The organism is Stenotrophomonas sp. NPDC078853, assembly GCF_044901215.1.
Taxonomy (GTDB): domain Bacteria; phylum Pseudomonadota; class Gammaproteobacteria; order Xanthomonadales; family Xanthomonadaceae; genus Stenotrophomonas; species Stenotrophomonas lacuserhaii.
Genome location: NZ_JBJDOQ010000016.1, coordinates 1 through 57,377 on the forward strand (window position 1 = coordinate 1; position 57,377 = coordinate 57,377).

Below are 57,377 nucleotides of genomic sequence, written 5' to 3' on the forward strand. Positions count from 1 at the left end.
GACCACCAGCATGTTCTCCAGCGCGCACAGCTGCAGGAAGCGCTCAAGGCGCGCCGAGCTGTGTTCCGGACCCTGGCCTTCGTAACCGTGCGGCAGCAGCAGGGTCAGCCCGGTCAGGCGGCCCCACTTGGCTTCACCGGCGGCGATGAACTGGTCGATGACCACCTGGGCGCCGTTGGCGAAGTCGCCGAACTGGCCTTCCCAGATGCACAGGGTGCCCGGGTCGGTGGTGGAGAAGCCGTACTCGAAGGCCATCACTGCTTCTTCGCTGAGCAGCGAATCGATGATGGTGGCCTTCTCCGGCGAATCCACCAGCTCGCGCAGCGGCAGGTAGTACTGGTCGGTGTTCTGGTCGTGCAGGATCGCGTGGCGATGGGTGAACGTACCGCGGCCGACGTCCTGGCCCACCAGGCGCAGGCGGTGGCCTTCGTCCAGCAGGGTGGCGTAGGCGAGGTTCTCGGCAAAGCCCCAGTCGCCCGGAATTTCGCCGGCCGCCATCTTGCGGCGGTCCTCATACACCTTTGCCACGCGCGAATGCACCTGCACGGTGTCCGGAATGGTGGTGATCTGCCTGGCCAGCGCGGTCAGCTTTTCCATGCCGACGGCGGTGCTGATCGTGTCCGACAGCTTGCCGTCCAGCAGCTTCGGCCAATCCACGAACAGCGGGCTGGTCGGCGGGGTCTTTTCCACGGTGGCCAGCTCGGTGGTGTACTCGCCGCTGTCCAGCTTCACGCGGTAGCCATCCACCAGTGCCTTGCCGGCACCGGATTCGATCACGCCGGCCTGTTCAAGCTGCTCGGCGTAGATTTCGCGGGTGGTCTTGTGCTTGCGGATCACCTGGTACATCAGCGGCTGGGTGATCGCCGGTTCGTCGGCCTCGTTGTGGCCCCAACGGCGGTAGCACATCAGGTCGATGACCACGTCCTTGGCGAATTTCTGCCGGAACTCGAAGGCCAGCTTGGCGGCGAACACCACGGCTTCCGGGTCATCGCCGTTCACATGGAACACCGGCGCGGCGATCATCTTGGCCACGTCGGTGCAGTACAGCGTGGAGCGCGAGTCTTCCGGATTGGACGTGGTGAAGCCGACCTGGTTGTTGACCACGATGTGCACCGTGCCGCCGACGGCGAAACCGCGCGCCTGCGACATCTGGAACAGCTCCATCACCACGCCCTGGCCGGCGAAGGCCGCATCGCCGTGGATCAGGATCGGCATCACCTGCTTGCGCGCGGTATCGCTGCGGCGCTCCTGGCGCGAGCGCACCGAACCGGCAACCACCGGGTCGGCGATTTCAAGGTGCGAGGGGTTGAAGGCCAGCGCCAGGTGCACCGGGCCGCCGTCGGTGCTGACGTCGGCCGAGAAGCCCATGTGGTACTTCACATCGCCTGCGGAGGCGTGGTTGTCGTGCTCGAACTTGCCTTCGAACTCGTCGAACAGCTTGCGCGGATTCTTGCCCAGCGTATTGACCAGCACGTTGAGGCGGCCGCGGTGGGCCATGCCGATCACCACGTCCTTGACCCCGTCCTTGCCGGCGTCACGGATGATGGTGTCCATCATCGGGATCAGCGAATCGCCGCCTTCCAGCGAGAAGCGCTTCTGGCCCACGTACTTGGTGTGCAGGTAGCGTTCCAGGCCTTCGGCTGCGGTCAGGCGCTCCAGCGTGCGGCGCTTGGTATCTGCATCCAGCGCGTAGTCGCCACCGGCGAGTTCGAGCTTCCTGTAGATCCACTGGCGCTGCTCGACTTCGGAGATGTGCATGAACTCCGCGCCGATCGATCCGGTGTAGGTCGCCTTCAGGCGCGCCAGCAGGTCGCGCAGCTTCATGCGCGGCTGGCCACCCACGCCGCCGGTGCTGAACTCGGCGTTCAGATCGGCATCGGACAGGCTGTGGAACGGCAGGCCCAGGTCCGGCGGGTTGGTCGGTTCGGCAAGGCCGAGCGGATCCAGGCGGGCACCGAGGTGACCGCGCGAACGGTAGGCGGTGATCAGGCGGCCGACATTGCGCTCGCGCTCGTCGCCGGCCCCTTCGCCGGTGCCACTCTTCAGCGCGCCCTTGGCGGCGTCAGCGATGTGCGCAATGACGCCCGAGTGCGGAATGTCACCCGCTTCACGGCCCTGGAAGCCGTCGAAGTAGGCCTTCCATTTGGGATCGACACTGTCCGGGGAGACGAGGTACTGCTCGTACAGGTCCTCGACATAGGAGGCGTTGCCGCCGGCGAGCTGCGATGACTGCGCAAACTGCTTCAGTAGATTGTCCACGATGGAGAGTGATTATTCGCTTTGTGGGGTAGGGCTCTGGAAGTACCCGGCCGACTGGATGAATAGCCATGCACGGGCGCGTTCAAACACCCAAATTGTACCCCCATCCGCCGGGGAAGGGGCGTTGCAGCGACGCGATCAGGCCCCCCGGTGTCGCTGCCAGACAGGTTGCGCGGCGCCGCCGGGCTCAGATGCCGAGGGCGCGCAGCTCGCTGCAGTCACGCGAACGGTCCCAGACGCGCTGCAATTGCTGCTCCAGCGGCTGCGAACGTGAGGGCAGTGCGATGCCGGCTTCGCCCTCGAGCCGATGCCCCATCAGACGAAAGTAGTAGTCGCCGCCGTCGTTGGCGATGCAGGCCGAGGTCAGCGCCCGGTCAACCGGATCGCTCACCTCGCGGACCTGGACCACGCTGGGCAGGCGCTGCAGCAGGGCCAGCAGCGGCGCACCTGCGGCCTGGACCGCCGCCGCATCATGCACGATGACCCGCAGCTGCTTGTCGTGCGCACGGGTGGCGAAGCGGCGCAGGGCCGCCTGCACGGGAGCGGCGTCCAACAGGCCGGGATCCAGCTGGCGGCTGTGGATCCACAGCCGGCGGCGCGCCCGGTGGATGACCGCGGTGGTCACCGCCACGGCCGGCTGCAAGCCTTCGATGGCCGCGGCGGCCCCGAGCGTGCGGTGCATCTGCAGGTGCGCGATGCCGGCTTCTTCGAAGTGTCCGCCTTCGGGAATGAAGCCTTGACGTGCGTAGAAATCAGCTGCCGGCAACTGGGCATGCAGATGCACGTGCGGCAGCCCGGCCGCCGTGGCGGCACGTACCAGCTCCTCCAGCATGGCCTCGCCGACGCCCCGGCTGCGCCATGCCGCCAGCACCGCCATGCGCCCGATGCGGCCATCGGGCAACAGCCGTCCGGTACCGATCGGCGCCCCGTCTGCATCGCGTGCCAGCACGTGGGTGCAGACCGGATCCAACGCATCGCGCTCGAGCTCGGCCGGCACGCCCTGTTCGACCACGAATACCTGCTGGCGGACGCCGTGGATGGCCGCGTGGTGCGCGGCGTGGTCGGCCCGCTGGACACTGAAGGCGGCCATGTTCAGTGGCGGCGCTGGCCGGCGCCGTCCTCCGGCTCGTCCTCTTCGTCCTCCTCGTCGAAGCTGACCACCACTTCCACGCCATCCTCATGCACGTTCACTTCGCGCACGTCATCGGAAAAATCGTCAACCTCGATGGTGTCCACGGTATCCCGCGCGACCACGATCTCCGCGTCGGCGTCCAGCACCTCTTCCACCTGGTCTTCGAAAGCGGGATCGGTCAGCTGGTAGAAGCCCAGCACCATCAGTTCCTGCAGGGCCTGCCGACCCTTGGCGGTCAGGCCGTTCCATGCGGTAAGGTCAAGCCGCTCGGCGGCCGCGATGCGCTGGGCGTCCTTGACCGACACCGCCAGGTCCAGCCCGCTGCAGTACAGGCTCGCGCCACGCTTGGCACGCCGCCAGGCCAGACGGGCCCAGGGATGGCGTTCCAGCAACAGGCCGTTGGCCAGGGCGTGGTCGACCTCGTCCAGCGACGGCGCCGGGCCGCTCGGCATGACTTCGCCAGCGGCGCGGTAGGTGGTGATGAATCGGCCGAACCAGTCGCCCAGCTTGTCCGGGTCGTTCATGCGGATGGCATTGAGCGCGGCCACGACGCGGTTCATCGCCGCCACGTCGATCTCGTTCGGATCCTCCGGCAGCTCCAGGTCGGGGTCCTGGTAGCGGATGCCCTCATCGGCATCCACCACCAGGGTGTCCAGGTAATCACTGATCAGTTCGGCCGATGCCGGTGCGCGCATGCCGAAGGAGAAGGTCAGGCAGGCATCTACGGCCACGCCGTTGTGCGGCACGTTCGGCGGCAGGTACAGCATGTCACCCGGCGCCAGCACCCAATCATGGCTGGGCTTGAATTTCGTGAGCTGCTTGAGCTCGATGTCCGGGCGGAAATCCAGCGGCGGACGCTTGCCCCTGGTCGATTCGCTGGCATCGATCTGCCAACGGCGATGGCCCTGGCCCTGCAGCAGGAACACGTCGTACTGGTCCACGTGGGCACCGACCGAGCCGCCGGTGGCGGCGAAGCTGATCATCACATCGTCCATCCGCCAGCGCGGCAGGAAATCGAAGTGGGCGATGAGCGCGCGCACGTCCGGGTCCCACTTGTCCACGTCCTGCACCAGCAGGGTCCAGTCTTTTTCCGGCAGCGCGGGGAACACCGCCTCCTGGAACGGGCCGGTGCGCACGCGCCAGCCGTCAGTGCTGCGGTCATGTTCGATCAGACGCGCCAGCACGCCGTTCTCGCAGGCCAGGCCGGCGAGGTCTTCGGGCTGCACGGGGCTCTGGAAGCCGGCGAAGGCGTTGCGGATCAGCAGCGGGCGCTTCTGCCAGTAGTCGCGCAGGAAGGTTGCCGGGGCCATGCCCAGCGGCTTGGCGGGGGTGGCATGGACTTCGATGGCGAAGGTCTTGGCGGTGGAAGGGGATTTGCGTGCGGCCATGGGGGAGGTCCTTGCAACGGAGACAGGGCGCGGCCTGTGCAGCCGCTGATGGCCTATTGTCCGCGTTCGGACGGGGTGGTGTCGAACCGGTGGGACCCCCTCGCGGGTGTCTCTGGGATCTAGAGCCGCATCTGGGGTGGGCCGGGCGGGGAGGCTGTGCGGGGCACGCGCAAGTACGTCCATGTAGCTCTTCGCGGCTCCTGCCGCTCAAGGCCCCGCACAGCCTCCCCGCCCGGCCCCTGACAGGTTCCGGGCGCCGCCACCCGCGTAATAAGAAGAAGAAAAAGCGGTAGCGCCGACCAATGGTCGGCGAGCGCAGCGGGCCGTTGGCTGGAACATTCCGCCGACCATGGGTCGGCGCTACCGCATGTTCCACGGCCGCCATGGACCTGTCGAAGGTGGGGCGGGGTGGGTTGGCGGGGGCGTTGAGCGCCATGGATGGCGCGAAACGAGGCCCGCAGGAGCGGCTTTTGCCGTCCCCCGCCAACCCATCCCGCCCCGCCCAACCAAGGTCCTGCAGCTGTTGCCCTGGACGTTGACGTTGCTTTAAAAAAAGCAGGTGCCGGGCGCAGCCCGGCCACCCTCCTTACACCGCGCGGGCGAGCTCGGCTGCCAGGCCGACGTAGCCACCCGGGGTCAGCTCACGCAGGCGCTGCTTGGCATCGGCCGGCAGCTCCAGCGATTCGACGAAGGCGCGCATCGACTCGGCGGTGATGCCCTGGCCGCGGGTCAACGCCTTCAGCTGCTCATACGGATTGGGCAGACCATGGCGGCGCATCACCGTCTGCACGGCTTCGGCCAGCACTTCCCATGCTGCGTCCAGGTCGGCATCCAGCCGCTGCGGGTTCACTTCCAGCTTGCCGATGCCCTTGGCCAGCGAATCCAGCGCCACCTGGGTGTGGCCGAACGCCGTGCCCAGTGCACGCAGCACCGTCGAATCGGTCAGGTCGCGCTGCCAACGGCTGATCGGCAGCTTGGCGCTGAAATGTTCGAACAAAGCGTTGGCGATGCCGAAGTTTCCCTCTGCGTTCTCGAAGTCGATCGGGTTGACCTTGTGCGGCATGGTCGAGGAACCCACTTCGCCTTCCTTCAGGCGCTGCTTGAAGTAACCCAGCGAAATGTAGCCCCAGATATCGCGCGACAGGTCGATCAGGATGGTGTTGGCGCGGCGCGCGGCATCGCCGATCTCGGCGATGTTGTCGTGCGGTTCGATCTGGGTGGTGTACGGGTTGAACACCAGTCCCAAGCCCTCGACGAAGCGCTCGGCGAAGGTCGGCCAGTCCACGTCCGGATAGCTGGAAACGTGCGCGTTGTAGTTGCCCACCGCACCGTTGATCTTGCCGGTCAGCTCCACCGCAGCCAGTTGGCGGCGCTGGCGCTCCAGGCGGGCGACCACGTTGGCCAGCTCCTTGCCCAGGGTGGTCGGCGAGGCGGTCTGGCCGTGGGTGCGCGACAGCATCGGCTGGGCTGCCTGTGCGTGGGCCAGCGAGCGCAGGGACGCGACGATGCCATCCAGGGTAGGCAGCAGCACCTCGCGGCGGGCCTGTTCCAGCATCAGCCCGTAACTGAGGTTGTTGATGTCTTCGCTGGTGCAGGCGAAATGCACGAACTCCAGCGCGGGGGCGAGTTCGGCATCGTCCTTCAGCTGTTCCTTGACGAAGTACTCCACCGCCTTGACGTCATGGTTGGTGGTGCGCTCGATCTCCTTCACCCGCGCGGCCTGGGCCGGGCTGAAATCCTTGGCCAGCGCGCGCAGGCGCGCCGTGGCGGAGGCAGAGAAGGCCGGCAGCTCGATCACGCCGGGCTCCGCGCCCAGGGCCAGCAACCATTCCACTTCCACCGTGATGCGGGCCTTGATCAGCCCGTACTCGGAGAAAATCGGGCGCAGCGCATCGACCTTGCCGGCATAACGGCCATCGAGCGGGGACAGGGCGAGCAGGGCGGATTCGGACATGTCGGCAGGCAGCTGTGAGACGGCGGGGGCCATATTGTAGGGGCGTGCCTGCTCGACTGTCGAAAACACCGGCAGCGGCGGCGAGGTGGCCGTCGGCGGCCGTTCCGACCCTGTATCCTGAAACCAGATGCCAGCCTGGGGAACCTGCCCGATGCCAGCCGCAGTTTCCCTTTCCCCCTGAAAGCATGCGGAGTTGATCGGATGAGCAAGCGTTCCAGCACGAATTCCACCCCCGGTTTCCGGACCGAACATGACAGCATGGGCGAGCTGCAGGTGCCTGCCGATGCGCTGTGGGGCGCGCAGACCCAGCGTGCGGTGGACAATTTCCCGGTGTCCGGCCAGCGCATGCCGCGTGGCTTCATCCGCGCGCTCGGCCTGGTCAAGGGCGCGGCGGCCGGGGTCAACGCAGAACTCGGCCACCTGCCCAGGAACATCGCCAAGGCGGTGCAGGGCGCGGCCGCCGAAGTGGCCGCCGGTGAGTGGGACGCGCATTTCCCGATCGACGTCTACCAGACCGGCTCTGGCACTTCTTCGAACATGAACGCCAACGAGGTCATCGCCACGCTGGCCAACCGCGGCGGCAAGGCCGGGCGCACGCCGGTGCATCCCAACGACCACGTCAACCAGGGCCAGAGCTCCAACGACGTGATCCCGACCGCCCTGCGGGTGTCGGCGGCGCTGGCCGCGCAGGAAGACCTGCTGCCGGCGCTGGCGCACCTGCGCAAGGTCATCGACCGCAAAGGGCGCAGCCTGCGCAAGGTGGTGAAGACCGGGCGCACGCACTTGATGGACGCGATGCCGCTGACCTTCGAGCAGGAGTTTTCGGCATGGTCGGCGCAGCTGGCCTCGGCGCAGCAGCGCTTCGATGACAGCCTCAAGCGCCTGCGTCGCCTGCCGCTGGGGGGCACGGCGATCGGCACCGGCATCAACGCCGATCCGCGCTTCGGCGAACGCGTGGCCAAGGCGCTGAAGGCATCGACCGGGTTCAAGTTCGAAAGTGCCGCCAACAAGTTCGAAGGGTTGGCGGCGCAGGATGATGCGGTGGAGATTTCCGGCCAGCTCAACGCGCTGGCGGTGGCACTGATCAAGATCGCCAACGACCTGCGCTGGATGAATGCCGGTCCGCTGGCCGGGCTGGGTGAGATCGAACTGCCGGCGCTGCAGCCGGGCAGTTCGATCATGCCGGGCAAGGTCAACCCGGTGATCCCGGAGGCGACGGTGATGGCCTGCGCACAGGTGATCGGTCACCACACCGCGATTACCGTGGCCGGGCAGACCGGCAATTTCCAGTTGAACGTCACCCTGCCGCTGATCGCGGTGAACCTGCTGGACAGCATCACCCTGCTTGCCAATGTATCGCGGCTGCTGGCAGACAGCGCCATCGACGGGCTGAAGGTGCGCCAGGACAGGGTGCGCGAGGCGCTGGACCGCAACCCGATCCTGGTGACGGCGCTGAACCCGATCATCGGCTATGAGAAGGCCGCGGCGATCGCCAAGCGTGCCTACAAGGAACAGCGCCCGGTGCTGGAGATCGCACTGGAGGACAGCGGCCTGGCCGAGGCCGAACTGCGCCGGCTGCTGGATCCGAAGGCGCTCACCGCCGGTGGCATCCACGCAGGCGGCGGCGGCGGCGGCTGATGCCCCGCGTTGCCGGATCTGCGTGAGGACCAACGGTCGTCACCCACCAGGGCAAGGGACCGGCGGCCAGCGGCCGTCGCTACCCATGATCCTCAGCGACGATCAGCCTGCAGGTTGCCGAAGGTTTCGGTGTAGTCCTTGAACTCCGGGATCACCTGCACCAGGTCGGCCGGGATCGGGTTGCTTCCCGCCGGCGGCACGATCTTCACCGGCTTCCTGTCCGGGTCGGCCGGGGCGTCGACCAGGGTATTCTGGCGCAGCACCTGCAGGTGGCCGAACATCTGCTGCAGCATCTGCTGCTGGTCGGCCCGCAGCGGTATTTCGATCTCATCGACCTTCATATGACCGTTGGCCAGGATGATGATGTTCGGAGCAGGCGCGCGGCGCACGGTGACCATGCTGTCGCTGACGGTGATCTTCGGCTTGCTGCGTTCGACGCGGTGGTTGCGGTACTCCTGGTCGCAGCCGGCAAGCACGAGGCAGGACAGGGCGGCCAGCAGCAGGAACAGCTTCTTCATGGCGGTCCACGGGAAAGGGGGAACGCGTTAGTGTAATCCCCGCAGCGCGGGCCGGCCGCCGCCAGATCGCAGGCGACGGCCGGGTGCGCTCATTCGTCGCAGCCGTCCACGTCGGTCTGGTCCATCGTCGCGTACGGGGCGAAGGCAGGCAGCGAGGCCGCCAGTGCCTGCTGGGTCGCCAGCATGGCCGGCAGCTTGTCACACAGCCCCTTGGCCTGGACCTTCAGCTTGTCCGCCTCGGCATTGACACGCTGTTCGATGCCCTCGGTCTGCCCGGAAAACACGCCTTTGAGCGCCTCGCCCGCGGCCTTGACGCCCAGGTTCGCGCCGGCCACGCCGATGTCCATGCCGGCCATTGCGATACCTTCCACCTGGTGGCGGTACTCCAGCAGCTGGGCGCGTTGGACGGGTGTGGTCACTACGTCCTTGCCCTCGATCAGCAGGGCACCGGCGGGGGTGATTTCGGCGGTTGGCAGGCCATCGACCGACAGTTTGAAGTTGCCGGTGCTCATTTCCTTGCGGGCTTTGTCGGTGGCTTGCTGTACCGAACGGCCGATGCTGCTGCCGGTATCGCTGATGGACTTGGCCGCGTCGGTGCCATGGTCGGTACAGGCCGCCAATGGCAGGGCCAGCAACAGGGTGGGCAGCAGGGTTCGCATCTTCATGGTCGATTCTTCCGTGTGTCGGTCGGGTTACTTGCCGCGCGGCAGGGTGACGGTGCCGCGCACGCCGCTGTGGCGGACATCGCCACTGCCGCTGCGCTGGACGGTCAGGTTGCCGCCCACGCCGTCGGCCTTGATCCCGCCCGAGCCGTGGCTGCCGACCAGCAGGTTGCCGCCGACATCACGCAGCTCGACATCGCCCGATCCGAGCACGCCGATTTCCACATTACCGCGCACCTGGCGGGCGTCGGCGTCTCCGGAACCGATGGTGCGGATGGCAACGTTGCCACCGACATCGCGCAGCTCCAGGTCGCCTGAGCCGATGCTGCCAACGGTTACGTCGCGGCGGATGTTGGATACCTTCGCATCGCCGGAGCCCACCGACAGCAGGTTCAGGCTGTCGGCGCCGTCGACCAGCAGGTCACCAGAGCCGACTGCGGCATGCACGCTGCCCTGGGTGCGCAGCACATCCGCGTCGCCGGAGCCCACGTCCACGCTGAGCGAGCGCGCGCCTTCCACATGCGCATCACCGGAACCGACCTTCAGCTGCACCATGACATCGGAAGGCACGCTGCCACGGATGTCCAGCCACGCGTAGTTGTCGCCGATCACGATGCCCTGCTTGCCCTCGCGGCGCAGGCTTACCAGCAGCTTGTCGCCGCTGCGCTGCTGGGTCAGGGTCAGGTCGCGCAGCCAGTCGGCACTGGACGCGCAGGCCCGGCCGGACAACTGCGCCGGACCGCTGCCGGCGACCACGTGCAGGTCGTGCTGGTTGACCTCCAGTACGACGGTTTTTGCGCCGGCCAGATCGAGCTTCAGGTCTCGGCTCTCGGTGAACTTGCAGGGCGCGTCGTTGGCCAGGGCGGACAGCGGCAGCAGCATCAGGGTGGCGCAGGCAAGCAGGGTACGCATGGCGGCAGGCTCCTTGTGGCTCAGATTTCGCCGGCGCGGCGGCGCAGGCGGATGGCGAGGAAGATGAAGACGATGCCGACCGCAGCGCCGATCCAGAGGTCCGGCATGGCCAGTGCACCGAGCTGGTTGGACGGCGACAGCAGCTGGACGATGGACCCGGATTCCCTGGCCACACCGGAGCGGTAGGCCAGTTCGACGCCGGGCACGGTGCCCAGCAACAAGCGGCCGACGATGTGCTGCCAGAACCATCCGCTGGTCATGTCCAGCAGGCCCATCACCTTGGTGGTGCTGACCACGATGCCGGCAAACAGCGGCAGCATCACCGCCCACAGGAACGGCTTGCTCTTGGCCCAGGACGAGCACAGCAGCAGCCAGCCGACGGTCGGCAGCGACCACAGGGCGAACACCGGGATCCAGCTCAGGTGGCCAGCGGCCAGCAGCAGCGGGCTGGACGGCCCCCAGATCAGCGACATCGGGTCGCCGCCGTGGGTCAGGGCGACGATGGAAATGACGCCCAGGAAGCACAGCATGGTCAGTATCGAAGCGGCCACCGCGATCAGCGGAGCGATCACGATCGCGCTGAGCACCTTGGACAGCACGGTCTGGGTGTCCGACAGCGGCAACGACTTCCAGAACAGGATGCTGCGGTCACGGCGGTCGTCATACAGCGCGCCCAGGCAGTAGAAGAACACAACGAAGGCCATCACCACGAACGGCCACGCCGAGCTCAGCGCCAGCGTTGCATCCAGGCCGTTGCCGAGGTCCACCAGGTCCTTGGGATCCAGTTGGCGGGTCAGCAGGTCCAGGTCCAGGCCGTTGACCTGGATATCGCTGTCGTTGATGTGTAGGTCGCCCTGCGAGGCGGCGCGGCGCAGCACGAACAGGCCGATGATGATGCCGATGGTGCTCATCACCAGCGAGGCGACGCCGGCGATGATCGGGGCATACAGGAAACCGCCGCGGTTTTCCCAGTATTCGCGCTTGAGCAGCCAGCGCAGGGTGCCGGCCTTGCTGATCGGATGGTTCACGGCGTTCATGCGTAGGTTCCCTTCATGATGGCGACGAACAGGTCGGCCAGGCCGGGGTTGCGGGTTTCGCCGAGCGTTGCCAGCTGGCTGCGCGGCACGTTGTCGAACAGCAGCACGGATTTGCCGAAGGGCAGGCTGCGTTCGTCGATCGGCTTGAGCGCGCGGGCGGTATCGAGCTGGTCGGCGTTGACCAGCACTTCGGTGTAGCGCTCGCCGACCTCGTCCATTTCGGCACTGAGCACGACCTTGCCGTCACGGATGAACATGACGTCGGTCAGGATGTGCTCGATCTCCTCCACCTGGTGGGTGGTGACGATGATCGTCTTCTGCTCGTCGAAGTAGTCTTCCAGCAGGCGCTGGTAGAACTCCTTGCGGTACAGGATGTCCAGCCCCAGGGTGGGCTCGTCCAGCACCAGCACGCGGGCGTCGATGGCCATCACCAGGGCCAGGTGCAGCTGCACGATCATGCCCTTGGACAGCTCGCGCACGCGCTGCCTCGGCTGCAGTTTGGTGGTGGAAAGGAAGCGCTCGCAGCGGGCGCGGTCGAAGCGCGGATGTACCCCGGCAACGAAATCGATGGCTTCGCGGACCTTCAGCCAGCGCGGCAGCACGGCCACGTCGGCGATGAAGCAGATGTCATTCATCAGCTCATCGCGGTGGCTGCGCGGGTCCTTGCCGAGCACGCTCAGCTCGCCTTCCACCGAGGTCAGGCCCAGCAGCGCCTTGAGCGCGGTGGTCTTGCCGGCCCCGTTCGGGCCGATCAGCCCGACGATGCGGCCGGCCGGAATGCTGAAGCTGGTGTTGTCCAGCGCGAGGGTGCGCTTGTAGGCCTTGCGCAGGCCCCGCGCGGTGATCACATCCTGGTGTGCTGCGCCGTTCATGAGAGTCTCCCTTGGGTCAACAGTTTGTTCACGTCCAGGCCCAGGCGCTGGATGCGCTCGAGCACGGCCGGCCATTCTTCGTTGAGGAAGCGATCGCGCTCGCTGCTGCGCAGCTGTGTTGCCGCTTCTTCGGTCATGAACATGCCCAGGCCGCGGCGCTTTTCGACCAGGCCTTCATCGGCCAGCTCCTGGTAGGCACGGGACACGGTAATGGGGTTGAGCTGGTAATCGGCCGCCACCTGGCGGACCGAGGGCAGGGCGTCGCCCGGCTTGATGATTCCATCAAGCATCATGGCAATCACGCGCTCCTTCAGCTGACGGTAGATGGGGGCGCCATCGCTCCACTGGATATCGCTCATGGTCAGCTCCGGGGATTCAGCGACTGTGCGAAAGAAAAATACGGCATGGACAACGAGCTGTTCAGCCGCCGCGGGGGGGAGGGTGCCGGCGGTGCATTCCCAGCATCCGGCACGCCTGCGTCCTGCAGGCTGTCGAGGGCGGAGGCGGCTTCGCTTTGGTCGGCGCCGCCGTGCGCCGCACCGAACCACAAAGACAGGAGCAGCAGGCCCGCTGCGCTGGCGGCCGTACGGGTCATGCGACGTTGGACTGACGTATTCATCGGCTCCCCCTGTCTCAGGTGACTGGTGTTGTAGTCAACTATAACACCACAGATTCAGAGTGCAAGCGGTCTGCGTCACCAACTGATGGCAGGGGTGGTCCGGGCTGCGCCCGGCGGTTGCGTTTTCAAGCCGAAGCCACGTCAACGGCAGAAGCTGCGGGGCTGCCTGTTGGTGGGGCGGGTCCATGGGGGCCTTGGAACCTGCGGGCATCGGTAGCGCCGACCCATGGTCGGCGGAGTGTTCCCGCCAAGGGCCCGCTGCGCTCGCCGACCATGGGTCGGCGCTACCAGAGCGCCCGTGGCGTGTCGGGTGGAGGGAGCCCCTGAGTCAGGGGCGGCCGCGAAGCGGCGGGGTGTGGGGGCTGGTGAGACGGGGCCCGCGGTTTGCAAAGCAAAGCGTGGGAGCGGCAGCGCGAATGCGATGACGTCCCCGTCCCCCGACCAGCCCCACCACCCGGCGCCACCCCGGCTGTTGCACTCCAGCCACCCGCGAGGGGTGGTTCCACCCGTTCGACCCACCCCGGCCGCAGGAATGCCGCGCGCGCTGTGCGATCGCCGACATAAGGCGCACAGGGCCCAGTGGTATAGTTCGCGGCGAAATACGGACCCCGCGTCCGGCCCTTCATTCCTGCCAGGAACACCTCCCATGCTGCGACCTGTTTCCCTGCCGCGCCGCGGCCCGATCCTGCCCCGTCTGCTGGGTTCGCTGCTGGTGGCCGCAAGCCTGGCCCTGCCGGTGATGGCCTCGGCCGCCGGCCTGTTGGACGTCGCTTACCGCCCGCTGGCCGGCAAGGACCCGGTGAACCTGGCCCAGCGCTACCACGGGCGCGTCCTGTTGGTGGTCAACACCGCCAGCAAATGCGGCTTCACCCCGCAGTACGAGGGCCTGGAAGCGCTGCAGAAGTCGTATTCCGCGCGCGGCCTGAGCGTGTTGGGCTTCCCGTCCAATGACTTCAAGGGGCAGGAGCCGGGCGACGAGAAAGACATCCAGGAGTTCTGCACCCTGACCTACGGGGTCAAGTTCCCGATGTTCGAAAAGGTGCATGTCGTCGGGGACCAGGCGACCCCGCTGTACAAGGGCCTGACCGCCGCCACCGGCGTGGCGCCGGGCTGGAACTTCCACAAGTACCTGATCGGGCGCGATGGCACGGTCATCGCCCAGTTCCCGAGCCGGGTGAAGCCGGATGACAAGGAACTGGTGGCGGCGATCGAACGCGCGTTGGCGGCCCCCGCGGGTCATTGAACGACGCACGTGCGCCTCGACATATCGGACGCGCGTGCGACAATGCGTGTTTTCGCGCCGACGTCGGCGTTTTTTCACTTCCAGGAATGCAACACATGAAGATGGGAATGCGTGGCGCTGCGGCGTCGGTTCTGATTCTGGCGATGGGCACCACCGGCGTGGCGCTGTCGCAGCAACCGGCTGCCGCCCCGGCAGCAGCCAAGGAGACCGGTAATTTGAATTCCAAGCAGAAGCTCGGCTATGCCATCGGCGGCGACGTCGCCCGTTCGCTCGAAGCGATCAAGACGCACATCGACCTGGCCGCCATGCGTGAAGCCGTACAGGCCACCTTCGATGGCAGACAGCCGCTGATCACCCAGGCCGATGCGCAGAAGACCGACACGGCGCTGCGTACCTCCATGGCGATCGCCAATGGACAGCAGGTTCCCGGCCAGGCTCCGGGTTCGGCGCCGCCGAAGGTGGACAACCGGCAGGTCGGCCTGATGCTGGGCAGCTACATGGTCGGCCCGTCGCTGGCCGAACTGAAGGGTGACATCGAGCTGGACGCGCTGTTCGACGCGGTCAAGACCGCTTTCGACGGTGGCCAGCCGAAGCTGAGCCAGGAAGAGGGCGCGGCGATCCTGCAGTCCTTCATGGCCACCAAGCAGGCTGAAATGCAGGCCAAGGCCGCGCAGCTGGGCCAGACCAACCGTCAGGAAGGCAATGCGTTCCTGGCCAAGAACAAGACCGTGCCGGGCGTGGTCACCACCGCCTCGGGCCTGCAGTACCAGGTCATCCGCCCGGGCAGCGGCGAGCGTCCGCTGCCGAGCAGCAAGGTCAAGGTGAACTACGAAGGCAAGCTGCTGGACGGCACTGTCTTCGACAGCAGCTACCAGCGCGGCCAGCCGGTCGAGTTCGGCCTGGACCAGGTGATCAAGGGCTGGACCGAAGGTGTTTCGTTGATGCCGGTGGGCTCGAAGTACCGCTTCTGGATCCCCGGTGAGCTGGCCTACGGCGAGAACGGCACCCAGGGTGGCCCGATCGGTCCGAACGCCACGTTGACCTTCGACGTCGAACTCATTTCCGTGCAGCCGTAAGGCACGCACGCGCCCTGCCATACCCGCCGGGACAACCGGCGGGACTGGCGATCCATGTCATTGGCCGGGGACGATCAACGCATGTCTGAAACTTCATCGAGCGAACGCGAGCAGGCGCTGGAAGCGCGCCTGGTCGAGCTGGAAATGCGTGTCTCCTTCCAGGAGCAGGCATTGGCCGAGCTGAGCGAGGCGCTGGCCGATGCACGCATGGAGGGCTCCCGTAACGAGGGCCTGATGCGGGTACTGCTGGAGGACCTGGGCAAGGTCCGCAACGCGCTGTATTCCTCTGATCCGGTGGATGAGCCGCCACCGCCGCACTACTGATCTGTCCTTATGAGCGATACCCTCCGCGACCAGTTGATGGGCCTGGGCTTCAAGCCCGCGCCGAAGCCTGAACGCAGTAATGACCGCAAGCCGGACCGCAAGCCGGAGGCGCGCCGTGATGGGCGACCGGGCGGCGGCAAGCCGGGGCAGGCCGGTGCCCGCCCGAACCACGACAAGCCGGGCGAGAATCGTCCAGCATCTGCACGCCCGGGTAATGCCGGCGCTCCCGGCAACCGTCCTGGTACGCGACCGCAGGGCGCGCGCAAGCCGCGCTCGCAGGAAGAGATGGACCTGGCCAAGGCCTATGCCATCCGCGCGCAGCGCGAGAAGGAAGAGCGCATCCAAGCCGAGCGCCAGAAGCAGGAAGAAGCACGCGTGCGCCGCGAGGCGAAGGCGAAGCTGGAAGTGCTGCTGAAGGACGCCTCGTTGAACGTGGAAGAGGCCGAGATCGCGCGGCACTTCCCGTACGGCGGCAAGATCAAGCGCATCTACGTCACCGCCGACCAGCTCAAGGCGCTCAACGCCGGCGAACTGGGCGTGGTGCAGGTGGCCGGGCGCTACATGCTGGTGACTGCGGACATGCTGGCCCAGGCCGAGGCGATCTTCGCCCAGGCCGTGGCGCTGAAGGTGGATCCGGACGCGCCGGCCGAGGATGACCCGTACGCCGATCCGCAGTACCAGGTGCCTGACGACCTGGTCTGGTAAGCATCGCCACGCCATCGCCGAGCCGTGCTCGGCGATGCCCGCCGTACGGCATCGGTAGCGCCGACCCCATGGTCGGCGAGCGCAGCGGGCAGTCCCGGCATTACTCCGGGTCGTAATCCAGGTTGGAGGCCAGCCAGCGCTCTGCCTGGGCGCGGTCCACGCCCTTGCGCCTGGCGTAATCGGTGACCTGTTCGCGACTGACCCGGCCGACCACGAAATACTGGCTCTTCGGATGGCTGAAGTAGTAGCCGGATACCGCCGCGGTGGGCAGCATCGCGAAGCTTTCGGTCAGCTGCATCCCGGCATTGCCCTGCGCGTCCAGCAGCCGGAAAAGGGTCTCTTTCTCGCTGTGTTCCGGGCAGGCCGGATAGCCGGGAGCAGGCCGGATGCCGCTGTACTTCTCGGCGATCAACGCGTCGTTGTCGAGGGCCTCGTCATTGGCATGGCCCCAGAATTCCTTGCGCACGCGCTGGTGCAGGCGCTCGGCAAGCGCTTCGGCGAAGCGGTCGGCCAAGGCCTTGAGCAGGATCGCATTGTAGTCATCATGGGCGGCCTCGAAGCGCGCCACGTGCGCATCGATGCCGATTCCGGCGGTCACCGCGAACGCGCCGATCCAGTCCTGGCGGCCACTGTCGGCGGGCGCGATGAAGTCGGCCAGGCAGAAATCCGGACGCTCGGCGGGCTTGTCGACCTGCTGGCGCAGGAAGTGCAGCGTGGCCTCGCCGTCGGGATGCTGCACGCGGACATCATCGCCCACGCTGTTGGCCGGCCACAGCCCGAACACCGCGCGTGCCTGCAGCCACCGCTCTTTGACGATGCGGTCCAGCATCTGCCGTGCATCGCGATACAGCTCGCTGGCCTGGCTGCCGACGATCTCATCGGTGAGGATCGCCGGATACTTGCCGGCCAGCTCCCAGGCCTGGAAGAACGGCGTCCAGTCGATGTAATCCACCAGTTCGGCCAAGGGATAGTCGTCCAACACATGCAGTCCGGGCTGGTTCGGCGCCGGCGGCACGTAGTCCGCCCAGCCGCCATCGAAACGCTGCCCGCGTGCGTGGGCCAGGCTGACCAGGCGCTTGGCATCGCCGCGGTTGCGGTGGCGCAGGCGGATGTCGGCGTAGTCGGCTTCGTTGGCGGCCACGAAGGCGTCGCGCAGGTCGCGCGAGATCAGCGACTGCGCCACGCCGACCGCACGCGAGGCATCCTTCACCCACACCGTGGGCGCCTTGTAATGCGGGTCGATCTTCAGCGCGGTGTGCGCGCGCGAGGTGGTGGCGCCGCCGATCATCAACGGCAGCTCGAAGCCCTGGCGCTGCATCTCGCGGGCCACGTGGCTCATCTCTTCCAGTGACGGGGTGATCAGGCCGGACAGTCCAATGATGTCGGCGTTCTCGGCGCGTGCGGCGTCGAGGATCTTCTGCGCCGGCACCATCACGCCCAGGTCGATCACCTCGAAGTTGTTACAGGCCAGTACCACGCCGACGATGTTCTTGCCGATGTCGTGCACATCGCCCTTGACCGTCGCCATGATGATCTTGCCATTGCTGCGCGCGGTGTCGCCGCTGCGCAGCTTTTCCGCTTCGATCCAGGGCAGCAGGTAGGCCACCGCCTTCTTCATCACCCGCGCCGACTTGACCACCTGCGGCAGGAACATCTTGCCGGCGCCGAACAGATCGCCGACCACGTTCATGCCGTTCATCAGCGGACCTTCGATCACATCCAGCGGGCGCGTGGAGGCCTGCCGCGCTTCTTCGGTGTCCTGCTCGACCCAGGCATCCAGGCCATGCACCAGCGCGTGGGCCAGGCGGTCGGTGACCGGCTTGTCACGCCACGCCAGGTCTTCGACCCGCGCCGCGCCCTTGCTGCCCTTGTAGCGTTCGGCGATTTCCAGCAGGCGCTCGGTGCCATCGGCGCGGCGGTTGAGGATCACGTCCTCCACGCGTTCGCGCAGGTCGGCATCCAGGTCGTCGTAGATCGGCATCGCGCCGGCGTTGACGATGCCCATGTCCATGCCGGCGGCGATGGCGTGGTACAGGAACACCGCGTGGATCGCCTGGCGCACGGTCTCGTTGCCGCGGAAGGAGAAGGACACGTTGGATACCCCGCCGGACACATGGCAGTGCGGCAGGGTGCGCTTGATGATGCGGGTGGCTTCGATGAAGTCCACCGCGTAGTTGTCGTGCTCTTCGATGCCGGTGGCGACGGCGAAGATGTTCGGATCGAAGATGATGTCCTGCGGCGGGAAGCCGATTTCATCCACCAGGATGCGGTACGCCCGCGTGCAGATCTCGACCTTGCGTGCGCAGGTGTCGGCCTGCCCGGCTTCATCGAAGGCCATCACCACCGCGGCGGCGCCGTAGCGCAGTACTTTGCGCGCATGCTCGCGGAACAGGTCCTCGCCTTCCTTCAGCGAGATCGAATTGACCACGCTCTTGCCCTGCAGGCATTTCAGCCCGGCCTCGATCACGCTCCACTTGGAAGAATCGACCATAACCGGGATGCGCGCGATGTCCGGCTCGGACATGATCAGGTTGAGGTAGCGGGTCATCGCCGCTTCCGAATCGATCAGGCCTTCGTCCATGTTGACGTCGAGGATCTGCGCGCCGCTGGCCACCTGCTGGCGCGCCACGTCCACCGCTTCCTCATAGCGCTCTTCCTTGATCAGTTTGCGGAACTGCGCGCTGCCGGTGACGTTGGTGCGCTCGCCGATGTTGATGAACAGCAGGTCCGGGGTGATGACCAGCGGTTCCAGCCCGGACAGACGGGTATGCGGGACGTTGCTCATGCCGCCTGCTCCCGTGTGCCGGGTAGTGCACGCGGCGGCAGGCCGGCGACCGCCTCGGCGATGGCGCGGATATGCGCCGGGGTGCTGCCGCAGCAGCCGCCGACCAGGTTCAGCAGGCCGTCGGTGGCGAAGCCACGCAGGGTGGCGGCCATCTCTTCGGGGGTCTCGTCGTACTCGCCGAACGCGTTGGGCAGGCCGGCATTGGGGTGGGCGCTGATGTAGCAGCCGGCCACCTGCGACAGGGTTTCCACGTGCGGGCGCATCGCATCGGCGCCGAGCGCGCAGTTGAGCCCGATCGACAGCGGTCGCGCATGCGCCAGCGAGGCATGGAAGGCTTCGGCGGTCTGCCCGGAGAGGGTGCGCCCGGAGGCGTCGGTGATGGTCCCGGAAATCATCACCGGCAGGCGTGCGCCACGCGCATCGAAGGCCTCTTCCACGGCGAACAGGGCTGCCTTGGCGTTGAGGGTGTCGAAGATGGTTTCCACCATCAGCGTATCGGCACCGCCATCGATCAGCCCGTCGATGGCCTCGCGATAGGTGCCGCGCAGTTCGTCGAAGCTGGTGTTGCGGAAGCCTGGATCGTTGACGTCCGGGCTGATCGAGGCGGTGCGGCTGGTGGGTCCGAGCACCCCGATGACGAAGCGCGGCCTGTCCGGCGTGGTCGCTTCCATCGCATCGCAGCAGGCACGCGCCACGGCGGCACCGGCCTTGTTCAGTTCGTACACCAGGTGTTCCAGATGGTAGTCGGCCTGGCTGACCGACGTGGCGTTGAACGTGTTGGTCTCCACCAGGTCCGCGCCAGCCTGCAGGTACTCGGTATGGATGCCGGCGATGATGTCCGGCCGGGTCAGCAGCAGCAGATCGTTGTTGCCTTTCAGGTCCTGCTCCTGCACCGGGCCATGGTCGCAGCCGGCACCATGCACGTGGCCGTCGGCACGGGTATCCACCCCGCCGATGAAGCGCTGGCCCCGGTAATCGTCCTCCTGCAGCCCATGGCGCTGGATCATCGTGCCCATCGCACCGTCAATGACCAGGATGCGGTCGCGCAGGGCATTGAGCAGGGCAGTGGCACGTTCGGGATGCAACCAGGGCAGGGCGGGCACGGCGACCTCAGGCTTTGTTGGCGATCAGCGAAATGACTTCGAAATGCGGCGGGCGTTTTTCGCGCGTCACCGTCTCCAGGCTCGATACCTGCAGGCCGGCCTTGTCGACGAACCTGCGCAGCTCCTTGTCACTGAAACCGAGGTTGACATGGCCGTAAGCATCCACCGCCGCTTTGTGTTCATGGCGGGCCAGGCTGCACAGCAGCAGGCGTCCGCCCGGGCGCAGGACGCGCGCCGCTTCGGTGACCGCTTGCGCCGGCTTTGCGGCGTAGGTAAGTGCATGCATCAGCACCACCAGGTCGAAGCTGCGGTCCTTGAACGGAAGCGCATGCATGTCGCCCTCGCGCACTTCCACGTTGGGCAGGCGGCGCAGGCGCTCGCTGGCGGCGGCGACCACGCGCGCGCTGGTGTCGATGCAGACGTAGCGGCTGGCATGCGGGGCCACCAGTTCAGCGAGCACGCCATCGCCAGAGGCGATATCCAGCACGTCGCCGGTTTCCAGCAGGGGCAGCGCGGTGCGTGCCAGGGCCTCCCACGTGCGGCCCGGGGAGTAGTGGCGCTCCATGTCACCGGCCACGCTGTCGGCCCAGTTCTGGTCGGCGGCACGGCTGGCCAGCACCGAGGCCACGCGTTCGGCGTCCTGGCGCAGCAGCGGGTCGTCGCTGCCGGTGCTCAATGCATGCCACAATGCGCGTTGTGCCGGGTCCAGCTGGGCGTCGTCGAAGCGGTAGTACGCGGACACGCCCGCACGCCGGTCGCGCACCAGCCCGGCCTCTTTAAGGCGTGCCAGGTGCGTCGACACCCGCGGCTGGGCCAGCCGGGTGATCGCCGACAGCTCGGCTACGGTCAGTTCTTCCTGCTCCAGCAGCGCCAACAGGCGCACCCGGGTGGCGTCGGCGAACACTTTCAGCCGGGTCGACCAATCCTCGAGATCCATAAATATCCACCCATCGCGATAGAGAGATATTTTCGCCTGCAGGCGATGAACGGTCAAGCAACCGGAGGTTGGCGGTAGCGCCGACCCATGGTCGGCGAGCGCAGCGGTGCATGGGCGCCGGGACTCCGCCGAGCACGGCTCGGCGCTACCGGGCGCTTTTCCCATCCAATGGTGCTTGAGCTGCTGATTCTCGCATCAGAACGCGTGCCCGAGACTTGGTGTATGTCCAGTCGCCATCTCCAGCGCGGCCGTTTTTCCTGCCCAGGCAGCGTCTACGTCCTGACCACGGTCACCCGCGCCCGTCGCCCGTTGTTTGACCGCGCCAGTAACGCGGAGATCGTTGTCGAATGCCTGCGTGACATCGAGCGTGCGGGCATCAGCCATACCTTCGCCTGGGTCGTCATGCCCGACCACGTGCATTGGTTGCTGCAGCTGCGCCAGGGCACGCTGGGTGCCTGCATGCAACGGTTCAAATCACGCAGCAGCCGGCTGATCGGTCAAGCGGCCGGATCCGTGACACGGCTATGGCAGCCCAGCTACTTCGAGCACGCCCTGCGGTCGGACGAATCGCTGCTCAAGCAGGCGCGCTACATCGCGGCCAATCCCGTAAGAGCGGGTCTTGTCGATCGACTGGGTGTCTATCCCTTTGCCTGGTGCCGCTGGCCCATGGATCCGTGACGCGTTCGGATCGGTAGCGCCGACCCATGGTCGGCGAGCGCAGCGGTGCGTGGTCGGCGGGATTCCGCCGAGCACGGCTCGGCGCTACCAGAGCGGCCAGGACGGTAGCGCCGACCCATGGTCGGCGAGCGCAGCGGTGCATGGGCGGCGGGAATCCGCCGAGCACGGCTCGGCGCTACCAGAGCGGCCAGGACGGTAGCGCCGACCCATGGTCGGCGAGCGCAGCGGCGCGGCGGCGGGATTCCGCCGAGCACGGCTCGGCGCTACCAAGGCGGCCAGGACGGTAGCGCCGACCCATGGTCGGCGAGCGCAGCGGTGCATGGGCGGCGGTATTCCGCCGAGCACGGCTCGGCGCTACCAGAGCGGCCAGACGGTAGCGCCGACCCATGGTCGGCGAGCGCAGCGGTGCATGGGCGGCGGGATTCCGCCGAGCACGGCTCGGCGCTACCAGAGCGGCCAGACGGTAGCGCCGACCCAGGGTCGGCGAGCGCAGCGGTGCATGGGCGGCGGGATTCCGCCGAGCACGGCTCGGCGCTACCAGAGCGGCCAAGACGGTAGCGCCGACCCATGGTCGGCGAGCGCAGCGGTGCGTGGGCGCCGGGAATCCGCCGAGCACGGCTCGGCGCTACCAGAGCGGCCAGGACGGTAGCGCCGACCCATGGTCGGCGAGCGCAGCGGTGCGTGGGCGCCGGGATTCCGCCGAGCACGGCTCGGCGCTACCAGAGCGGCCAGACGGTAGCGCCGACCCACGGTCGGCGAGCGCAGCGGTGCATGGGCGCCGGGAATCCGCCGAGCACCGCTCGGCGCTACCTGAGCGGCGCAGCGGTGCATGGACAGTGGGATTCCAAGGTTCAGCGCCCCAGTCAGCTGGCGATACCCCGCCCCCAGTACAATCGCCGATTCATTACCCGGGAGGGGTCGTTGTGGATTTCAGCTTTACCGAAGAGCAGTTGATGCTGCAGGACGTCGCGCGCCGCATCGCGCAGGAAAAGATCGCGCCCAGCGCCGAGCACCATGACCGCACCGGCGAGTTCCCGCTGGCCAACATCCAGCTGCTGGGCGAGAACGGGCTGATGGGCATCGAAGTGCCGGCCGAGTACGGCGGTGCGGGCATGGACCCCATCGCCTACGTGCTGGCGATGGTGGAGGTCGCTGCCGGTGACGCGGCCCACTCGACCATCATGTCGGTCAACAATTCGCTGTTCTGCAACGGCATCCTGACCCATGGCACCGAGGCACAGAAGCAGAAGTACGTGCGCGCCATCGCCGAAGGAGCGGCCATCGGCGCCTTCGCACTGACCGAACCACAGTCCGGCTCGGATGCCACGGCCATGCGCTGCCGCGCGGTCAAGCAGGCCGACGGCAGCTACGTGATCAACGGCAAGAAGAGCTGGATCACCTCCGGCCCGGTGGCCAAGTACATCGTACTGTTCGCGATGACCGATGCGGACAAGGGCGCGCGCGGCATCAGTGCGTTCCTGATCGACACCGACAACGCCGGCTTCGGCCGCGGCAAGACCGAACCCAAGCTCGGTATCCGCGCATCGGCGACCTGCGAGATCGAGTTCAACGATTACGTTGCGCAGGCCGAAGACCTGCTGGGCCAGGAAGGCGAGGGCTTCAAGATCGCGATGGGCGTGCTCGACGCCGGCCGCATCGGCATCGCCTCGCAGGCCATCGGCATTGCCCGTGCTGCGTATGAAGCGACGATCGAATATGTGAAGGAGCGCAAGGCATTCGGCGCGGCCATCGGCACGTTCCAGATGACCCAGGCCAAGATCGCCGACATGAAATGCAAGCTGGACGCGGCCCTGCTGCTGACCCTGCGTGCGGCATGGGTGAAGGGAGAGGGCAAGCGTTTCAGCAATGAAGCGGCGATCGCCAAGCTGACCGCATCGGAAGCGGCGATGTGGATCACCCACCAGGCCGTGCAGATCCATGGCGGCATGGGCTATTCGAAGGAAATGCCGCTGGAGCGTTACTTCCGTGACGCCAAGATCACCGAGATCTACGAAGGCACCTCGGAGATCCAGCGCCTGGTCATCGCACGCAACGAAACCGGGCTGCGCTGAGGCTTCGGCGTAAGCGTGCGGGCGGGTCCACGACCCGATCCGCCTGCACGATCGCCTAGAATGCCCGTCCTCTCAAAACAGGTACGGGCATGGTCATCTACCGCGGTGCAGGGTTCTTTACCCTGCTGACACCGATCGTCGCAGTGCTGTTGCTGCTCTGGCTGTATCCCGATCCGTCCGTCGCCAAGGGCAACATCACCTTGGCGCAGTTCCTGCTGGGTTGCGGCATCGGCGCGGCAATCAACGTGGTGCTGGGGTTCGTCCTCAATCGCGGCGTGCGCGCCGAGGGCGTGCCGGCGCGGCATCATTTCTTCTACCTGCCCATGCAATGGCCATCGCTGGCCATCGTGTTGGCGTGCGCGGTGGTTGCCGTACTGCGTTGAGCGGCGGGTGCGAGTGAAAAAAAGGCCCCGGAGCGATCCGGGGCCTTTTCGTTTGAAGCGTGACGGCTGCAAAGGCACGACGGCCAGTGGCCGTCACTGCCCTCAGCGGTCCGGGCGGTGTGCGCCCTCTGCTTCGTGCTGGCGCTCCACGAACTCCTTGGAGGGCTCGTCCAGCTTGTCGCCCAGCATGCGGCGGACCACGATGAAGAACACCGGGATCATCAGCAGGCCGAGGAAGGTGGCGAACACCATCCCGCCGATCACGCCGGTACCGATGGCGTGGCGGGAATTGGCGCCGGCGCCGGTGGAGATGGCCATCGGGATCACGCCCATGATGAAGGCGAAGGAGGTCATCAGGATCGGACGGAAGCGCAGGCGGGCCGCCTCGATGGTGGCGTCGCGCAGGGTCCTGCCGGCCGCACGCTGTTCCACCGCGAACTCCACGATCAGGATCGCGTTCTTCGCTGCCAGGCCGATCACCGTGATCAGGCCGATCTTGAAGAACAGATCGTTGGGCAGGCCGCGGGCCATCGAGAACACCAGCGCACCCAGCACGCCCAGCGGCACCACCAGCAGCACGGCGACCGGGATCGACCAGCTTTCATACAACGCGGCAAGGCACAGGAACACCACCACGATGGACAGTACCAGCAGCAGCGTGGCTGCGTTGCCCGCCAGGATTTCCTGGTAGGACATGCCGGACCAGTCGTAGCCGAAGCCGGCCGGCAGTTCATCGCGGACGATGTCTTCCATCGCGGTCATCGCTTCGCCGGAGCTGCGCCCTGGCGCCTGCGAGCCCACGATGTTCACTGCCGAATAGCCGTTGTAGCGGCTCAGCGACGGCGGCGCCGATACCCATTCCGAGCGCACCACGGTGCTCAGCGGGATCATCGTGCTGGTGCCGTCGGCATTGGTGTCCAGCGTGGACGGGCTGTAGAAGCTCTTCAGCGATGCTTCGCCGGTGCGGTAAGGCGCATCGGCCTGCATGGTCACGCGCTTGATGCGGCCTTCGCTGAAGAAGTCGTTGACGTACACCGGGGCCAGCATCAGCTGGATGGTGCTGTACACATCCGACACCGACATGCCCATCGCCTGCGCCTGCACGCGGTCCACGTGCAGGGCCAGCTGCGGGGCGTTCTCCAGTCCATTGGGGCGCACGCCGGTCAGTAGGTCACTCTTCTGCGCGGCCGCACCCAGCAGGGTGTTGCGGGCATTGGTGAGCTGCTCGAAGCCTGCACCGGTACGGTCCTGCAGCCACATGTCGAAGCCGCCGAACTGGCCCAGGCCCTGCACGGTGGGCAGGTTGACCACGAAGATCTGCGCTTCCTTGATGCCGTAGAACGCGCCGTTCATGTTGCCGATCAGCTCGGGCACGGTGACCTCGCGGTCGGCCCAGGGCTTGAGCCGGATGAAGCCCATGCCCACATTTTCGCCGGAGCCCACGAAGCTGAAACCTGCGATCTGCAGCAGGCCCTCGAAGCCTTCCTGCTTTTCCAGGATGCCACGCATCTGCGCGAACACTTCGTTGGTCTGGGTCTTGGTCGAACCCGGCGGCAGCTGCACGATGGCCAGTGCGTAGCCCTGGTCTTCTTCGGGCAGGAAGCTGCCCGGCATGCGGGTGAACAGGAACGCGCACAGCGCACCGAGCACCACGAACAGGATCATCCAGCGCGGCGCATGCTTCACCGCCGAGGTGATGTGGCCCACGTAAGTGCCGCTGATCCTGTCGTAGTACTTGTTGAAGGTGCGGTAGACGATGTTCGGCTTGTCGTTGTGCGTCGGCTTGAGGAAGGTCGCGCACAGGGCCGGGGTGAAGCCCAGCGCCAGGAACGCCGAGAACGCCATCGAAATGGCGATGGTCAGCGCGAACTGCTTGTAGATCTCACCGGCCGCACCGCCCTGCAGCGCCGACGGGATGAACACCGCCGCCAGCACCACGGTGATGGCCACCACCGCGCCGGTGATCTGGGTCATGGCCTTCTGGGTGGCCTGTTTCGGCGCCATCCCTTCGTCGGTCATGATGCGTTCGACGTTCTCGATCACCACGATCGCGTCATCGACCACGATGCCGATCGCCAGCACCAGCGCGAACAGGGTCAGCTGGTTGATCGTGAAGCCGATCATCCACATGCCCAGGAACGTACCCAGCAGCGCGACCGGGATCACCAGCGTCGGGATCAGGGTGGCACGGAAGTTCTGCAGGAAGATCAGCATCACCAGGAAGACCAGGATGATGGCCTCGACCAGCGTCTTGATCACTTCCTCGATGGAGATCTTCACGAAGGTGGTGCTGTCGTACGGTGAGAACCAGCTGACACCGGCCGGGAAGCTCGGCTGCAGTTCATCCATCTTCGCGCGCACCGCTTCTGCCACGTTCAGTGCATTGGCACCGGGCAGCAGCTGGATCGCGAAGGCACCGGTCGGCTTGCCGTTGTACTGGGTGTCAAAACCATAATTGCCCGCGCCGAAGCCGATCCGGGCAATGTCCTTCAGCAACACGCGCGAACCATCCGGGTTGGCGCGCAGGATGATGTTCTCGAACTCTTCCGGGGTGCTGAAGCGACCTTCGGCCGATACCGTGGCGGTGAAGTGCTGGCCCACCGGGGCCGGGTCCGAACCCAGCGAACCGGCGGCGAACTGCACGTTCTGCTCACGCACTGCGGCCAACACCTGGCTGGCCGACAGGCCATAGCCCTGCATGCGTTCCGGGTTCAGCCAGATGTTCATGGCGTACTCGCCACCGAACTGCTGGGTGCTGCCCACGCCGGGAATACGCGAGACCTGGTCCAGCACGCGCGAGGCCACGATGTCGTTCAGTGCGTCACGGCTGTTGCCGCCGGTATCCGAACGCAGCGCCACCACCATCAGGAAGCCGGCGTTGGCCTTGGCCACCACCACGCCCTGCTGGGTCACTTCACTGGGCAGGCGGGGCGTGGCCAGCGAGACCTTGTTCTGCACCTGCACCTGGGCGATGTCCGCATCGGTGCCGGTTTCGAAGGTCAGGGTGACCGTGGCGCGGCCATTGGACGAGGAGGAGGAGCTGAAATACAGCAGGTGATCGATACCGGTCAGCTGCTGCTCGATCACCTGGGTGACCGATTTTTCCGTGGTGTCCGCGCTGGCGCCCGGGTAGGTGGCCGACACGGTGACCTGTGGCGGGGCGATGCTGGGGTAGGACTCCACACCCAGGTTGAGGATCGCGATCACGCCGCTGAGCGAGATCAGGATCGCTACCACCCAGGCAAAGACCGGGTGTTCGATGAAAAATTTAGGCATGACGGAGTCTTCCCGTTACTGCTTGGTCGAATCGGAGGCCGGCGCTGCCTGCTCGGCAGCGGCCGGAGCCTGCTGGGCTGCATCGGGCGTGGCCGCATCGGCGGCGGCATCACCCTGGGCGGCCGGCGCCTGGCCCTGCGCCGGTGCACCCTGGGCAGCGGCGGCCGCCTGTTCCGGGGTCCACGGCTTGGCCGTTGCCGGTGCGCCTTCCTTGACCTTCTGCACGCCGGCGACCACGACCTTGTCACCCGGCTGCAGGCCATCGGTGACCAGCCAGTTGCCGCCCTGCGCGCCTTCGGTCTTGACGTCGCGGCGCACCACCTTGCCATCGGCCCCGACCACCATCAGGTAGCCGCCGGTGGCATCACGCAGCAGCGCCTGCTGCGGCACCAGGTAGGCGTTGTTGCGCTCGCCCAGGGTGGCCTGGAAGCTGACGAAGGCGCCGGGCAGCAGGATCCGGTCCGGGTTCGGCAGCACCGCGCGCAGCGATACCGCACCGGTGGCCGGATCGACCGTGGTCGAGGAGAAGTCCAGCGTGCCGTTCTGGCCGTAGGTGGTGCCATCGGACAGCTTGACCTGCACGGTGGCCTTGCCATCGCCGCTCAGCGCCAGGGCGCCCTTGGCCTGTGCGGCGCGCAGCTGTGACAGCTCGTCCACGCTCAGCGAGAAGTTCACGTACAGCGGATCCAGCTGGTCCACGGTGGTCAGCAGGGTGACGTCGCCCTGGCCTACCAGCGCACCTTCGGTGACCTGCTGCTTGCCGGCCACGCCGCTGATCGGCGCGGTGACTTCGGCGTAGCCCAGGCTGATGCGCGAGCTGCTCACGGCGGCTTCGGACTGCTTGACCGCCGCCAGCGCGGTGCGCTCGGCCGATTCGGCATTGTCCAGGTCGGCCTTGGAAACATATTTCTGCGGGGCCAGCGAACGGGCGCGATCCGCTGCCACCTTGGCGTTGGCATAGCTGGCACGGGCCGAGGCGAGCTGGGCTTCGGAAGCGTTGAGCTCGGCACGCAGCGGCGCCGGGTCGATCAGGAACAGGGTCTGGCCCTGCTTGACCTCGCTGCCTTCCTGATAGACGCGCTTGAGCAGCACGCCCGGCACGCGGGCGCGGACGTCGGCGCTGCGGAACGGCGACAGCCGGCCCACCAGCTCACGCTGCAGCGGCAGGGTCTGCGGCTTGGCATCGATCACGCCCACTTCCGGCGGCGGCGGGGCCTGCTGTTCTTCTTTCTTGCAGCCAGCCAGGGCAATGGCAACAGCGCACGTCAGTGCGAGGGTGCGGAGTGGGGCGATCATCAGGAGAAACTCCGGAGTTGGTTTGAATGCGGTTGGGGCGAAGCGGCCGGCGCGAACGCGCGCAGGAAGCTGTCGACGGAAAATCCAGCCCAGCGCCGACGCGTCCCGGCGTCGTCGCGATGGGGCATGTGGAAGCGTTGCCGATCGAAATCCTGGCCACCGATCATGCTGATTAGCAGTTCGGCCATGAAGTGCGGGTCGTCATGCCGGAGCTGCCCGCGGGCAATGGCGGATTCGATCCATTCAGCAAGGTGAAGCGTCAGCGTTCCGGCACCATCGCGCCACAGGCTGCAGGCCTCTTCGGGAAACTGCGCCGCATCGGCGGAAATCATCCGGCAGGCCTGGGCCACGTGCGGCTGGTTGAAGTGGTCCAGGTAATCGGTGGCGAACTGCATCAGGCTGCCGCGCAGGTCATCCTCGCGCAGGCCGCGCAATCCGGCCGTGGCCCGGCAGACGTGCCGTTCCACTACCCGGCGCATCAGCTCCTGCTTGCTGCCGTAGCGCGAATACAGGGTCTGCTTGGAGCACCCCGCGTGCTGGGCCACTGCTTCCATGCTCATCTGCATGCCATGCCGGGCGAGCAGCTCGCGCACCGCATCGAACACACGTAGATCGCGCGCGTCCATGTCGGCAGCGGGGAGGGGAGCGGGGTTCACGGAGTGGACTATACCGTCCAGTTCAGGATTGTGGAAACGTTTTGAGACGTGTTGCGGCATGTTCTGTCACAGGCTTTGCCGATCCTGTCGGCATTGCCCGCCGATCGCGACAGCCGTACGCGGGCGAACGGTGCGTGCGGTCGCTGCGTCCGATGTAAACCGCACCCAACCCGTATCTGCATATTCCGTCCTGCAGCAAGGCCTTTTCCCGCAACACGGCTACAATTTCATTTTCCCAACTGGGCAACACGACTCGCTCTGCCATGAAATCGCAAAAGTCTGCAGTCAAAACCGTGAAAACCAAGCCCGCCCCGGCGGAAACCCAGCTTGTCCCGGCAACTGGTTTCTCGCTGGAACCGGTGTACACGGCCTTGCGCAAGCGATACCCCGCGGCCGGGCAGGCCGAGGCAGTAGCGTTCGCCGCCGACTTCTACAAGCGCATGGAAGCGGACGAGTTCCCGCACCACAGCGTGGAAGAATGGGCCGCGCTGGCCGCTGACACGCTGGAGTTCGCGCGCAGCCGCAAGATCGGCAAGGCCAACGTCCGCGTGTTCAACCCCACCGCCAAGGGCAATGGCTGGGAATCGCCGCATACCGTGCTGCAGATCGTCAACGACGACATGCCGTTCCTGGTGGATACGGTGACCATGGCGCTGGCCGAGCAGGGCATCGGCGTGCATGTGCTGGGCCACCCGGTGATCCGCTTCAGCCGTGACAAGGCCGGCAAGCTGGCCAAGGTCGGCGAGGGCGAGATCGAATCGGTGATGCTGCTGGAGATGGACCGCCAGAGCCCCGACGCCATGGGCGAGGTGGAGCAGGGCATCATCAAGGCGCTGGAAGAAGTGCGTTCGATCGTGCGCGACTGGCAGCCGATGCGCGACAAGGCGCTGGCCGTGGCCGACGACCTGGGCAGCCGCCAGCTGCCGGTCGACGATGCCTCGCGCCGCGAGGCGCAGGAGTTCCTGCGCTGGGCCGCCGACAACCACTTCACCTTCTTCGGTTACCGCGAATACCGCGTGCAGAAGGACGGCAAGGAAGACGTGCTGGCCCCGCTCAACGACACCGGCCTGGGGCTGATGAAGGGGCGCGACAAGTCCGCCGCGCGCCCGGTCAAGACGCTTGCCGCGCAGGGCCTGAACACCACCACCGGCCTGAAGGACGCGCTGATCCTGACCAAGACCAACGCGCGTTCGCGCGTGCACCGTGCCGGTTACATGGATTACATCGGCGTGCTGGAATTCGACGCCAAGGGCAACATCATCGGCGAACAGCGCTTCCTCGGCCTGTTCACCTCCAGCGCCTACAACCGTCGCCCGTGGGAAATCCCGCTGGTGCGCCAGCGCTATGAACACGTGATGCAGCGCTCGGGCCTGTCGCTGTCCAGCCACAGCGGCAAGGCACTGCGCCACATCCTGGAAACGCTGCCGCGCGAAGAACTGTTCCAGTCCAGCGAAGACGAACTGTTCCGCACCGCGATGGGCGTGCTGGGCCTGCAGGAGCGGGTCCGCAGCCGTCTGTTCCTGCGCCGCGACAAGTATTCCCGTTTCATTTCCGCGCTGGCCTTCCTGCCGCGCGAACGCTTCAACACCGACGTGCGCCTGCGGATCGAGGCGATGCTGCGTGACGCACTGCACGGCGAGCACGTGGACAGCTCGGTGGTGCTGGGCGAATCGCCGCTTGCCCAGGTGCACCTGATCGTGCGTCCCAAGGCCGGTCCGGTGGTCGACGTGGACACCAACGCGCTGGAACAGAACCTGGCCCACCTGCTGCGCAACTGGCAGGACGACCTGCGCGAAACGCTCGTATCCCGCCACGGCGAAACCGAAGGCCTGCGCATCGCCTCGCGGATCGGCAAGGCGCTGCCGGCCGGCTACATCGAAGACAACAGCACCGCCGTGGCGGCCAGCGATGTCAGCCAGCTCGACGCGCTGACCGGTCCGGACGACCTGCGCCTGAGCCTGCAGGCGGTGCCGCGCGAAAATGGTGATGGCCTGCGCCTGAAGCTGTATCGCCAGCTGGATGACATCCCGCTGTCGGACGCGCTGCCGATGATGGAAAACATGGGCCTGCGCGTGATCTCCGAGCGTCCGTACCGCCTGACGGTGGATGATGCCCCGGTGTACGTGCAGGACTTCGAGGTCGAATCAGTGGCCGGTGCCATCGACGCGGCCAGTGTCGATGAAGCGTTCGGCGAGACCTTCGCCCGCGTGTGGCACGGCGATGCCGAGAACGATGGCTTCAACCGCCTGGTGCTGGCCGCGGGCCTGCACTGGCGCCAGGTCGCGATGCTGCGTGGTTACTGCAAGTACCTGCTGCAGACCGGCGTGCCGTTCTCGCAGGCATATGTGGAAGGTACGTTCACCCGCTATCCGCTGCTGGCCCGCCTGCTGGTGGAACTGTTCGAAGCACGCTTCGACCCGGCGACCGGCAACGAGAGCAAGGACGACATCGCACACGGCCAGGCCACGCTGAAGGCGCACCTGGACGTACTGGCCGCCGGCGACGAGGCGACCCTGAAAGTGCTCAAGACCGTGGTCGAGGCGCGCAAGGGAGACCGCGACGGCCAGATGCAGGCCGCGCGCGATGCGCTGCTGAAGCTGATGGACCGCGTCTCCAGCTTGGACGAAGACCGCATCCTGCGCAGCTTCATGGGCGTGATCGATGCCACGCTGCGCACCAGCTATTACCAGACCGATGCCAACGGCCGTCCGGGCCATGTCATCAGCTTCAAGTTCGATGCCGCCCTGGTGCCGGACCTGCCCAAGCCGCGTCCGTATCGCGAGATCTTCGTCTACGGCCCGCGCGTGGAAGGCGTGCACCTGCGTTTCGGTGCGGTGGCCCGTGGCGGCCTGCGCTGGTCGGATCGTCGCGAAGACTTCCGTACCGAAGTGCTGGGCCTGGTCAAGGCGCAGATGGTCAAGAACACGGTGATCGTTCCGGTCGGGGCCAAGGGCGGTTTCTTCGCCAAGACCCCGCCGGCCAGCGGTGACCGCGATGCGGTGTTCGCCAACGGCGTGGCCTGCTACAAGCTGTTCATCCAGGGCCTGCTGGACATCACCGACAACATCGTCAACAACAGAATCGTGCCGCCCATCGACGTGGTCCGCCACGACATGGACGACCCGTACCTGGTGGTGGCCGCCGACAAGGGCACCGCGACCTTCTCCGACATCGCCAACGGCCTGGCCGTGGCGCACGGCTTCTGGATGGGCGATGCGTTCGCCTCCGGTGGCTCGGTCGGCTACGACCACAAGGGCATGGGCATCACCGCACGCGGTGCGTGGGAATCGGTCAAGCGCCACTTCCGTGCACTCGGCCATGACAGCCAGAGCCAGGACTTCACCGCCGCAGGCGTGGGTGACATGTCCGGCGACGTGTTCGGCAACGGCATGCTGCTGTCGCGCCACATCCGCCTGGTGGCTGCCTTCGATCACCGCCACATCTTCCTGGATCCGAATCCGGACGCGGCCAGTTCGTTCGTCGAGCGCGAGCGCATGTTCACCGTGCCGCGTTCCAGCTGGGCCGACTACGATGCCAAGCTGATCAGCAAGGGCGGTGGCATTTTCCCGCGTACGCTGAAATCCATCGAGATCACCCCGCAGGTGCGTGAGGCGCTTGGCCTGGAAGATTCGGTCAAGGCGCTGTCGCCGAACGACCTGATGAGCGCGATCCTGAAGGCTCCGGTCGACCTGCTGTGGAACGGCGGCATCGGTACCTACGTCAAGGCCACCAGTGAGCAGCACAGCGATGTCGGCGACCGCGCCAACAACGCGCTGCGCGTCAACGGCACCGAGCTTCGCTGCAAGGTGGTGGGCGAGGGCGGCAACCTCGGCATGACCCAGCTGGGACGCATCGAAGCGGCCCAGGCCGGCGTCCTGCTCAACACCGATTTCATCGACAACTCCGCCGGCGTGGACACCTCCGATCATGAGGTGAACATCAAGATCCTGCTCAACGACGTGGTGCGTGCCAAGAAGCTCACCGTCGAGCAGCGCAACAAGCTGCTGGCGTCGATGACCGACGAAGTGGCCGCGCTGGTGCTCAACGACAATTACCGCCAGAACCAGGCCCTGAGCCTGATGGAGCGGATGGCAGTCAAGCGCCTGGGCTCCAAGCAGCACTTCATCCGCACGCTGGAACAGCAGGGCCTGCTGGACCGGCAGATCGAGTTCCTGCCGTCCGATGCCGAGCTGTCCCAGCGCAAGGCGCGCGGCCAGGGCCTGACCCGTCCGGAGCTGTCGGTGCTGCTGTCCTACTCCAAGCTGGTGGCCTTCCAGCAGCTGCTGGAATCGGACATCCCGGAAGACCCGTACCTGTCCAAGGAGCTGCAGCGTTACTTCCCGCAGCCGCTGCAGAAGAAGTACGCCGATGCCATGGAACGCCACCGCCTGAAGCGCGAGATCATCGCCACGGCAGTGACCAACCAGACCATCAACCGGATGGGTGCCACCTTCCTGATGCGCATGCAGGAAGACACCGGCCGTTCCATCGCCGAGGTCGCCAAGGCCTATACCATCAGCCGCGAAACGCTGGATGCACGCGCGCTGTGGGCGCAGATCGACGCACTGGACGGCCAGCTGCCCGAATCGGTGCAGGTCGATGCGCTGGAAGTGATCTGGAAACTGCAGCGTGCCTTCGTGCGCTGGCTGCTGTTCCGCCCCGGCCCGATGCCGGGCATCACCGAGGCGGTCAACCGCTACCAGGGTCCCTTCAACGACATCCGCGTGGCTTCCGGCGTGCTGCCTGATTCGCAGCGCCCGACCTACGAAGCGCTGGTGCAGCAGTGGGTGGACAAGGGCCTGCCGGCCGGCCTGGCGCAGCAGCTTTCCGAGCTGCACTTCCTGGCCCCGGCGTTCGACATCATCGAACTGGCACGTACCCGCAAGCTCAAGCCGGTGGATGTGTCCAAGATCCACTTCCGCCTGGGTGAGGCGTTGAGCCTGCCGTGGTTGTTCGAGCAGGTCGATGCGCTGGAGGTCAACGGCCGTTGGCATGCCGTGGCACGCGGTGTGCTGCGTGACGAACTGGCGGCCCACCACCGCAACCTGGCCGGCCAGGTGCTGGCCACCAAGGGCGGCACGGCCGAAGCCAAGGTCGCCGCATGGGTCGGTCGTGACGACAACAGCCTGCGCTTTACCCTGGCGATGCTGGGCGAACTGGCCGAACAGAAGACCCTGGACTACCCGACCGTGTCGGTCGCGGTGCAGCGCCTGGGCCAGCTGGCCTCGCACGGGGGGTAAGCCCCCCGGTGACCTGGCTCAAGGTGGGTGACGACCGTTGGTCGTCAACGCCCCGTATCAGCCAACGTGGCGCGGATTCCGCGCCACGTCCGGTTATGCTCTACCGGTACCCGCGCACCACCGGACATCCTGCATGAGCGATTCCCCCCGCATTGCCTTCCTGGCCAGCAACACCGAGCCGGCACGGCTTGCCCTCGCCGCCATGGTGGCGCGCCACGGCGAGCATGCGCCCGACGCGGCGGACGTGCTGTGTCCACTGGGCGGCGATGGCTTCATGCTCCAGACCCTGCACCGTTACGGCCACCTCGGCCGGCCGGTGTTCGGCATGAAACTGGGCACGGTGGGCTTCCTGATGAACCAGTACCGTGACGCGGACGACGTGGCCGCGCGCATCGCGCTGGCCGAACCGGCCCACCTGCGGCCGCTGCAGATGACCGCGCTGACCGAATCGGGGACCTCCACCGGATCGCTGGCCTACAACGATGTCTCGCTGCTGCGCCAGACCCGGCAGGCCGCGCACATCGGCGTGGACCTCAACGGCCAGGAACGGGTGGCTGAGCTGATCGGTGATGGCGTGCTGGTTGCCACGCCGGCCGGCAGCACTGCCTACAACTATTCCGCGCATGGCCCGGTGCTTCCGTTGGGCTCGGCCACCATCGCGCTGACCCCGTTGGCGCCGTATCGGCCCCGCCGTTGGCGCGGGGCGATCCTGAAGGCCGATACCGAAGTACGCTTCCGCGTGCTCGATCCGTACAAGCGCCCGGTCAGTGTCACCGCCGATTCGCACGAGACCCGCGACGTGGTGGAAGTGACCATCCGCGAGTGCCGCGACCGCCAGGTGACCTTGCTGTTCGACCCGGAACACAATCTCGAAGACCGGATCCTGTCCGAACAGTTCGTGTTCTGAGCGACAATAGGCCGCCGGCAACCGCCGGTTGCTGCAAGGAATTCCCCGATGGGCGACAACACTCCCCGATTGCTGACCGTCGCGGTGACCTCGCGCGCCCTGTTCGACCTGGAAGAGAGCCACGCGTTGTTCGAAAGCGACGGCGTGGACGCCTACGCCAAGTACCAGCGCGAGCACGAAGACGACGTGCTGGGCCCCGGCGTGGCGTTCCCGGTGGTGCGCAAGCTGCTGGCGCTGAACCAGGGCGCCGGCCCGGAGAATCCGCGCGTCGAGGTGATCCTGTTGTCGCGCAATTCGGCCGATACCGGCCTGCGCATCTTCAACTCGATCCAGCACTACGGGCTGGGGATCATCCGCGCTACGTTCACTGCCGGCGAGCCGACCTGGCCCTACGTGAAGCCCTTCGGCACGGACCTGTTCCTGTCGGCCAATCCCGAATCGGTACGCAGCGCGCTGCGCCACGGCATCGCTGCGGCGACCATCCTGCCCAAGCCACCCGGCGAAACCGCTGCCGCCGCCGCCGACCAGGTAGTGGATACCCGGCGCCCGGCCGGGCAGCTGCGGATCGCCTTCGATGGCGATGCGGTGATCTTCGGCGATGAAAGCGAGCGTATTTCGCGCGAGCAGGGGGTCGAAGCCTTCGGCCGGCATGAGCGTGAGCGCGCCCGCGAAGCCTTGAGCGGGGGCCCGTTCCGCGGCTTCCTGTCGGCGCTGCATACGTTGCAGGAAGTGTTCCCGTCCGGAGAAGACGCGCCGATCCGCACTGCGCTGGTGACCGCGCGCTCGGCGCCTGCGCATGAGCGGGTGATCCGCACGCTGCGCGAATGGGGCGTGCGCCTGGATGAAGCGCTGTTCCTCGGCGGCCGCCACAAGGGCCCGTTCCTGCAGGCCTTCGGCGCGGACATCTTCTTCGATGATTCGCAGCACAACATCGACAGTGCCCGCGAACACGTCGCGGCCGGCCATGTGCCGCACGGCGTCGCCAACGAAACCTGACCGGACGGTTCATGGCAGCGCCGAGCCATGCCCGCCGAGCGCGCAGCGCGGGGTGTGTCAGCTACCGACCTCGGGTCGGCGCAAACGGTTCACTGCGGCACCGCGTTGCGCAGGTCGACGACCTGCCAGCGCAGGCCCTGCGGCTCCAGCACAACCTGCAACGGTGGCTGTCCGGGCCCGCGGTCGAGGTCCACCACGAAGCGGTCCAGCCGCTCGAAGCGTCCCTTGGCCTGCTGCAACGGCTGCGCAGGCTGGGTGGGGCCCCAGGAGTCGTTCCCCTGCAGCTCGTTGCGGCCGCGTTTGTACAGCGCGTGGCCCTGCAACAGCGCACCGATCCCCATCGGGGTGATCACCGTATCCACCGCGGCGCCGCCCAGCTGGTCGCCGAGGCCATACAGCAGCGCGCCGAACGGACTGCCGGCCACGTCCGGACCTGCCTGGCGCACCATGTAATCACTGACCTGCGCGCGCAGGCTGAGGCGCACGCGCGGGAAGTCCACGTAGCGCTCCAGCCGCGTCGTGTCGCGCTGTTCGATCGCTTGGGCGAGCCCATGCACAGTGAGGTAGGGGCCACTGAACCACCAAGCGGCCAGTGCCAGCAGCAGGACCAGCACGAAAGCGACGAACTTCTTCATGGCAGCAGGGCGTTGAGGGACAAGCCCACAGCGTGCCGCATCACGCGCGGACGTGGGTTAAGCCTCAGTGACTGGGTGAGCCGCTGCCGTCCCCGAACGCGGCGACCAGACGCGCGCGATCGGCCTCGCCCAAGCGCTCCGGCACGGTCTGCAGCACTTCGTCCAGGCTGCCCACGCGGGTGGTACCGAGGATGCCCGCGGCCACCCCGGGATGCTGCAGCACATAAGCGAACGCGGTCTGTGCCGGGCGCTGCGAAGGAATCGCGGCCACTGCCGCGCGCATCGCGCGGGCGCTGCGCATCAGCCGCCGGCTGCTTGGCTTCAGCCAGGCCCGCGCGAGATACCAGGCATCGGCGGGCCGTGGCAGGCGCGGTCGCGTCGGCAGCAGGTGGCCCTGGGCCAGCACAGTGCCGGCCAGCACGCCGATGCCGGCCGCGTGCAGCCGGCTGATGTGTGATGCGCGATCCTGCTGCAGGGCGTTGTAGTCCAGCAGCACCACGTCAAAGGCCTGCGGTCGCGCCAGCATCCAGTCCAGGGTCACCGCGGAATGGGTATTGATGCCGGTGCTGCGGATCAGTCCGCGTTGGCGCAGCTGTTGCAACGCGTGCAGCAGCTCGTCGGTGACCTCTTCGCCCGCGATGCCGTGCAGCTGGTACACGTCCAGGTAGTCCAGGCCGAGGTTGCGCAGCGAGGCTTCGCAGCTGGCGGTGATCGCCCCCGGCGAGAAATCGCGCTGCTCGGCGCCGCTGGGGCCGGCCTGGCCGGTCAACGTTCCGCCTTTGCTGGAGATCACCAGCGAGTCACGCGGGAAGCGCGACAGCAGCGGCTTGAGGATGCGCCCGAGTCGCGGCTCGGCGTTGAAAGCGGAATAGTTGTGGCCGGTGTCGAGCAGGTTGACTCCCCGCTCCAGCGCATGCGCCACCACTCGTGCTGCGTCGGCTTCGGGAAAGCGGCGATGGCCCCAGAAGCCGGAGCACCCCAGCCCGATCGGCGATACCTGCAGTCCGCTGCGTCCCAGCGTGCGGCGCTGTTGCGGAAGTGGCGTCGCCATCGGGGTCAGAACTCCAGATCCAGCGCTGCGCACAGGTAATCCACGAACGGCCCCAGCGCGGCAAGGTCCTTGCCCAGCGTGGACAGCAGGCGGGGCCCGGTCATGGTGGCATCGTCCAGCTGCCGCCACATCACCCAGTTGCGGTGCTTGAGATCGTCGATGAACTCGAAATCCGCCGGGAAGCCGCGCGGCGGGCGCACCAGCTTTTCGGTCTGCTCCATCTCGAAGCGACGGCGCAGCGCCGGGGCATGCGCGGCCTGCTTCCAGCTGCCCGGATTGTCCAGGATGAAGTGGCGGATGCGGCGCTGGGTATCGGGCTCGGGATGCCACACACCGGCACCGACGAAGCTCGCACCGGGCTGCAGGTGCACGTAGAACGACGGTGCGGCGACTTCACGACGGCGCTCATGGAACAGCCGCGCGCCCTGCCAGTTCTTGTACGGCGATTTATCGTTGGAAAAGCGCGCATCGCGGTAGATGCGGAACAACGAACCGCCCACGGTGCGCGTATCGGCACGGAATTTCGGGCTGACCTCGGCCAGCGCCGGTTGCAGGTCAGCGAGCAGGCGCAGGAACGGCTGTCGCACGTGGTCTTCGTACTGCTGCTTGTGGTCAGCGAACCACGCCTTGTCGTTGTGCAGTGCCAGTGCTTTCAGGAATTTGAAGCTGGCATCGGAAAAATAAGCGCTCACAGGCTGTCCTCCAGCTGCTTGCCCCAATCGCGCAGCGCCTGCAGCAGCGCCGGGCGGCGCAGGTCGTCGGACGGCTCGGCGGCAAGCGCATCGATCTGTTCGTTGTACTCGGCCAGGTTCACTTCGCCGAGCTTTTCATCTCCGCGCAGGCGCCGCTGGCGGTAGGCCTGCCAACGCGCGCGGGCATCGGCATCCAGGCTGCCAGGATGGTTGCGCGCACGATAGCGCAGCAGCAGTTCCGGCAGGCGGGGATCATTGAACTCACCTTCCAGCGCGCCCAGCGCTTCCGGCGGAGTGGTGCGCACGCGTGCCAGGAGGGACTTGTCGCCGGCGCCGAGGAAGCCATCGTAGATCGAGGCGTCGACATCGGATGGGCCGCCTTCGCGTGGCCGGGCGAAGACCTGGCGCGCCTTCTCGGCCAGCTGCGCAGCATGGGGACGCAGCTGTTCGACCTTGGCTTCGATGGCGGCGATGTCCAGCCCAAGGCGCTGGTGGTCATCGGGTCGAAGGTGGTTCCAGGCCACCAGCGCGGGCACCTTGTTGGCGTGTACTTCCTTCAACGGAATGCGCTGCACGCCTTCAGGCAGTTCACTGGCTCGCAGGTACAGGCGCTCGGCGATGGTCTCGGCCGGCAACTGCAGCAGCGCGTCAACATCGCCGTCCAGGTCGAACACGATGTAGCGGTTGGCGATGTGCGGATGCACGGTCAACCGCAGCACCGGCGCGGCGCACAGGCGGCTGGCCGGATAGCGCATCGAGATGTGCAGCAGTGGCCGCAGGGCGGTGACATCCAGCAGGCTGGTGACAAAACGCTTGTCGCGCAGGCGCAGCGCATAGTCCCACAGGCGCGGCTGCGCATCGCGGAACAGCCGGGCCATGCCGATGGTGGCGCGCACGTCGGACAACGCCTCGTGCGCATCGCCATCGCGCACGCCGTTGGCATCGGCCAGGTGCTCCAGCTTGAACGAGGTCGCACCGTCTTCGCGCTTGGGCCAGGTGATGCCGTCGGGGCGCAGCGCATGCATCAGCCGCAGCATGTCCAGCAGGTCCCAGCGCGAATTACCGTTGCGCCATTCGCGCTCGTAGGGATCGAAGAAGTTGCGGAACAGCCCGTGGCGGATGAACTCGTCATCGAAGCGCAGCGTGTTGTAGCCCAGCGCGCAGGTGCCGGGGCGGCTCATCAGGTCATTGATCCGCGCCAACGCCTCGGATTCACCGATGCCTTCGGCCAGCGCATGCTGCGGGGTAATGCCGGTGACCATCGTGGCATACGGTGAAGGCAGCAGGTCATCGGCCGGGCGCACGTAGAAACTGACGGGGGTGTCGATCTCGTTGAGCTGCGCATCGGTGCGGATGGCGGCGAACTGTGCGATACGGGTGCGGCGAGGATCCTGGCCGAAGGTTTCCAGATCGTAGAACAGGAAGTTGTCGGCCATCAGTGCGCGCCCTCCAGCACCGGCAGCTTGGCGTGGACTTCGGCTTCCAGCGCGCGCCAGTCGACCTGCTGCAGGGAATCCAGGCCTGCGGTGGCGTTGCGCAGGATGCGGCGCTGTATCCGCGTGCGCTCCAGCGCGACGGCGTAGGGCGTGTGCAGGAAAGTAACCATGGTGTAGTGTGGCACGAACCGCGTGGGCCACCGCTGCTGCAGCGCCAGCTCCAGTTCACGCTGCAGCAGGAACCCCGGGTCGGCCACCTGGTCGCGCATCTCCGTGTAGTTTTCCAGCGCCATCTGCTGGATCGCCCAGGCATTGGGCGAACGCTCGATCTCAAACGCCGAATACGCGCTGCGCAGGTCGCTGGCGGCTTCCAGGTGCCGGGCCAGCGCGACGCAGTCTTCGAAGGCACAGTTCATGCCCTGGCCGTGGAAGGGCACCATGGCGTGCGCGGCATCGCCGATCAGGACGGCCTTGCCATCGGTATGCCAGCGCTCCAGGTACAGGGTGCCGAGAAGGCCGGGCGGATGTGCATCCCAGTCAGCGCGCAGGTCCGGTATCAGCGCCAGGGCATCGGGGAATTCGCGGGCGAACAGTGCTTCGGCCTGTTCGCCGGTGGTGACCGTGTTGAACCCCGGATCGCCCTTGTTGGGCAGGAACAGCGTAACGGTGAAGGTGCCTTCGTGGTTGGGCAGGGCGATGCACATGAAGCGGCCGCGCGGCCAGATATGCAGCGCGTTGGGGTCGATGCTGAAGGTGCCGCCCGGGCCCGGCGGGATCTCCAGCTCCTTGTAGGAGTGGTCCAGGAATTCGATGCGCTCACCCAGTGGCTGGCGGCGGTTCATCGCCGCGCGCAGCGCCGATCCGGCGCCGTCCGCGCCGACCAGCGTGGCGAAGCGGATGTCATGCGGGGTGTCATCGCGGTCATCGATGAAGCGCGCGTGCTGCGCATCGAAGTCCACCGTATGCAGGCGCCGGTGGAAATGCACGATGGCGCCGGCCTGTTCGGCCAGCTCCAGCAGGGTGACGTTGAGCTCACGGCGATGGATCGACCAGATCACTTCGCTGTCGTCGCGGCCGTAGCGCTGCAGCGCGGGGGCGGCGTCGTCGCGCAGGTGGACCATCCGCCCGCGCATCATCACAGCACGCTCCATCACCGCCGCTTCCACGTGCGCGCCGGCCTGGCGCAGCGCGTTGCGGCCGCGTTCGGCCAGCGCCAGGTTGATCGAGCGGCCACTTTCATAGCCACTGACGCGCGGGTCGCCACGGCGCTCGTACACCGTGATGTTCCAGCCCTGCCGGGAGAGCAGGATGGCCAGCAGCGAGCCGGCCAGCCCCGCACCGACAATGGTCAGCGAACGCGGGGCGGCGGTGTCCAGCGATGTGTCCTGCACGGCGTCAGTGCCCGGCCCAGGCATCGACTGCATCAACGAAGTGGTGCAGGTCCTGGTAGCGGTTGTACAGCGGTGTCGGCGAGATCCGGATCACGTCCGGTTCGCGCCAGTCACCCAGCACGCCCACCGCGCGCAGGTGTTCGAACAGGGCCCGGCCGCGCTCACGGCCGCCGATCACACGCAAGGACAGCTGGCAGCCGCGGCGCTCGCTGTCAGCGGGCGTGATGCGTTCCAGCACGTGCGGCAGGCGGCTCTGCACCAGCGCATCCAGCATCCCGGTGAGGGCCAGCGACTTCTCCCGCAGTGCGGCCATGCCGGCGCGTTCGAACAGGTCCAGCGACGCACGCAGCGGCGCCAGCCCGAGGATCGGCGGGTTGCTGAGCTGCCAGCCTTCGGCGCCGACGGACGGCACGAACTGCGGCGCCATCTGGAAGCGGGTGGCTTCCTCATGGCCCCACCAGCCGGCGAAGCGCGGCAGGGTGGTGTCGCGATGGTGGCGTTCATGTACGAAGGCCCCGGCGACGGCGCCCGGACCACTGTTGAGGTACTTGTAGTGGCACCACACCGCGAAGTCCGGCGCCACCTCATGCAGCTGCAGCGGCAGGTTGCCGACCGAATGCGCGAGATCGAAGCCGATGTGGGCGCCCTGGGCGCGTGCCAGCGTGGTGATCGCCTGCAGGTCGAACGCCTGGCCGGTGCGGTACTGCACGCCGGGCCACAGCACCAGCGCAAGGCGCGCGCCGTGGCGGGCGATGGCCTGCTCGATGGCCTGCAGCGAGATCGTGCCCTCTGCTTCATCCGGCTGCACTTCGACCAGGCACTCGGCGGGATCGAACCCGTGGAAGCGGATCTGCGCTTCCACCGCATGGCGATCGGTCGGGAAGGCGCCGGCTTCCATCAGGATCACCGGGCGCTGCGCGGTGGGCCGGTAGAAGCTCACCATCATCAGGTGCAGGTTCACGCTGAGCGTGTTCATCGCCACGACTTCGCTGGGCAATGCGCCCACCACCTGCGCCAGTTGTCCGCTGACCAGACGGTGGTAGCCCAGCCAGTGGGTCGGGCCGGTGAAGTGGCCCTCCACGGCCAGCGTGGCCCATTGCCCCATGACCTCCTGCACCGCGGCCTGCGCACCACGTGGCTGCAGGCCCAGCGAGTTGCCGACGAAATAGGTCTGCTCGCCGCCTTCGTGGCGGGGGATCAGGAATTCGCCGCGCAGGTCGCGGAGCGGATCATTGGCATCCAGGGCCAACGCGTGGGCACGGCTGAGCGGTTCGGACATAGTGAAAGCCACACGATTTGACGTGTTCGAAGTGTACCGCGCGCGGCGTCGTGGCATGCCGGTACGGGTCAGCTGCCGGGCAGCGGATCCACGTGTCCGCATTCACTGCAGGTGCGCAGCTGCAGATCGCCCTGGTAACGGGCGAACACCTTCGGCAGGTCGGTTTCGATGTTCTGCAGGGTGAACCACTCTTCATGCAGCTTGTGATTGCAGCGCTCGCAGTGCCAGACCACGCCATCGCGTTCGTGCGGCAGGCGCCTGCGTTCCACCACCAGCCCGATGCCGCCCGGCGGGCGGCGCGGCGAGTGGGGCACGTTGCCTGGCAGCAGGAAGATCTCGCCCGCACGGATGGGAATGTCCCGGACCTTGCCGTCTTCCTGCACCTTCAGCACCATCTCGCCTTCCAGCTGGTAGAACCACTCCGGGCCCTCGTCGATGTGGAAATCGGTGCGCGAATTGGGGCCGCCGACCACCATCACGATGAAGTCGCCGTCCTCGATCATCTTGTTGCCGACCGGCGGCTTCAACAGGTGCCGGTGTTCTTCGACCCAGCCCATCAGGTTGATCGGTGAAGCAAGCATGCGGATGCTCCGGTTGAGGCTCAGTCGCGCTTGCCCTTGCGCGGGACGAAGGACAGCGCTTTCTCATAACCCGGCTGCAGCGCTTCCGGGCTGTCGACGTCGATGCCCATTTCGCGGACGCGGCCATCGCGCAGGCTGTAGACCCATCCATGCACGGTCAGCTTCTGCCCGCGTGCCCAGGCATCGCGCACGATGGTGGATTGGCAGGCGTTGGCGACCTGCTCGATCACGTTCAGTTCGCACAGCCGTGCGTGGCGCAGGTCCGGATCATCGATCGCATCGAGGATGGCCGAATGCTTCTGGGCCACGTCGCCGACATGCCGCAGCCAGTTGTCGGCCAGGCCGACACGGACGTTGTTGAGGCTGGCATGCACGCCGCCGCAGCCGTAGTGGCCGACGATCAGGATGTGCTTCACCTTCAGCTGGTCCACCGCGTACTGGATCACGCTCAGGCAGTTGAGGTCGGTGTGCGCCACCACGTTGGCCACGTTGCGATGCACGAAGACCTCACCCGGGGCCATGCCGATGATCTGGTTGGCGGGTACGCGCGAATCGGAACAGCCGATCCACAGGTATTCCGGATGCTGCTGCGTGGACAGCCGGTCGAAGAACGCGGGGTCTTCCTGCTGGATCCGGTCGGCCCAGTCGCGGTTGTTCTGCAGCAGCTTTTCAACATCTTTCATGTGGGGTCCCTGACGTGGTGGGGGGCAAGGCGCGGCGGGCAGAGCCGCGTCGTCGCGGGAATCAACGGAATACTTCAGTCGCGCGCGGTGTCCGGCGCGTCCAGGAAACGGCGCATCCACTGCGCCAGCTCGTGCGAGGTGGGGCAGGGCAGCCGTTCCAGTTCGGCGATGACGGCCTGCTGGTTGGCCACCGGGTGGTTCTGGCTGAGCTTCATTTTCAACTGCACGGTGTCCACCAGGAAGCGGAAGCCGATGATGCCGCGCAACTGGCTGCGGTGGTCATCGCGCTGCGCCTCGAACTGCCAGTCACGGCCTACCTTCGCTTCGTACAGATCGCCGGTATCGGCGACCACCGCCGCCAGCGCGTCGGTGTCCTCGAAGCGGTGCAGCTGGCCGCACAGTTCAGCGGCGGCATAGTTCCAGGTCGGCACCCGTGCCATGGCCTCCTTGTCCGGATACCAGGACGCCGACACATACCCGTGCGGGCCGTCCACCAGCACCTTGGCGGGTCCGTCGCGGCGCGATTGCGGATTGGCCCTGGCCCAGTGCCCGCGCAGCTCGATCGCCTGCCCCTGGCGGCGGTACAGCACCGGCAGCCGGGTCAGCTCTGGCAGGCCATCGTCACCGGTGGTGAGCAGGGTAATGAACGCATCGCGGGCAAACAGCGCGTCCAGCCACTGCAGGTCGGTTTCAGCGAAGGCGCGCGGGGTGAACATGAAGCTAGACCGTGCGGCCCAGCGACTGCACCATCAGGCCACGCAGCCCTTCATCGGTGCTGGCCCGGGGCGGCTGCACTTCATGCAGCGAGAAGCCACGCACCAGCGCGTCTTCTTCGTCCAGCCCGTCGTATTCCACGAACTCGGCATCGAACAGCTGCGCGCGCGCGGTGTCTTCACCGTCGTAGCTCAGCGTGTTGCCATCGCTGTCCAGCACTTCGGCGGTGCCGGCCGGGCGGATGCGCAGGCGTGCCCAGATCAGCGTGTTGCCCAGGCTGGCCAGCCACCAGCTGTCCTGCGGAAGGGAGTCGTCATTCATCTCGTGATTACCAGATCGACGCCAGCCAGAGCAGGGCGGCCATGCCCAGTCCGGCCAGCAGGGTCAGCAGCGATACCCAGGCCGGTGTCGCCAGCCCGGACAGCGAGCGGTCCGGCTGCGCGCGATAGTCACGCCGCAACAGCCAGGCCAGTGCTTCGGGCTTGAGGAAGGCACCGCTGCCAAAGCGCTGCGACAACGCCGGATGGCGGTCGCGCAGGTGCACCAGGGTCAGCGGCCAGAAGATCACGAAGGCACTGAACCCGGCGATCGCCACGCCAAAGAAACACAGCGCGAAGAACAGGGTCATGGGGTCGGTACCTCCGTGGATGGAAGGGGATCAGAAGTCGGCGTTGCCCGGGGCGCGCGGGTAGGCGATGGCATCGCGGATGTTGGACAGCCCGCAGACGTACACCACCAGGCGCTCGAAGCCGAGGCCGAAGCCGGCGTGCGGCACCGAACCATAGCGGCGGAAGTCGCGATACCAGCCGTAGTGCTCGCGGTCCAGGCCGAACTGCGCCATGCGCGCATCCAGCACGTCCAGGCGCTCTTCGCGCTGGCTGCCGCCGATGATCTCGCCGATGCCCGGTGCCAGCACGTCCATCGCCGCGACGGTCTTGCCGTCGTCGTTCAGGCGCATGTAGAACGCCTTGATGTGCTCGGGGTAGTTGGTCACCACCACCGGGCGGCCGATATGTTCTTCGGTCAGCCAGCGCTCGTGTTCGGTCTGCAGGTCCAGGCCCCATTCCACCGGGAAATCGAACTTCCGGCCGGAGTTCTGCAGCAGCTGCACCGCTTCGGTGTAGTCGATCTGCTCGAACGGGGCATTGATGAAGTTCTCCAGCTTGCTGATCGCGTTCTTGTCCACGCGTTCGGCCAGGAAGGCGAGGTCGTCGCCACGTTCGTCCAGCACCGCGCGGAACAGGTACTTCAGGAATTCCTCGGCCAGCCGCGCATCTTCGGCCAGGTCGGCGAAGGCGATTTCAGGCTCGATCATCCAGAATTCGGCCAGGTGGCGGGTGGTGTTGCTGTTCTCGGCACGGAAGGTCGGGCCGAAGGTGTAGACCTTGCTCAGCGCCAGGCAGTACGCCTCCACGTTGAGCTGGCCGGACACGGTCAGGAAGGTTTCCTTGCCGAAGAAATCACGGCTGAAGTCGACCTCGCCGCGCTCGGTGCGCGGCAGGTTGACCATGTCCAGCGTGGAGACGCGGAACATCTGGCCGGCGCCTTCGGCGTCGGAGGTGGTGATGATCGGCGTGCTGATCCAGTTGAAGCCGTTCTGGTGGAAGAACCGGTGCACGGCCTGGGACAGGCAGTTGCGGATGCGGGTGACCGCGCCGAACAGGGTGGTGCGCGGGCGCAGGTGCGCCACTTCGCGCAGGAACTCCGGCGACATCGGCTTGGGCTGGATCGGGTAGGTCAGGGGGTCTTCGACCCAGCCGACCACTTCCACGTCGCTGGCCTGGATCTCGAAGGACTGGCCCTTGCCCTGTGATTTGACCAGTGTGCCCTTGGCGATCAGCGAACAGCCGCTGGTCAGGCGCTTGACCTCGTCGAAGTTGGCCAGCGATTCGGCTGCCACCACCTGGATCGGGGCGAAGCAGGAGCCGTCGGTGACGTTGATGAAGGCAAGATTCGCCGAGCCACGCACCGTGCGTACCCAGCCGCGTACCGTGACTTCGCCGCCTTCCGGGATCTTCCCGGCAAGCGCATGTTCAACGCTGACCACCGTCATGACTTGAATCCTCTGCTGATCGACTCGATCTGTGAATTCGAAGTTTACCGGTTGCAGCGTTCCGCTTGCGAGGCATTTCTACTGCCCCGGTGGCCTTTATACTCGTCTCGTACCTTCGTGGAGCTCCATCATGGCCGTCAGCCTGACCCCAGTAGCCTTTGAGCGCGTGCAGCGCTTCGTCGCCCAGACCCCTGGTGCCCTGGGGCTGCGCTTTGGCGTGACCCGCACCGGTTGCTCGGGCTGGGGTCACGTGACCGATCTGGCACGTGACGAGCGCGAGGGCGACCGTGTTTTCGACCAGGACGGGGTGCGCATCTACGTGGACGCGCAGAGCCTGCCGCTGGTGGATGGCACGGTCATCGATTTCGGCAAGCAGGGCCTGAGCGAGACGTTCACGTTCAAGAACCCGAATGCAGCGGCCGAATGCGGCTGCGGTGAGAGTTTCACCACGGATGAGTCGCACCGCTGAGGGCTGGGGGTTTCCGGCCTGCGGCCGGCTTGCTGTAGCAGCAACGGCAACGGCAACGGCAACGTCAAGAGCCTGCAGGGCTGTGTGTTGGCGGGGCGGGGTGGCTGTGCAGGACACGCCGTGCATCCATCCATGGAGGCTCGCTTTTCGCATCCATGCGAAAAGACGGTCCTGCACAGCCACCCCGCCCCACCTTCGACAGGTCCATGGTGGCCTTGGTAGCGCCGACCCATGGTCGGCGGAATGTTCCCGCCAACGGCCCGCTGCGCTCGCCGACCATGGGTCGGCGCTACCGCTTTTCTTTTTTTTCACGCGGCGGGCGGCCCACGGAACCCGTCAGGGGGCCGGGCGGTGGGGCTGGGCGGGGGCGTTGAGCGCCATGGATGGCGCGAATCGAGGCCCGCATGGACGCAGTTCTTGCCGTCCCCCGCACAGCCCCACCGCCCGGCCCCGATCACGCAGACTGCTTTTCGCAGCAGCCCGCCGCGAGGGGGTTTTACCCGTTCGACGCACCCACTGCCAGCGAACCAGCGCCGCGCCGGCGCTCGATCACCACCGACACACCCCACAACAGCAGGCCGGCCGCCGCCGTAGCGGCACCTACGTACCCGGTGGAGGCGTAACCGAAGCCGCCGCCGATGGCCATGCCACCCAGCCACGGGCCCAGCGCGTTGGCCGTGTTGAAGGCGGCATGGTTGGACGCGGCGGCCAGGGTCTGGGCCTCGCCGGCGGCGTCCATCAGGCGGGTCTGCAGGGCCACGGCCAGCGCGCCCATGGTGCCCACCGCAATGATCGCCGGCACCATCGCCCAGGGCGAATGCGCGGCCAGCGGGAACAGCAGCAGGACCACCACCGACCACGCCAGCAGCACGCCGGCGGCGCGGAACTGCAGGCGATCCACCAGCCAGCCCCCCAGCATGTTGCCGATGATCGCGCCCACGCCGAACAGGCCGACGGCCGCAGGCATCCAGCGTTCGTCGATGCCGGTGACGTTGACCAGCGTCGGTGCCAGATACGTGAACACGCAGAACATGCCGGCAAAGCCGATCGAGCCGATCGCCAGCGCCAGCCACACCTGGGTGGTGTTGAACGCACGCAGCTCACGCATCGGGCTGGTACGTACTTCGTTCGGGTCCGGTGCAAGGTGGCGCGACACCATCACCACGGTGGCCAGCGCCAGCAGGCTGACCAGGGCGAAGGCAGTGCGCCAGGTGAACTGCTGGCCAAGCCAGGTGGTAAGAGGATTGCCGACCAGGATCGCGATCGACAGGCCCAGCAGCACTTTCGACACGGCCGCGCCGCGCTGTGCCGGCGGGCTGATCGAGGCCGCCACCAGCATCGCCACGCCGAAATAGGCGCCGTGCGGCAGGCCGGCAACGAAGCGCGCCAGCAGCATGGTGTGGTAGTTGGGGGCCAGCGCGCTGGCCAGGTTGCCGATCGCGTAGAAGCCCATCAGGCCCAGCAGCAGGCTGCGCCGGCTGATACCGGCGCCGGCGAAAGCCAGCACTGGCGCACCCACCACCACGCCGATGGCGTAGGCGCTGATCAGGTGCCCGACCTGCGCTTCTGTGATCGACAGCCCGCGGCTGATGTCCAGCATCAGGCCCATGCTGGCGAACTCGCTGGTACCGATGGCGAATCCGCCCAGCGACAGGGCCAGCAGGATGAAAGTGCGCTGGCGGGGCGACAGCACGGCGGCCAGGGTGGACGTGGCAACCGGGGGAGCGGACGGGTTCACAGGAAAAATCCGGGGCATTTGTACGAGTACGGATTGTACTGCTGCAGCGCAGCACAGTCGCCCGATCTGCGTCCTGCCGGCTGAACGCTGTATCTCTGCCTGCGTCATGGCGCGTTCGGGGGCAGCGCCCGCCGAGCATGGCTCGGCGCTACCGCTTCGGCGGCGCCCGGAATCTGTCAGGGGTCGGGCGGTGGGGCTGGGCGGGGGCGTTGAGCGCCAAGGATGGCGCGAAACGAGGCCCGCAGGATGCGGCTTCTGCCGTCCCCCGCCCAGCGCCACCGCCCGACCCACCTGCAGCCAACCGGACTGCGACTTGCCCCGGCCAACCCCAACAGGCATAATTGCCGGCTTCCTGCGCCCAGCGTAGGAACCCTTGCCCCACCGCCGTCACCACCGCGGGGGGCTGTCCGGCCGAAACGGCCACATCCGAAAGGTATATAAACATGAGTCGTCATTACGAAATCGTGTTCCTGGTCCACCCGGATCAGAGCGAGCAGGTCCCGGCAATGATCGAGCGCTACAAGTCGCTCGTCGAGAACGGCAACGGCACCATCCACCGTCTGGAAGACTGGGGCCGCCGTCAGCTGGCGTACCCGATCCAGAACCTGGTGAAGGCCCACTACGTCATGCTCAACATCGAAGTTGACCAGGCTGTGCTGAGCGAGCTGGTGGAAAGCTTCCGCTTCAACGACGCCGTGCTGCGCAACCTGGTCGTCAAGCGCGATGGCCCGGATACCGAGCAGTCGCTGATCATGAAGAGCAAGGACGAGAAGGGCGACAAGCCCGAGCGTGGCGAGCGTCGTCGTCGTGACGACGAAGAAGGTGAGACCACCACCCCCGCCGCTGACAACGATGCCGGCGACGACGCCGCTTCGGCCGCTTAAGGAGCACTGACATGTCCAAGTTCTTCCGTCGCCGCAAGTTCTGCAAGTTCACCGCCGAAGGCGTGAAAGAGATCGATTACAAGGATCTCAACACCCTGCGCCAGTACCTGACCGAGAACGGCAAGATCGTGCCGAGCCGCGTCACCGGTACCAAGTCGAAGTACCAGCGCCAGCTGGCAACGGCCGTCAAGCGCGCCCGTTTCCTGGCCCTGATCCCGTACACCGACAACCACGACATCTGATGCCGGCGGGCGGCCTCGTGCCGCCCTCCCGCACTGATATTCGGACAGCCATCCGCTGCGGGGCATCGCCTCGCTAACGAATACATTCTGGAGTAACACCATGCAGCTGATCCTTCTGCAGAAAGTCACCAACCTCGGCAACCTCGGCGACCTGGTCGACGTGAAGCCGGGCTACGGCCGTAACTTCCTCGTGCCGCAGGGCAAGGCCGTGCCGGCCACCGAGAGCAACAAGGCCGAGTTCGAAGCCAAGCGCGCCGAGTACGAAGCCAAGGCCGAGTCGATCCATTCCGATGCCGAAGCCCGCAAGGCCAAGCTGGAAGGCAAGTCGGTGACCATCGCGGCCAACGCTTCCACCGAAGGCAAGCTGTACGGCTCGGTCGGCGCGCGCGAAATCGCCGATGCCTTCACCGCTGCTGGCCTGCCGGTCAACAAGAGCGAAGTCATCCTGGGCGAAGGCGCCTTCCGCAACATTGGCGAGTACGACGTCCTGGTGCACCTGCACGCCGACGTTGAAACCACCGTCAAGGTCGTGGTCGAAGCCGAAAAGGCCTGATCCCACGCCGAAAGGCATGGAATCACCAGAACGGGCGCCCGCAGGGGCGCCCGTTTTGTTTTGGCGCGCGCGTCGGCCCCCTGCGTAGAACGCGGCCACATCGGTATACTCGGTGCATTACGCCCGACCGACGGCCCTGATCCCAGCCGGATCAAGGGGTTGGCGGGTAAATGCAGGCCTCACAACGGCCCCGGCCCGGAAACCCTATGCGTCTTTCCACGATCAAGCTGTCCGGCTTCAAGTCCTTCGTCGATCCCACCACGCTGCATCTGCCGACCAACATGACCGGCGTGGTCGGACCGAACGGCTGTGGAAAGTCCAACATCATCGATGCCGTGCGCTGGGTGATGGGCGAAAGCTCGGCCAGCCGCCTGCGTGGTGACTCGCTGACCGATGTGATCTTCTCCGGCTCGGCCGCGCGCAAGCCGGTATCGCAGGCCACCGTGGAGCTGATCTTCGATAACAGCGACCACACCATTTCCGGTGAGTACGCCTCGTTCAACGAGATATCGGTCAAGCGCACCGTCAGCCGCGATGGCAGCAGCAACTATTACCTCAATGGCACCAAATGCCGTCGCCGCGACATCACCGACCTGTTCCTGGGCACCGGGCTGGGCCCGCGCAGCTATTCGATCATCGAGCAGGGGATGATCAGCCAGATCATCGAAGCCCGCCCTGAAGACCTGCGTGTCTACCTGGAAGAAGCCGCCGGCATCTCCAAGTACAAGGAGCGCCGCAAGGAAACCGAGACCCGTATCCGCCACACCCGCGAGAACCTGGACCGGCTGGGCGACCTGCGCGATGAAATCGGCAAGCAGCTTGAACACCTCAAGCGACAGGCGCGCCAGGCCGAGCACTACCAGACGTTGCAGGAGGAGCGCCGGGTCAAGGATGCCCAATGGAAGGCGCTGGAGTTCCGCGGCCTGGATGGCCGGCTCGGCAAGCTGCGCGAAGGGCTGTCACAGGAAGAGACCCGCCTGCAGCAGTTGATCGCCGAACAACGCGAAGCGGAATCGCGGATCGAAACGTCGCGCGTGCGTCGCGAGGAGTCGGCCGAGGCGCTCAATGCCGCACAGGCCGAGGTCTACCAGGTGGGCAGCATGCTGGCCCGGCTGGAACAACAGATCCAGCACCAGCGCGAGCTGTCACAGCGCCTGCACAAGGCGCGCGATGAAACGCAGCAGGCACTGGCCGAACTTGGCCAGCACATCAGTGGCGACGAGGCCCGGCTGAGGGTGCTGCGCGAGGCGGTGGATGCGGCCACGCCGCAGTTGGAACAGCTGCAGGAAGAGAACGAGATCAAGCAGGAGAGCCTGCGCGAAGCCGAAGCCCGGCTGGGTGATTGGCAGGCGCGCTGGGAACAGCACAGCAGCCAGAGTTCGGAAGCATCGCGTTCCGGTGACGTCGAGCGCACCCGCGTGGACTACCTGGACCGGCAGGTGCTGGAAGCCGAACGGCGCCGCGAGACGTTGCAGTCCGAGCGCGCCGGCCTGGACGTGGATGCGCTGGAGGCAGCGTTCGAGCAACTGCACATCCAGCACGACACCCAGAAGACCGCGCTGGACGAGCTGGGCGAACAGGTGGAACTGCGCAAGCAGGAGGTCACGGCCGTGCAGGAGCGCCAGCGCGGCGCACAGAACGAACTGGCCGAACTGCGCAAGCAGGCCAATGGCGTGCGTGGCCGCTTGTCGTCGCTGGAAACCCTGCAGCAGGCCGCACTCGGCCAGGAGCAGGGCGCGGCGGTCGCCTGGTTGAAGGCGCGCGGGCTGGATTCGGCAGGCCGCGTCGGCGAGCGGCTGAAGGTTGAAGCGGGCTGGGAAAACGCGGTTGAAAGCGCGCTGGGTCAGTTGATCGAAGGCGTGCTGGTACAGGCACCGGAACAGCTGGTGGATGCGCTGGGTGAGCTGGGTGATGGCCGCATCGCGCTGGTGGCCGATGATGAAGCGCCGCTGCAGGTGGCTGCTACCTCGCTCGCAGCGAAGGTGCAGGGGCCGGTAGCCATCCGTCGCCTGCTGGCCCGCCTGCATGCTGCCGAAGACCTGGAGCAGGCGCGCGCACTGCAGGCCACGCTGGGCGACGGCGACTCGGTGATCACCCGTGGCGGCGAGCGGCTGGGTGCCGGTTGGGTGCGGGTATCGCGCTCGGGCGCGGCCAAGCAGGGCGCGCTGCTGCGCGAGCTCGAAATCAACACGCTGCGCGAACAGATCGAACAGCTGCAGCAGCGCGAAGCCGAACTGGAGCAGTTGCTGGGTGGCTTCCGTGACCAGCTGCTTGCCGCCGAACAGCAGCGCGAAGACGTGCAGCGCGCGGTGTACCAGGCGCACCGCGGCGTGTCCGAGCTTGCCGGCCAGCTGCAGGGCCAGCAGGGCAAGCTGGAATCGGCGCGCAGCCGCATCGACCGCATCGAAGGCGAGCTGGTCCAGCTGATGGAAACCCTGGAGCTCAACCGCGAGCAGGTGCGCGAGGCGCGCGGCCGGCTGGATGACGCGGTCAGCAGCATGGGCGACCTGGAGTCGACCCGGCAGGCGCTGGAGAACGAACGCCGGCAGCTGACCGAGGCCCGTGACCGGGCCCGCGATGCGGCCCGCAGTGTGCGCGAAGCCGCCCATTCGCTGGCGCTGACGCTGGAATCCCAGCGCGCCCAGGTGGCGTCGCTGAGCCAGGCGCTGGAACGCATGAGCAACCAGCGCGGCCAGCTGGATTCGCGCCTCGGCGAGCTGCACGCACAACTGGACGAAGGCGATACCCCGGTGGAATCGCTGCAGGCCGAACACCAGCATGCGCTGGAAGAGCGCGTGCGTGCCGATGGCATGCTGTCGCAGGCGCGCTCACTGCTGGATGGCATCGACGTGGAGCTGCGCGAGCTGGAGCAGACCCGGCACAAGCGTGACGAACAGGCGCTGGCACAGCGCGAGCGCATTTCGCAGCGCCGGCTCGACCAGCAGGCGCTGGTACTCAATGCCGAGCAGCTGCAGGCGGCGGTGGAGAAGGCCGGCTTCGTGCTGCAGGAGGTCATCGCCACGCTGCCCGAGGACGCCCGCCTGGGCGACTGGGAGCAGACCGTGCAGCAGATCGATGCGCGCATGCGCCGGCTGGAACCGGTCAACCTGGCGGCGATCCAGGAATATGGCGAAGCGTCGCAGCGCTCGGAATACCTGGACGCGCAGAACCTGGACCTGAATACCGCGCTGGAGACGCTGGAAGATGCGATCCGCAAGATCGACCGCGAGACCCGCGGCCGCTTCAAGGACACCTTCGACCGGGTCAACGCCGGCGTGCAGGCGCTGTATCCGCGTCTGTTCGGCGGTGGCCATGCCTACCTGGAACTGACCGGCGAGGACCTGCTGGACACCGGCGTGACCATCATGGCGCGGCCGCCGGGCAAGCGCGTTTCCAGCATTTCCCTGCTGTCCGGCGGTGAGAAGGCGATGACCGCGGTGGCGCTCGTATTTGCGATCTTCCAGCTCAATCCGGCCCCGTTCTGCCTGCTCGACGAGGTGGACGCCCCGCTGGACGAGGCCAACGTCGGCCGCCTGGCCAACATGGTCAAGGAGATGAGCGAGAAGGTGCAGTTCCTGTTTGTCAGCCACAACAAGGCGACGATGGAGGCGGCGCACCAGCTGTCCGGCGTCACCATGCGCGAACCCGGCGTCAGCCGCCTGGTCAGCGTCGACCTGGAAGAGGCGGCGCGGCTGGCCGGGGCGGCCTGATACGCCGCGTGCACGGGGGATTGGTGCATTATTCGCGCCACCCCCGGTGCAAGAAGACCTGCATCGTGCCATTCTTGTCTGAACGTATTTAGCCGGAGACCCAACCGAATGTCCGACACCGCACTGCTGCGCATCGGCATCCTTACCGCCGGCCTGCTGTTGATCGCTGCGATCCTGTTGTTCGGCCGGCCGAAGAAAAAGACCCAGGGACGCCGTGTCGAAGGTGACCCCGGCGCCGATGGCGCCCAGCGCCGCGAGCCGGTGCTGGGCGGCGGCGTCGACGCGGCGGGCGAGGAGCCACGCGACCCTGCCGTCGACGGCGAGCAGGCCGAACTGGGGCTGTCAGACAGCGAAGCCAACGCCAACAGTGACCTCGGCAAGCGGGCCAGCCAGGATTTCGACAAGATCGTTTCGTTGTTCGTGGCCGCGCGCGCCGGCGAACAGCTTCGTGGCGAAGACATCGTGGTGGCGGCGGAAAAGACCGGTCTGGTGTTTGGCCACATGAACGTGTTCCACCGGCTGGTCGAAGGCCACCCTGAGCGCGGTCCGATCTTCTCGATGGCCAGCATCATGAAACCGGGCAGTTTCGACATGGGCACCATCCGCGAGATGGAAACCCCGGCGATCGCGTTCTTCCTGACCCTGCCGGCGCCGCTGACGGCGCTCGATTCCTGGGAAAAAATGCTGCCGACCGTGCAGCGCATGGCCGAGCTGCTGGATGCGGTGGTGCTGGACGACAGCCGCAACGCGCTGGGTCGCCAGCGTATCGCGCACATCCGCGATGATCTGCGCGCCTACGACCGCCAGCACCAGGCGCCACCGCTGACCAAGACGCCGCGCTGGTAAGCGGGATGTTTCCGGCACGCAGGCCGGTGCCCGTGCGGAAGACCTCGGCGAAGCGCTCCGTTTCCGCTTCGCCGTGACGCGCCGCCGCGGCCTGCGCACGCCATGGACGTTAGAATCGCGGTCTGTACAGGAATCACCGGACCCGGCATGAACGTTACTCCCGCCCAGCGTATCGATGCGCTTCGCCGTCAGCTTGCCAGCGCGAACGCGGCCTACAACGAGCGCGATGAACTGCTGATCCCGGATGCCGATTACGACGCGCTGATGCGCGAGCTGGAGGCGCTGGAGCGGGCGCATCCGGAACTTTCGACAGTGGACTCGCCCACCGCGAAGGTCGGCGCACGGCCGTCTTCGCGCTTCGCCGAAGTCACCCATGCCGTGCCGATGTTGTCGCTCGGCAATGCGTTCAGCGATGAGGAAGTCGCCGATTTCGTGCGTCGCATCAGCGAGCGGCTGCGGCGTCCGGCGCTAGCGTTCTCCGCCGAGCCGAAGCTGGATGGCCTGGCGATCAGCCTGCGCTACGAGGGCGGGCAGTTCGTGCAGGGCGCCACGCGCGGCGACGGCAGCAAGGGCGAAGACGTGACCGCCAACCTGCGGCAGATTCGCGATATCCCGGAAAGCTTGCACGGCACTGGCTGGCCCGACGTGCTGGAAGTCCGCGGTGAGGTCTACATGGCACGCGCAGATTTCGAAGCGTTCAACGAACGCGCGCGGCAGCAGGGCGGCAAGGTACTGGCCAACCCGCGCAACGCCGCCGCCGGATCGCTGCGCCAGCTGGACCCGAAGATCAGCGCGCAGCGCCGGCTCAGCTTCTTCGCCTATGGCACCGGCGAAGTGGATGGCGGCGAGCTGCCCGATACCCATTCCCGGACCCTGCAGCAGCTGCGCGGGTGGGGCTTCCCGGTCAGCGAGCTGTGCACGGTGGTGACCGGTACCGACGGCCTGCTGGCCTATTACCGCGACATCGGTGAACGCCGCGACGGCCTGGCGTTCGATATCGACGGCGTGGTCTACAAGCTGGACGACCGCGAAGGGCAACAGGCGATGGGCTTCGTCGCGCGGGCGCCGCGCTGGGCCATCGCGCACAAATTCCCCGCGCAGGAACAGAGCACCACGGTGGAGGCCATCGAGATCCAGATCGGGCGCACCGGTGCGGCCACGCCGGTGGCGCGCCTGGCGCCGGTCGCGGTGGCCGGAGTGATCGTCTCCAACGCTACCCTGCACAACGCCGACCAGATCGCGCGGCTGGATGTGCGCGTGGGCGACAGCGTGATCGTGCGGCGCGCCGGCGATGTGATTCCGGAGGTGGTCAGCGTGATCGCCGACCGCCGTCCTGCCGGCACCACGCCGTGGAGGATGCCGACCCACTGCCCGGTATGCGGGGCGGAAATCGTGCAGGAAGAGGGCGCGATCGCCTGGCGCTGTTCCGGCGAGCTGAGCTGCCCGGCGCAGCGCAAGGAGGCGATCAGCCATTTCGCTTCGCGTCGTGCGATGGACATCGACGGCCTGGGCGGCAAGTACATCGAGACCCTGGTGGATGCGGGTATCGTGCGCGGCGTGGCCGACCTGTACCGGCTGACCCGTGACACCCTGCTGCAGTTGAAACTGGTGCTTGATGCCGAGGATCCCTCCGCGCTGGCCGCCAGCTTCACCCCGCACCTGCCGCCCGATGGCAGTGGCGCAGTGCTCAACGGCGTGCTGAAGATGGACGCAGGCGATGCGGGCTGGCGTGCGCAGGCGCTGGCCCAACCG

The 57,377-nt window shown here is 66.7% G+C and carries 47 protein-coding genes (1 of these 47 running past the window's edge); 18 read left to right on the forward strand and 29 right to left on the reverse strand.

The window, feature by feature from the left end:
* The 4 genes from ACI2JH_RS15295 to purB all read right to left on the reverse strand — a co-directional run.
* The coding region (locus tag ACI2JH_RS15295; protein ID WP_404736614.1) for a 2-oxoglutarate dehydrogenase E1 component at window positions 1-2,259 on the reverse strand (2,259 nt) is incomplete at its 3' end.
* Between the two features lie 187 nt (window positions 2,260-2,446).
* Window positions 2,447-3,349, reverse strand: a complete 903-nt coding sequence (locus ACI2JH_RS15300) for a GNAT family N-acetyltransferase (RefSeq protein ID WP_404736615.1) — start codon at window positions 3,347-3,349, stop codon at window positions 2,447-2,449.
* Between the two features lie 2 nt (window positions 3,350-3,351).
* Window positions 3,352-4,779, reverse strand: a complete 1,428-nt coding sequence (locus ACI2JH_RS15305; RefSeq protein ID WP_404736616.1) for a JmjC domain-containing protein — start codon at window positions 4,777-4,779, stop codon at window positions 3,352-3,354.
* A 586-nt stretch (window positions 4,780-5,365) separates the two neighbouring features.
* Window positions 5,366-6,733: an adenylosuccinate lyase gene (gene purB, locus ACI2JH_RS15310; RefSeq protein WP_404736617.1), complete on the reverse strand. Its 1,368-nt coding sequence runs from the start codon at window positions 6,731-6,733 to the stop codon at window positions 5,366-5,368.
* Between the two features lie 201 nt (window positions 6,734-6,934).
* On the opposite strand from purB, the gene ACI2JH_RS15315 reads away from it, so the two are divergent.
* Window positions 6,935-8,371 carry a class II fumarate hydratase gene (locus ACI2JH_RS15315; RefSeq protein WP_404736618.1) on the forward strand — a complete coding sequence of 479 codons (1,437 nt, stop codon included), beginning with the start codon at window positions 6,935-6,937 and terminating at the stop codon, window positions 8,369-8,371.
* Between the two features lie 92 nt (window positions 8,372-8,463).
* Here ACI2JH_RS15315 and ACI2JH_RS15320 read toward each other — a convergent pair whose 3' ends face one another.
* The 6 genes from ACI2JH_RS15320 to ACI2JH_RS15345 form a co-directional block, all read right to left on the reverse strand.
* The gene (locus tag ACI2JH_RS15320; protein WP_042615505.1) at window positions 8,464-8,889 is read right to left on the reverse strand and encodes a hypothetical protein; all 426 of its coding nucleotides are present in this window, start codon (window positions 8,887-8,889) and stop codon (window positions 8,464-8,466) included.
* 89 nt (window positions 8,890-8,978) lie between these two features.
* Window positions 8,979-9,554 (reverse strand): hypothetical protein, encoded by a 576-nt coding sequence (locus tag ACI2JH_RS15325; RefSeq protein WP_404736619.1) that lies wholly within the window; start codon window positions 9,552-9,554, stop codon window positions 8,979-8,981.
* 27 nt (window positions 9,555-9,581) lie between these two features.
* The gene (locus ACI2JH_RS15330; RefSeq protein WP_404736620.1) at window positions 9,582-10,463 is read right to left on the reverse strand and encodes a hypothetical protein; all 882 of its coding nucleotides are present in this window, start codon (window positions 10,461-10,463) and stop codon (window positions 9,582-9,584) included.
* Between the two features lie 20 nt (window positions 10,464-10,483).
* Window positions 10,484-11,500: an ABC-2 transporter permease gene (locus ACI2JH_RS15335; protein ID WP_101098533.1), complete on the reverse strand. Its 1,017-nt coding sequence runs from the start codon at window positions 11,498-11,500 to the stop codon at window positions 10,484-10,486.
* Window positions 11,497-12,372 carry an ABC transporter ATP-binding protein gene (locus ACI2JH_RS15340; RefSeq protein ID WP_182656763.1) on the reverse strand — a complete coding sequence of 292 codons (876 nt, stop codon included), beginning with the start codon at window positions 12,370-12,372 and terminating at the stop codon, window positions 11,497-11,499. The genes ACI2JH_RS15335 and ACI2JH_RS15340 overlap by 4 nt, the downstream gene beginning before the upstream one ends.
* Window positions 12,369-12,731 carry a GntR family transcriptional regulator gene (locus ACI2JH_RS15345; RefSeq protein WP_404736621.1) on the reverse strand — a complete coding sequence of 121 codons (363 nt, stop codon included), beginning with the start codon at window positions 12,729-12,731 and terminating at the stop codon, window positions 12,369-12,371. The genes ACI2JH_RS15340 and ACI2JH_RS15345 overlap by 4 nt, the downstream gene beginning before the upstream one ends.
* Before the next feature lie 999 nt (window positions 12,732-13,730).
* Between ACI2JH_RS15345 and ACI2JH_RS15350 the strand changes: the two genes are divergently transcribed.
* From ACI2JH_RS15350 to ACI2JH_RS15365, 4 genes are all read left to right on the forward strand, one after another.
* The gene (locus ACI2JH_RS15350) at window positions 13,731-14,234 is read left to right on the forward strand and encodes a glutathione peroxidase (protein ID WP_192084133.1); all 504 of its coding nucleotides are present in this window, start codon (window positions 13,731-13,733) and stop codon (window positions 14,232-14,234) included.
* Between the two features lie 95 nt (window positions 14,235-14,329).
* The gene (locus tag ACI2JH_RS15355; protein WP_404736622.1) at window positions 14,330-15,310 is read left to right on the forward strand and encodes an FKBP-type peptidyl-prolyl cis-trans isomerase; all 981 of its coding nucleotides are present in this window, start codon (window positions 14,330-14,332) and stop codon (window positions 15,308-15,310) included.
* A gap of 81 nt (window positions 15,311-15,391) precedes the next feature.
* Window positions 15,392-15,634 carry a SlyX family protein gene (locus tag ACI2JH_RS15360; protein WP_101100590.1) on the forward strand — a complete coding sequence of 81 codons (243 nt, stop codon included), beginning with the start codon at window positions 15,392-15,394 and terminating at the stop codon, window positions 15,632-15,634.
* Window positions 15,635-15,643: 9 nt separating this feature from the next.
* Window positions 15,644-16,339 carry a DUF2058 family protein gene (locus tag ACI2JH_RS15365; protein ID WP_404736623.1) on the forward strand — a complete coding sequence of 232 codons (696 nt, stop codon included), beginning with the start codon at window positions 15,644-15,646 and terminating at the stop codon, window positions 16,337-16,339.
* 100 nt (window positions 16,340-16,439) lie between these two features.
* Here ACI2JH_RS15365 and metH read toward each other — a convergent pair whose 3' ends face one another.
* From metH to ACI2JH_RS15380, 3 genes are read right to left on the reverse strand one after another with little or no spacing between them, the layout of a single operon-like run.
* On the reverse strand, window positions 16,440-19,124 hold the full coding sequence (metH, locus tag ACI2JH_RS15370; protein WP_319277654.1) for a methionine synthase: 2,685 nt from the start codon (window positions 19,122-19,124) through the stop codon (window positions 16,440-16,442).
* Entirely contained in the window at window positions 19,121-20,227 is a 1,107-nt protein-coding gene (locus tag ACI2JH_RS15375) for a homocysteine S-methyltransferase family protein (protein ID WP_101100585.1), read from the reverse strand. The genes metH and ACI2JH_RS15375 overlap by 4 nt, the downstream gene beginning before the upstream one ends.
* 7 nt (window positions 20,228-20,234) lie before the next feature.
* Window positions 20,235-21,164, reverse strand: a complete 930-nt coding sequence (locus ACI2JH_RS15380; protein WP_101100583.1) for a metalloregulator ArsR/SmtB family transcription factor — start codon at window positions 21,162-21,164, stop codon at window positions 20,235-20,237.
* A gap of 222 nt (window positions 21,165-21,386) precedes the next feature.
* On the opposite strand from ACI2JH_RS15380, the gene ACI2JH_RS15385 reads away from it, so the two are divergent.
* From ACI2JH_RS15385 to ACI2JH_RS15395, 3 genes are all read left to right on the forward strand, one after another.
* On the forward strand, window positions 21,387-21,842 hold the full coding sequence (locus ACI2JH_RS15385; RefSeq protein ID WP_404736652.1) for an REP-associated tyrosine transposase: 456 nt from the start codon (window positions 21,387-21,389) through the stop codon (window positions 21,840-21,842).
* Between the two features lie 899 nt (window positions 21,843-22,741).
* Window positions 22,742-23,914, forward strand: coding sequence for an acyl-CoA dehydrogenase family protein (locus ACI2JH_RS15390; protein WP_372487502.1), 1,173 nt, complete (start codon window positions 22,742-22,744; stop codon window positions 23,912-23,914).
* An 89-nt stretch (window positions 23,915-24,003) separates the two neighbouring features.
* Entirely contained in the window at window positions 24,004-24,297 is a 294-nt protein-coding gene (locus ACI2JH_RS15395) for a hypothetical protein (protein ID WP_319278910.1), read from the forward strand.
* Between the two features lie 102 nt (window positions 24,298-24,399).
* On the opposite strand, the gene ACI2JH_RS15400 is transcribed toward ACI2JH_RS15395, so the two are convergent.
* From ACI2JH_RS15400 to ACI2JH_RS15410, 3 genes are read right to left on the reverse strand one after another with little or no spacing between them, the layout of a single operon-like run.
* Window positions 24,400-27,573 carry a multidrug efflux RND transporter permease subunit gene (locus tag ACI2JH_RS15400; RefSeq protein WP_042614880.1) on the reverse strand — a complete coding sequence of 1,058 codons (3,174 nt, stop codon included), beginning with the start codon at window positions 27,571-27,573 and terminating at the stop codon, window positions 24,400-24,402.
* A 15-nt stretch (window positions 27,574-27,588) separates the two neighbouring features.
* Window positions 27,589-28,869, reverse strand: coding sequence for an efflux RND transporter periplasmic adaptor subunit (locus ACI2JH_RS15405; RefSeq protein ID WP_404736624.1), 1,281 nt, complete (start codon window positions 28,867-28,869; stop codon window positions 27,589-27,591).
* Window positions 28,869-29,525, reverse strand: coding sequence for a TetR/AcrR family transcriptional regulator (locus tag ACI2JH_RS15410; RefSeq protein WP_404736625.1), 657 nt, complete (start codon window positions 29,523-29,525; stop codon window positions 28,869-28,871). Before ACI2JH_RS15410 ends, ACI2JH_RS15405 begins: the two co-directional genes overlap by 1 nt.
* 263 nt (window positions 29,526-29,788) lie before the next feature.
* On the opposite strand from ACI2JH_RS15410, the gene ACI2JH_RS15415 reads away from it, so the two are divergent.
* From ACI2JH_RS15415 to ACI2JH_RS15425, 3 genes are all read left to right on the forward strand, one after another.
* Window positions 29,789-34,765, forward strand: coding sequence for an NAD-glutamate dehydrogenase domain-containing protein (locus tag ACI2JH_RS15415; protein WP_101100575.1), 4,977 nt, complete (start codon window positions 29,789-29,791; stop codon window positions 34,763-34,765).
* A gap of 133 nt (window positions 34,766-34,898) precedes the next feature.
* A complete protein-coding gene (locus ACI2JH_RS15420) occupies window positions 34,899-35,672 on the forward strand; it encodes an NAD kinase (RefSeq protein WP_057507938.1) in 774 nt (257 codons plus the stop codon).
* 48 nt (window positions 35,673-35,720) lie between these two features.
* On the forward strand, window positions 35,721-36,668 hold the full coding sequence (locus tag ACI2JH_RS15425; protein WP_042614885.1) for a 5'-nucleotidase: 948 nt from the start codon (window positions 35,721-35,723) through the stop codon (window positions 36,666-36,668).
* An 89-nt stretch (window positions 36,669-36,757) separates the two neighbouring features.
* Here ACI2JH_RS15425 and ACI2JH_RS15430 read toward each other — a convergent pair whose 3' ends face one another.
* From ACI2JH_RS15430 to asnS, 12 genes are all read right to left on the reverse strand, one after another.
* Window positions 36,758-37,303, reverse strand: coding sequence for a DUF2939 domain-containing protein (locus ACI2JH_RS15430; RefSeq protein ID WP_319278901.1), 546 nt, complete (start codon window positions 37,301-37,303; stop codon window positions 36,758-36,760).
* A gap of 64 nt (window positions 37,304-37,367) precedes the next feature.
* Window positions 37,368-38,354, reverse strand: coding sequence for an aldo/keto reductase (locus tag ACI2JH_RS15435; protein WP_404736626.1), 987 nt, complete (start codon window positions 38,352-38,354; stop codon window positions 37,368-37,370).
* Window positions 38,355-38,359: 5 nt separating this feature from the next.
* Window positions 38,360-39,046, reverse strand: a complete 687-nt coding sequence (locus ACI2JH_RS15440) for a DUF2461 domain-containing protein (protein WP_101100570.1) — start codon at window positions 39,044-39,046, stop codon at window positions 38,360-38,362.
* On the reverse strand, window positions 39,043-40,482 hold the full coding sequence (gene sbcB, locus ACI2JH_RS15445) for an exodeoxyribonuclease I (protein ID WP_404736627.1): 1,440 nt from the start codon (window positions 40,480-40,482) through the stop codon (window positions 39,043-39,045). The genes ACI2JH_RS15440 and sbcB overlap by 4 nt, the downstream gene beginning before the upstream one ends.
* Window positions 40,482-41,897, reverse strand: coding sequence for an FAD-dependent oxidoreductase (locus tag ACI2JH_RS15450; RefSeq protein ID WP_404736653.1), 1,416 nt, complete (start codon window positions 41,895-41,897; stop codon window positions 40,482-40,484). The genes sbcB and ACI2JH_RS15450 overlap by 1 nt, the downstream gene beginning before the upstream one ends.
* Complete coding sequence (kynU, locus tag ACI2JH_RS15455; protein WP_404736628.1) at window positions 41,878-43,152, reverse strand: kynureninase; 1,275 nt, start codon at window positions 43,150-43,152, stop codon at window positions 41,878-41,880. Before kynU ends, ACI2JH_RS15450 begins: the two co-directional genes overlap by 20 nt.
* A 68-nt stretch (window positions 43,153-43,220) precedes the next feature.
* Window positions 43,221-43,733, reverse strand: a complete 513-nt coding sequence (locus tag ACI2JH_RS15460) for a 3-hydroxyanthranilate 3,4-dioxygenase (protein WP_404736629.1) — start codon at window positions 43,731-43,733, stop codon at window positions 43,221-43,223.
* A gap of 20 nt (window positions 43,734-43,753) precedes the next feature.
* The gene (gene can / locus ACI2JH_RS15465; RefSeq protein ID WP_042614893.1) at window positions 43,754-44,416 is read right to left on the reverse strand and encodes a carbonate dehydratase; all 663 of its coding nucleotides are present in this window, start codon (window positions 44,414-44,416) and stop codon (window positions 43,754-43,756) included.
* Window positions 44,417-44,490: 74 nt separating this feature from the next.
* Window positions 44,491-45,132, reverse strand: a complete 642-nt coding sequence (locus tag ACI2JH_RS15470; RefSeq protein WP_404736630.1) for an FMN-binding negative transcriptional regulator — start codon at window positions 45,130-45,132, stop codon at window positions 44,491-44,493.
* A 4-nt stretch (window positions 45,133-45,136) separates the two neighbouring features.
* Window positions 45,137-45,451 carry a hypothetical protein gene (locus ACI2JH_RS15475; RefSeq protein WP_057507927.1) on the reverse strand — a complete coding sequence of 105 codons (315 nt, stop codon included), beginning with the start codon at window positions 45,449-45,451 and terminating at the stop codon, window positions 45,137-45,139.
* A 7-nt stretch (window positions 45,452-45,458) separates the two neighbouring features.
* Window positions 45,459-45,758 (reverse strand): hypothetical protein, encoded by a 300-nt coding sequence (locus ACI2JH_RS15480; RefSeq protein WP_042614896.1) that lies wholly within the window; start codon window positions 45,756-45,758, stop codon window positions 45,459-45,461.
* Window positions 45,759-45,788: 30 nt separating this feature from the next.
* Window positions 45,789-47,183, reverse strand: a complete 1,395-nt coding sequence (gene asnS / locus ACI2JH_RS15485; RefSeq protein ID WP_404736631.1) for an asparagine--tRNA ligase — start codon at window positions 47,181-47,183, stop codon at window positions 45,789-45,791.
* 130 nt (window positions 47,184-47,313) lie between these two features.
* Here asnS and ACI2JH_RS15490 point away from each other — a divergent pair, with 130 nt between their 5' ends.
* Complete coding sequence (locus ACI2JH_RS15490; RefSeq protein ID WP_101100562.1) at window positions 47,314-47,652, forward strand: iron-sulfur cluster assembly accessory protein; 339 nt, start codon at window positions 47,314-47,316, stop codon at window positions 47,650-47,652.
* 496 nt (window positions 47,653-48,148) lie between these two features.
* On the opposite strand, the gene ACI2JH_RS15495 is transcribed toward ACI2JH_RS15490, so the two are convergent.
* A complete protein-coding gene (locus ACI2JH_RS15495; protein WP_101100561.1) occupies window positions 48,149-49,408 on the reverse strand; it encodes an MFS transporter in 1,260 nt (419 codons plus the stop codon).
* A 425-nt stretch (window positions 49,409-49,833) separates the two neighbouring features.
* Here ACI2JH_RS15495 and rpsF point away from each other — a divergent pair, with 425 nt between their 5' ends.
* From rpsF to ligA, 6 genes are all read left to right on the forward strand, one after another.
* Window positions 49,834-50,274, forward strand: a complete 441-nt coding sequence (gene rpsF, locus ACI2JH_RS15500) for a 30S ribosomal protein S6 (protein ID WP_042613984.1) — start codon at window positions 49,834-49,836, stop codon at window positions 50,272-50,274.
* Between the two features lie 11 nt (window positions 50,275-50,285).
* Entirely contained in the window at window positions 50,286-50,516 is a 231-nt protein-coding gene (gene rpsR / locus ACI2JH_RS15505; RefSeq protein ID WP_005926280.1) for a 30S ribosomal protein S18, read from the forward strand.
* Between the two features lie 100 nt (window positions 50,517-50,616).
* Entirely contained in the window at window positions 50,617-51,069 is a 453-nt protein-coding gene (gene rplI, locus ACI2JH_RS15510) for a 50S ribosomal protein L9 (RefSeq protein ID WP_042613983.1), read from the forward strand.
* A 206-nt stretch (window positions 51,070-51,275) separates the two neighbouring features.
* Entirely contained in the window at window positions 51,276-54,779 is a 3,504-nt protein-coding gene (smc, locus tag ACI2JH_RS15515) for a chromosome segregation protein SMC (RefSeq protein WP_404736632.1), read from the forward strand.
* 108 nt (window positions 54,780-54,887) lie between these two features.
* Window positions 54,888-55,625: a cell division protein ZipA gene (gene zipA, locus ACI2JH_RS15520; protein WP_182656776.1), complete on the forward strand. Its 738-nt coding sequence runs from the start codon at window positions 54,888-54,890 to the stop codon at window positions 55,623-55,625.
* Window positions 55,626-55,772: 147 nt separating this feature from the next.
* Window positions 55,773-57,377, forward strand: the 5' portion of a protein-coding gene (ligA, locus tag ACI2JH_RS15525) for an NAD-dependent DNA ligase LigA (protein WP_404736633.1). 861 nt of this gene lie beyond the right edge of the window; the window shows 1,605 of its 2,466 coding nt (coding positions 1-1,605); its start codon is at window positions 55,773-55,775; its stop codon lies beyond the right edge, outside the window.

Bases quoted from the DNA above. Each gene is read 5' to 3' on its own strand.
- ACI2JH_RS15300 (WP_404736615.1), bottom strand. From the start codon at position 3,349: ATGGCCGCCTTCAGTGTCCAGCGGGCCGACCACGCCGCGCACCACGCG.
- ACI2JH_RS15305 (WP_404736616.1), bottom strand. From the start codon at position 4,779: ATGGCCGCACGCAAATCCCCTTCCACCGCCAAGACCTTCGCCATCGAA.
- purB (WP_404736617.1), bottom strand. From the start codon at position 6,733: ATGTCCGAATCCGCCCTGCTCGCCCTGTCCCCGCTCGATGGCCGTTAT.
- ACI2JH_RS15315 (WP_404736618.1), top strand. From the start codon at position 6,935: ATGAGCAAGCGTTCCAGCACGAATTCCACCCCCGGTTTCCGGACCGAA.
- ACI2JH_RS15320 (WP_042615505.1), bottom strand. From the start codon at position 8,889: ATGAAGAAGCTGTTCCTGCTGCTGGCCGCCCTGTCCTGCCTCGTGCTT.
- ACI2JH_RS15325 (WP_404736619.1), bottom strand. From the start codon at position 9,554: ATGAAGATGCGAACCCTGCTGCCCACCCTGTTGCTGGCCCTGCCATTG.
- ACI2JH_RS15330 (WP_404736620.1), bottom strand. From the start codon at position 10,463: ATGCGTACCCTGCTTGCCTGCGCCACCCTGATGCTGCTGCCGCTGTCC.
- ACI2JH_RS15335 (WP_101098533.1), bottom strand. From the start codon at position 11,500: ATGAACGCCGTGAACCATCCGATCAGCAAGGCCGGCACCCTGCGCTGG.
- ACI2JH_RS15340 (WP_182656763.1), bottom strand. From the start codon at position 12,372: ATGAACGGCGCAGCACACCAGGATGTGATCACCGCGCGGGGCCTGCGC.
- ACI2JH_RS15345 (WP_404736621.1), bottom strand. From the start codon at position 12,731: ATGAGCGATATCCAGTGGAGCGATGGCGCCCCCATCTACCGTCAGCTG.
- ACI2JH_RS15350 (WP_192084133.1), top strand. From the start codon at position 13,731: ATGGCCTCGGCCGCCGGCCTGTTGGACGTCGCTTACCGCCCGCTGGCC.
- ACI2JH_RS15355 (WP_404736622.1), top strand. From the start codon at position 14,330: ATGAAGATGGGAATGCGTGGCGCTGCGGCGTCGGTTCTGATTCTGGCG.
- ACI2JH_RS15360 (WP_101100590.1), top strand. From the start codon at position 15,392: ATGTCTGAAACTTCATCGAGCGAACGCGAGCAGGCGCTGGAAGCGCGC.
- ACI2JH_RS15365 (WP_404736623.1), top strand. From the start codon at position 15,644: ATGAGCGATACCCTCCGCGACCAGTTGATGGGCCTGGGCTTCAAGCCC.
- metH (WP_319277654.1), bottom strand. From the start codon at position 19,124: ATGAGCAACGTCCCGCATACCCGTCTGTCCGGGCTGGAACCGCTGGTC.
- ACI2JH_RS15380 (WP_101100583.1), bottom strand. From the start codon at position 21,164: ATGGATCTCGAGGATTGGTCGACCCGGCTGAAAGTGTTCGCCGACGCC.
- ACI2JH_RS15385 (WP_404736652.1), top strand. From the start codon at position 21,387: ATGTCCAGTCGCCATCTCCAGCGCGGCCGTTTTTCCTGCCCAGGCAGC.
- ACI2JH_RS15395 (WP_319278910.1), top strand. From the start codon at position 24,004: ATGGTCATCTACCGCGGTGCAGGGTTCTTTACCCTGCTGACACCGATC.
- ACI2JH_RS15400 (WP_042614880.1), bottom strand. From the start codon at position 27,573: ATGCCTAAATTTTTCATCGAACACCCGGTCTTTGCCTGGGTGGTAGCG.
- ACI2JH_RS15405 (WP_404736624.1), bottom strand. From the start codon at position 28,869: ATGATCGCCCCACTCCGCACCCTCGCACTGACGTGCGCTGTTGCCATT.
- ACI2JH_RS15415 (WP_101100575.1), top strand. From the start codon at position 29,789: ATGAAATCGCAAAAGTCTGCAGTCAAAACCGTGAAAACCAAGCCCGCC.
- ACI2JH_RS15420 (WP_057507938.1), top strand. From the start codon at position 34,899: ATGAGCGATTCCCCCCGCATTGCCTTCCTGGCCAGCAACACCGAGCCG.
- ACI2JH_RS15425 (WP_042614885.1), top strand. From the start codon at position 35,721: ATGGGCGACAACACTCCCCGATTGCTGACCGTCGCGGTGACCTCGCGC.
- ACI2JH_RS15430 (WP_319278901.1), bottom strand. From the start codon at position 37,303: ATGAAGAAGTTCGTCGCTTTCGTGCTGGTCCTGCTGCTGGCACTGGCC.
- ACI2JH_RS15435 (WP_404736626.1), bottom strand. From the start codon at position 38,354: ATGGCGACGCCACTTCCGCAACAGCGCCGCACGCTGGGACGCAGCGGA.
- sbcB (WP_404736627.1), bottom strand. From the start codon at position 40,482: ATGGCCGACAACTTCCTGTTCTACGATCTGGAAACCTTCGGCCAGGAT.
- ACI2JH_RS15450 (WP_404736653.1), bottom strand. From the start codon at position 41,897: ATGCCTGGGCCGGGCACTGACGCCGTGCAGGACACATCGCTGGACACC.
- kynU (WP_404736628.1), bottom strand. From the start codon at position 43,152: ATGTCCGAACCGCTCAGCCGTGCCCACGCGTTGGCCCTGGATGCCAAT.
- ACI2JH_RS15460 (WP_404736629.1), bottom strand. From the start codon at position 43,733: ATGCTTGCTTCACCGATCAACCTGATGGGCTGGGTCGAAGAACACCGG.
- can (WP_042614893.1), bottom strand. From the start codon at position 44,416: ATGAAAGATGTTGAAAAGCTGCTGCAGAACAACCGCGACTGGGCCGAC.
- ACI2JH_RS15470 (WP_404736630.1), bottom strand. From the start codon at position 45,132: ATGTTCACCCCGCGCGCCTTCGCTGAAACCGACCTGCAGTGGCTGGAC.
- ACI2JH_RS15475 (WP_057507927.1), bottom strand. From the start codon at position 45,451: ATGAATGACGACTCCCTTCCGCAGGACAGCTGGTGGCTGGCCAGCCTG.
- ACI2JH_RS15480 (WP_042614896.1), bottom strand. From the start codon at position 45,758: ATGACCCTGTTCTTCGCGCTGTGTTTCTTTGGCGTGGCGATCGCCGGG.
- asnS (WP_404736631.1), bottom strand. From the start codon at position 47,183: ATGACGGTGGTCAGCGTTGAACATGCGCTTGCCGGGAAGATCCCGGAA.
- ACI2JH_RS15490 (WP_101100562.1), top strand. From the start codon at position 47,314: ATGGCCGTCAGCCTGACCCCAGTAGCCTTTGAGCGCGTGCAGCGCTTC.
- ACI2JH_RS15495 (WP_101100561.1), bottom strand. From the start codon at position 49,408: ATGCCCCGGATTTTTCCTGTGAACCCGTCCGCTCCCCCGGTTGCCACG.
- rpsF (WP_042613984.1), top strand. From the start codon at position 49,834: ATGAGTCGTCATTACGAAATCGTGTTCCTGGTCCACCCGGATCAGAGC.
- rpsR (WP_005926280.1), top strand. From the start codon at position 50,286: ATGTCCAAGTTCTTCCGTCGCCGCAAGTTCTGCAAGTTCACCGCCGAA.
- rplI (WP_042613983.1), top strand. From the start codon at position 50,617: ATGCAGCTGATCCTTCTGCAGAAAGTCACCAACCTCGGCAACCTCGGC.
- smc (WP_404736632.1), top strand. From the start codon at position 51,276: ATGCGTCTTTCCACGATCAAGCTGTCCGGCTTCAAGTCCTTCGTCGAT.
- zipA (WP_182656776.1), top strand. From the start codon at position 54,888: ATGTCCGACACCGCACTGCTGCGCATCGGCATCCTTACCGCCGGCCTG.